This is a genomic window from Martinezella sp. CNPSo 3732 (assembly GCF_057784515.1).
Genome location: NZ_JBXSOO010000002.1, coordinates 1 through 55,066 on the forward strand (window position 1 = coordinate 1; position 55,066 = coordinate 55,066).

The window sequence follows — 55,066 nt, forward strand, 5'->3', positions numbered from 1 at the left end:
ATTGATGTTGAGAACATAAGAGGAACGATTTCGATGCTGAAAGATCTGATGACGCAATTCGAAAGGGCGTCGGCGAGTTACGCCGCTGACAACGGCATGGAACGCGACGACGATTGGTTCGTCCTGAAACTCCAGGAAGAAATGGGCGAGTTGGTCCAGATCTGGAATAGGATTACTGGCCGTGGACGCCGCAAGGGCATGAGCGACGCGGATCTCGCGACGGCGCTTGCCGATGAAACGGCCGATGTGCTCGGCCATATTCTTCTATTCGCGCATCGCAACGGCCTCGATCTGCCGGCCGCCGTCGAGCGCAAGTGGCTCTTTCGCCCTCAGGCGTAGCAGGCCGGGGCGGCTAGGCCTTGGTGCCGCCCACTGTGATCTGGTCCATGCGCAGATGCGGCTGACCAACGCCGACGGGAACCCATTGGCCGGCTTTGCCGCAATTGCCGATACCGGTATCGAGCTTCATGTCGTTGCCGATCATCGAAACGCGCTTCATCGCGTCCGGGCCGTTGCCGATCAGCATCGCGCCCTTGATCGGCGCGCCGACCTTGCCGTCCTCGATGAGGTAGGCTTCGGTGCAGCCGAAGACGAACTTGCCTGAGGTGATATCCACTTGACCGCCGCCGAAGGAAACGGCGTAGATGCCCTTCTTCACCGAGGCGATGATCTCTTCCGGCGTTTTGTCGCCCCCGAGCATATAGGTGTTGGTCATGCGCGGCATCGGGGTATGCGCATAGCCCTGGCGGCGGCCGTTGCCGGTCGCCTTCATGCCCATCAGCCGCGCATTCTGCCGGTCCTGCATGTAGCCGACCAGTTTTCCGTTCTCGATCAGCACGTTGTAGGCCGAAGGCGTGCCTTCGTCGTCGACCGTAATGGAGCCTCGGCGGCTCTCGATCGTACCGTCATCGACAACGGTGACGCCGGGTGCGGCAACCATCTGACCCAGCAGGCCGGCGAAAGCCGATGTCTTCTTGCGGTTGAAATCGCCTTCCAGCCCGTGGCCGACGGCTTCGTGCAGCATGACCCCCGGCCAGCCGGAACCGAGCACGACGTCCATCGTACCGGCAGGCGCTTCGATCGCTTCCAGGTTGACCAGAGCCTGTCGCAGGGCCTCGTCGGCGCCGTGGTGCCAATTGTCCGCTGTGACGAAGTCGCCGAAGCCGATCCGTCCGCCGGTGCCGAAGGAGCCGGATTCCTGCCGGTCGCCGTCACCCACGATCACGGAGATATTGACACGCGTCATCGGCCTGACATCGCGTACACGGTGACCGTCAGCGCGCAGAATGTCGACCACCTGCCAGCTTGCGGCGATGGATGCCGTCACCTGACGCACCTTTTCGTCCTTATCGCGCAGGTAGCTGTCGATCCGCTGCAGCAGCTTTGCCTTCTCCTCGAAGCTCGGCGTACCGATCGGGTTCTCGTCGCCATAGAGCACCTTGTTGGTGCGCTGGGGCGCGGCCGCGTAGGAGCCGGCATAGCCCGATGTCACCGCGCGCACCGCATCGGCAGCGCGCTTCAATGCAGCCTCGGAAAGATCCCCCGCATGGGCATAGCCTACCGCTTCGCCGGCGACGGCGCGAAGGCCGAAGCCCTGTTCGGTATTGAAGCTGCCGCCCTTCATCCGGCCGTTGTCGAATGTCAGCGATTCCGCCTGGACATGCTCGATAAAGAGCTCACCGTCATCGGCGCCAGAAAGAGCTTCGGCAACGATGCCGCGCAGCTTGGCTTCATCGGCATCGAAAAGTGTAAGGAGATCGGTATTCATGGATCAGGTGCTCCGTTCAGAGCCGATGTAGGCTTCGCACCGCGCAAGAGCAAGCCCATCCGGTCAGGGAAGGGCGTCGTAGCCGTCCGCAAAGCCCTTCAAATCCACAGGGATGCCGATGCCTTCTTCCGGCGACTGGAAGACGATGAAGGTTGCCGTGGCACCGCTGCGCAGCGTCTTCAGCAACTGGTCCTCCAGCACGACTTCGGCGTAGCAGCCGTCGGAGAAGCAGCGCACGAAATAGGCGCGGCCGATATCCTTGCCGTCGATATTGAGACCTAGACCGTTTGGCAGCAGCACGCCGAGCGGCGCCAGTACGCGCAGGATCTTGGACTTGCGGTCAGCCGTCTTCAGCACGACGACAGAAAGGCCGATTTCCGGACGATCCTCCGCGATCACGTTCTGCATCAGCGCGCACTGCTCGGTCGCCGCACCAGCCGGCTTGTCGCAGACGACTGACCATGCGCCATGGCTGGAGCGGACCGTGCCCGGCGGCTGTGGAACCTGGCTGGTCGGGACCTGCTGTGTATGCGGCTGCTGCTGGCCCGGCTGGTCCGGCTGCAACTGTTGGGTCTGCTGCGCCGGCGGCTGAGTCTGCTGGCCCTGTTGCGCCCATGCGGGTGCGGCAACCGCGGCAGCGACGCTGCCGGTAACGAGCAAAAGCCGGGCGAGGGAACGAAAACCCATGGAAACCTCTAGATTCGAATCAGTGCCGCTATTGTTGAAGCCCAGGCCGGCAAATGAAAAGCCCCGGCTGCTGGATTCCAACCGACTACGGCGGAAATACGACCTCTACTCCATTTTGTCCCGGCGGCGCCATGGACCACGATGCAATTTTTCGTATGATGATGAAATGCTTGCCATGTCCGGGACAAGCATGGAGGGATATTCGCGCAAAAATGCCGCACTAACAAATGTCTTGAGTTGTTGCGGAGCACCCCAAACTGTGGTTTGAAGCGCAATGGATTGTAGGGATACTGCGTTTGAGGAAGATCTGGGATCAAACGCTGGAGGGAGAGACATCGTGATGAAAAGAGCTTACGCGGCTCTGGCGGCTATGATCTGTCTGCTTTTTGCGACAGGCAGCTACGCCGATCAGCCGAGACCTTGGGAAACCGGTATGCAGCAGGCGGCAACCGGCAACATGCATCAAATCCGCTGGTTTGAGGCATACACGCTTTGGTTTATCATTCCGATCACGCTGCTTGTTCTGGTCCTCCTGGTGGTGGTCATGGTCAAGTTCCGGGCTTCCAAGAACCCGGTTCCGTCCAAGACGAGCCACAACACGCTGATCGAAGTCATCTGGACCATCGGACCGGTCCTCATTCTTCTCTTCCTGGCCATTCCCTCCTTCAATCTACTGACCGACCAGCTGACCTTCCCGGAGAAGACGGATGTCACCGTCAAGGCGACGGCGACGCAATGGCAGTGGAACTATGAATATGAGGGCAGCGGCGCGACGCCGGTCGCCTTCGATTCCTTCATGCTGAAGGAACAGGACCGCACCGCCGCCGGCAAGGACGACAAGTCGAAATACCCGCGGCTTCTCGCCGTCGACAATGAAATGGTCGTGCCTGTCGGCAAGAACGTGCGCCTTCTCATCACCGCTGCGCCGGCCGACGTCATTCATTCTTTCGCCATGCCCGCCTTCGGCGTCAGGATCGACGCCATTCCGGGCCGCCTGAACGAAACCTGGTTCAATGCCGACCGCGAAGGCCTTTACTACGGACAGTGTTCCGAGCTCTGCGGCAAGGATCACTCTTTCATGCCGATCGCCATCCGCGTCGTCTCCGATGATCAGTACAAGCAGTGGCTGGCCGCTGCGGCAACAGATGTCGGCAAGGCGAATAAGGCTCTGATGGCCGCCGTCGACCAACCGACGACCGTCAAGGTCGCCGAAAACACGGCGAAGTAAGAGGGGATAGGAACAATGGCTGGATCCACGGCACACGACGATCACTCGCATGATCTTCATGACGCGCACGCGCATGACGATCATCACGCACACAAGCAAAGCTTCGCAAATCGCTGGCTGTTCTCGACGAATCACAAGGACATCGGCACGCTCTATCTGATCTTCGCGATCTTTGCGGGCGTGATCGGCTTCCTCCTCTCCGTTGCCATCCGCATGGAATTGCAGGAGCCCGGCATCCAGATCTTCAGCGGTCTGGCGTCGATGGTCTATGGCTTTTCGGGCGACGCCGCCATCGATGGCGGCAAGCAGATGTATAACGTCTTCGTCACCGCCCACGCGCTGATCATGATCTTCTTCATGGTTATGCCGGCGATGATCGGCGGCTTCGCCAACTGGATGGTGCCGATCATGATCGGCGCGCCCGATATGGCTTTCCCGCGCCTGAACAACATTTCGTTCTGGCTGCTCGTTCCGGCCTTCCTGCTGCTCATCCTCTCGATGTTCGTCGAAGGCCCGGCAGGCGCCTACGGCGCAGGCGGTGGCTGGACGATGTATGTGCCCTTGTCTGGCACGGTCGGCCATCCCGGCCCGGCGATCGATCTGGTCATCTTTGCGCTGCATATCGCGGGCGCTTCGTCGATCCTTGGCGCGATCAACTTCATCACCACGATCCTGAACATGCGCGCTCCGGGCATGACGCTGCACAAGATGCCGCTGTTTGCCTGGTCGGTTCTGATCACCGCATTCCTGCTGCTCCTGTCGCTCCCGGTTCTGGCTGGCGCCATCACCATGGTTCTGACGGACCGCAACTTCGGCACGACCTTCTTCGCGCCGGAAGGCGGCGGCGACCCGCTGCTCTACCAGCACCTCTTCTGGTTCTTCGGTCATCCGGAGGTCTACATCCTGATCCTGCCCGGCTTCGGTATGATCAGCCACATCATCTCGACCTTCTCGCGCAAGCCGATCTTCGGCTATCTCGGCATGGCTTATGCCATGGTCGCGATCGGCGCCGTCGGCTTCGTCGTCTGGGCTCACCACATGTATGTGACCGGCTTGTCGCTCGACACGCAGCGCTACTTCGTCTTCGCGACGATGGTCATCGCGGTTCCGACGGGCGTCAAAGTCTTCTCGTGGATTGCGACGATGTGGGGCGGTTCCATCCAGTTCCGCACGCCGATGATCTGGGCGCTTGGCTTCATCTTCCTGTTCACGCTCGGTGGCGTCACCGGCGTTCAGCTCGCCAATGCCGGCCTCGACCGCGAACTGCACGCAACCTACTTCGTTGTGGCACACTTCCACTATGTTCTGTCGCTCGGCGCCGTCTTCGCCATCTTCGCAGCCTGGTACTACTGGTTCCCGAAGATGACCGGCTACATGTACAATGAGCGGATCGGCAATTGGCATTTCTGGATCACCTTCGTCGGCGTGAACATGGTGTTCTTCCCGCAGCACTTCCTCGGTCGTGCGGGCATGCCACGCCGCTACATCGACTATCCGGATGCCTATGCCGGCTGGAACTTCGTCTCCTCCATCGGCTCCTATGTCGCAGCCGTGGGCCTTTGCTTCTTCTTCTGGGGCGTTATAGATGCGTTCTCGAAGAAGCGTGTCGCAGGCGATAATCCCTGGGGCGAGGGCGCAACCACGCTCGAGTGGCAGCTTTCGTCGCCCCCGCCGCACCATCAGTGGGAAGAGTTGCCGCGCATCAAGTAGCTCATTTCCGGACGCCGTGATAAGCGGCGTCCGGTTCAACGGATAATTGGAAGAAAGCATGACGGTCATCGACAATCACGAAGCACTCGCCAAGCAAGCCGAAACCGGCCTGTCGGAAGCGGGTGCGCGCGATTATTTCGAGCTTCTGAAGCCGCGCGTGATGTCGCTTGTTGTCTTTACCGCCTTCACTGGCCTCGTGCTGGCTCCCGGCCACATCAATCCGGTCCTCGGCTTCATCGCCATCCTCTGCATTGCCGTCGGTGCCGGCGCATCCGGTGCCTTGAACATGTGGTACGACGCCGATATTGACGCGATTATGACCCGCACCGCGCGCCGGCCGATCCCGTCGGGCCGTATCAATCCATCCGAAGCCCTGGCTTTCGGCCTGGTGCTGTCGGGCTTTTCGGTTGTTATCCTCGGCCTCGCGATCAACTGGCTTTCCGCCGGTATTCTCGCCTTCACGATTTTCTTCTATGCCGTCGTCTACACGATGTGGCTGAAGCGCTCGACGCCACAGAACATCGTCATCGGCGGTGCTGCCGGCGCTTTCCCGCCCGTTATTGGCTGGGCCTGCGTCACCGGCAGCGTGCCGGTCGAGAGCATTGTGCTCTTCCTCATCATCTTCCTCTGGACGCCGGCTCATTTCTGGGCGCTGGCGCTCTTCAAGATGGGTGACTACGAGGCCGTCGGCGTACCGATGCTGCCGAATGTCTCCGGCATCCCGACAACGAAGAACCAGATTGTCGTCTATGCCGTGCTGACCGCCATCTTCGGCGTCGTGCCGGCTTTCATGGGTTTTGGTAGCTTCGGCTACGGTGTCGTTGCAGCGGTGCTCGGCGCGATCTTCGTGCACTGTTCCATCGCCGTCTGGCGCATGGCCGATGGCGACGTGAAGATGGTGCCGGCAAAGAAGCTCTTCGGCTTTTCCATTTTCTATCTCTTTGCGATCTTTTCCGCGCTGCTAATCGACCGGCTCGTTGCCGTGCTGATATCGGGCGGCGCTGGAGGCTGGCTATGATCGAACTCGTCAAGCTGACCGAGGCGCAGAAGAAATCGCGGCGAGGGCGCAATATCGCGCTCGGGCTGGTGCTTGCCGGTCTGGTGGTGCTGTTCTACGCAATCACCATCATCAAGGTCGGTTCCGGACACGTTTGAGGAGGCGTCATGGAGGGGGAGGTCACAAAAAGCACGAGAGGCGGCGCCCGCAACAACGGGATGATTGTTGCCATGTGCCTGAGCTTCGTCGTCGGCATGAGCGCCATGTGCGCCGCCGCCGTGCCGCTCTATCGCATGTTCTGCCAGGTGACGGGCTATAACGGCACGACGCAGCGCGTCGAGCAGGTCTCGAACCTCATCCTCGACAAGCAGATTCAGGTTTCGTTCGACGCCAATGTCGCGCCGGGTCTGCCATGGGATTTCACGCCGCTGCAGAAGTCAGTGAGCCCGAAGATCGGCGAGACTGTCGAGGTCAAGTTCCAGATCGAGAACAAATCGGACAAGATGGAGCGCGGCCAGGCGATCTTCAACGTCACGCCGCTGGAAGCCGGGGTCTATTTCAACAAGGTCCAGTGTTTCTGCTTCAACGAGACGGATCTTGCGCCCGGCGAAAAGCGCGAGATGTCGGTGGTTTTCTATGTCGATCCTGAGATCACCAAGGCCGTGGAAACCAAGACGATCAATGCGCTGACACTGTCCTATACCTACTACCCACGGGAGGGCGCAAAGCCCGTGGCTTCCAATGACGGCGGTACGAAACCGGCGGAAAAGAAACTTTGATGGAGAGTGCTTTTCGGTTTGACCGGAAGCAATATGGGAAAAAGTTATTCGGGGATTGCTGATATGGCCGAGGCGCATCAGAGAAAACACGACTATCACATTATCGATCCCAGCCCGTGGCCGATCATTGCGGCCTTTGGGGCTTTCGTGATCACCTTCGGCGGCGTCTGCTTCATGCGCTACCTGAATGGCGGCGCGCTTCATCTGTTCGGGATCAATTTCGCGCAGCCCTGGCTGTTCTTCATCGGCCTCGCCGTGATCCTCTACGTCATGTATGGCTGGTGGGCCGACACGATCAAGGAAGCGCATGAGGGCGCCCATACCCGCGTCGTCTCGCTGCATCTGCGCTACGGCATGATCATGTTCATCGCTTCCGAAGTGATGTTCTTCGTTGCCTGGTTCTGGGCCTATTTCGATGTCAGCCTATTCCCGAACGAGGCGATCCAGGCATCGCGCACGGCTTTCCTTGGCGGCCAGTTCCCGCCGAAGGGCGTTGAGGTTCTCGACCCCTGGCACTTGCCGATCTACAACACCATCATCCTGCTGCTGTCGGGCACGACCGTCACCTGGGCACACCATGCACTGCTGCATGGCGACCGCAAGGGCCTGATCCAGGGCCTGACGCTCACCGTCCTCCTCGGCGCGTTGTTCTCCTGCGTCCAGGCCTACGAATATGCCCACGCTCCGTTCGAATTCAGAAACTCGATCTATGGCGCGACCTTCTTCATGGCGACCGGCTTCCATGGCTTCCATGTTCTGATCGGCACGATCTTCCTGCTGGTCTGCCTTGTTCGCGCCATCCGGGGTGATTTCACGCCGAAGCAGCATTTCGGCTTCGAGGCGGCGGCCTGGTACTGGCATTTCGTCGACGTGGTCTGGCTGTTCCTGTTCTTCTGCATCTACATCTGGGGCAGCTGGGGTGCACCGCTCGCGGCTGGCTGATCGGTACCGATCTTTCGAAAACAAAAGACGGGCGCTCAGCGCCAGCCCCTAACTGAAATGTGGAATATTTTCTGTCGTCAAACTCTTACTTGCGAAGAGTTTGACGACAGATTTCCTTTGAAAATTCAGTGATCCGATTTTGTCGCTAAACTTACGAGATTTGCGACTTCTGCACGACACAGAAAAGATTGCCGTCAGGGTCCTGCAAAACCACATAGTCGGCATTCTCCGGATAGCGCCACGGGTATCGTTTTGCTCCGATTGTCAGCAAACGATTGACTTCCTCCTGCTGGCGATCGGTATAAAGGTCCAGGTGCAGCCAGCTTCTCCGCCAGCCGCTTCGGTCACGCGCCTGAAAGGAAACATTCGGGCCGTGGCTTTCAGGATCACGAAGCACAACCCAGTCATCGCTCACAGGCTCACGCGGGACGTAATGCAAGGCTTCCCGCCAGAATGCGACCATGCGCTCAAACTCACAGCAATGAATCACGATCGAGCCAATTTTGATCATTGTGGCTGCCTTCTTCGCGGCACGGCGTGCTCTCGAGTGGAATAAAGTGATATGGCTGTCGCTAAATCCCCGAAGCCTGCGGCACATTTTGGGACTCAAACCCGTGGCGTGACAAGTCTCAGGAATCTGCGACGGGATGTTTGCCAGGTTACTTTCTAAGCATAGGCTAGGCACCAGCCGGGACCTCGAACCCAACATTGTTCAGTTGGCAGCTCATCACCACGGTATAGCCGCGCCACTCTCTTATGTTTCCCGCTCTCGAATGCCGCCGCAAGCGCTTTTTCCGATTCCGCGTCGCGCATTCCTTCACAAGGGAAGATGGCCACCGGCGAAATCCATTGCGCGTGAAATTCCCCGCCCCTGCGCGTCACGAGGAACACTGCTCCTCGGAGGTGCATGTTGCTCCAATTGCTGCTGGTGAACCCAAGATCGGTTGTCAGCGGGAGGACCAGCCGTCCGCCATCATTGAGCCGGTCCAGCCAGATATCTGCCGGTCGAGTTGCTCCCGCGTTTACATAGATCACATCGGCTGAATCGAAAGCCACGGAGCTTCCATCCCCCTGAACCACGGAAACATTCCGATAGGGAGTAAGATTTGCTTTCGCCTGCGCAGCAAGCTCTGGTTCGAACTCGATCGCCGTTACCTTGCCAGGGTCGGCAACGAGGTTGGCCATGATCGCGGAATAATAGCCGGCACCAGCTCCAACATGCACGATATGCTCACCTGCTCGCGGCGCAGCTTGTGAAAGCAGAAAGGCGTGAAGTGATGGTTGCCCGTTGTTGATGTGGCGCTCCGGGACGATGCCAACGATCTCATCCATATAAAGGTAGACCGGATCGGCGGTCGGGGTTGGAACATAGGCTTTGCGCATTCGGAAGATCGGCCAGGGACCGGGACCAAGGAAATCTTCTCGCGGCACTTCGGCAAAAGCTGTTTCGATGCGCTCATCGACAATTCGAACAGCGGCCGTGATCTGTTTCGCATAAGCTCGACGCACGATCTTCAATTCGTCCGGTGTCATCGGTGGAAGCAACTCCAATGAATAGTTTTCCCGTCACGAAATTCCCAGTTAAAGTTACAGTTCTGCGACAGTACGCAGAATGCCTCACGAAGATACTTCCAACAAGATAAACCGTCCGAAACGCCGATGTCACAATGGGTTCGGCAGCAGTATTTACTTGGATTCCACATTAAGTCAGGGGCGGCGCTCAGCGTCCGCCTTTTGTTTTGGTGCTCTCAATCCTTTGAGGCAATCTTCTCGAATGCCGTCGGATGAGGCAGACCTCTAGCGAGCAATTGCCGGATTTCCTCGGCGCAGGCGTTGGGACTGCTCACGGACGTATCGATCTCCAGATCGTAAATGCCGGGCTGATGTACCTGTTCCTGCCAGGCAATGACCGGCGCAGGGACAGGCATGCCAGCCTCGACCTTCACGTACGTGCCCTGTCTTTCCGGCCCTTCCGCCAATCGCCGCTGCATCACAATATCGAGAGGGCAACGCACGCCGACGAACAAAACGGGCAGCTCTGCGAGCAGCCGGGCGCAATCGGCGAGAATGCCGAGCGGTCGCGAATAGCTGTCGTGATGACCGAACTCGGCGACGACATTCAATCCCATGCGGCTATGCGCGGCGATCGAGGCATAGAGTGCGGCATAAAGGCGCGCAACCAGCGGCTCGAGATCAGGCCGCTCGCCGCCGGGACGCAAACCGATACCAGGACGGTAGCGTGGAGGCGTGATGTGGCGCGCATAGGCGTCGACACCGAGATTGACCCACACGCCTGCGAATTCAGCCTGAATCACGTCAACGATGCTGCTTTTCCCGGATCGTGGCGCACCGTTCAGAATCACGATTTGGCCAAGTTCTGTACCCTCGCTGAATGCCATGAATTCGATCCTTTCTGCATGCTTTTCACGCTGATGACGGGTACTCGAGAGCTTTTCGATTGGACGGATGCGCACATCGCAGCTACTGATAGTGACAGGGGCGAGATCGATAGGTTCGCCCGAAATGGCAGCCGATCGAGACAGAACTTTGGGCTCAGAGCAAGACAATACGCCGGACGAGGCATCCCATAGCGACAGCGCCCTCTTTGCGCCCGTCGATCCCTTTAAGGTCGGCATACAGGGATGTTGCCCACGTTGCGGTCAAGGCAAGCTCTTCGATGGATTATTATCGCTGAAGCCGCGCTGCGCCGCCTGTGATCTCGATTATGCCTTCGCCGATGCCGGTGATGGCCCCGCAGTCTTCGTCATCCTGATCGTCGGCTTCATCATCATCGGTTCGGTCTTGTGGATGCAGATCAATTATGCACCGCCGATCTGGGTCTACATAGTGCTGTTCGCCCCGTTGACGATCATCCTTTCCCTGCTGTCCCTGCGCTGGTGCAAGGGCATCCTGATCGCCTTGCAATATCGCAACAACGCCGCCGAAGGGCGCGTCCACCGTGACTGAGTCCGCAGTGCCTGTGCGCCGCGCCAATCCCTTGTGGCAGATCGCCAAGGCACTGCTTCTGCTCGTTGCGCTCGTCATCCTCATCGGGCTCGGCACCTGGCAGGTCGAGCGGCTGCAATGGAAAGAGGGCCTGCTGGCTGACATCGCGGCCCGCAAGGACGCACCGACTATGCCCTTGTCGGCGATCGAGACGATGGCGGCATCCGGCGGCGATATCGAATATCGTGTCGTAACCGCCACCGGCCATTATATCAACGACAAGGAGCGGCATTTCCTCGCCACCTATGATGGCGATCCCGGCTATCACATCTATACGCCGCTGCAGCTGGACGACGGCCGCTTCATCTTCGTCAATCGAGGCTTTGTCCCCACAGAGGCGAAGGACCCAGAAAAGCGCAAACAGGGTGAATTGACAGGCGAACAGACTGTCACCGGTCTTGCCCGCGCCAAACTCACCGAGCGGCCCGACGGCATGCCGGACAATGATCTCGGCAAGAACATTTTCTTCTGGAAGGATCTGAACGCCATGGCCTCCAGCGTCGGCCTGCCGAAGGACAAGGTGCTGCCCTTCTTCATCGACGTGGACAAGACGCCCAATCCGGCGGGCCTGCCGATCGGCGGTGTCACCATCATCGATTTGCCGAACAATCACCTGCAATATGCCGTGACCTGGTATGGCTTGGCGGTGGCGCTGGCAGCGATCGTCGCTATATCCTGGTGGCGCAAACGCCATCCGGACGCACCCCGACAATAGAGGCATGCAATAGAATAGCTTCATTTCGATGGAATATTCGGCTAGAGCATGATCCCAAAAAGTGCGCAGCGGTTTTGGATAAGATCATGCGGACTGAATGGAGCAGGCGGCACGGCAGCCCTATTTATGGCTCAAGCCATCGTCGCGCATTTCGGAAGAGACATGAACATAGCCGTTTCCAAACCTGACCTGACCATCCGGCTTTGCGGGCCGCGCGGCTTCTGCGCCGGCGTCGACCGCGCTATTCAAATCGTCGTTCTGGCGCTGAAGGCCTATGGCGCGCCTGTTTATGTCCGCCACGAGATCGTCCACAATCGTTATGTCGTCGAGGGGTTGGAAGCCAAGGGCGCCATCTTCGTCGAGGAGCTGGATGAAATCCCTGCCGAACATCGCGCCCAGCCCGTCGTCTTCTCGGCCCATGGCGTGCCGAAATCCGTGCCGGCCGATGCCGATGCGCGCAATCTCTTCTATCTTGATGCCACCTGCCCGCTGGTCTCGAAGGTACACAAGCAGGCCATGCGCCACAATCGTCTCGGCCGCCACGTCGTGCTGATCGGCCATGCCGGCCATCCGGAAGTGATCGGCACCATGGGCCAGCTGCCAGAGGGTGCCGTGTCATTGATCGAGACGGTCGAGGATGCCGATGTCTACGAGCCCGCCGATCCCGACAATCTCGGCTTCGTCACGCAGACGACGCTCTCGGTTGACGATACTGCCGGCGTTATCGCCCGCCTGCAGGAGCGCTTCCCCAATCTCACCGCGCCGGCCGCCGATTCGATCTGCTACGCCACCACCAATCGCCAGGAAGTGGTGAAGGAAGCGGCATCGGGCTGCGATCTCTTCATCGTCGTCGGCGCGCCGAATTCCTCCAATTCCAAGCGTCTCGTCGAAGTGGCGCTCCGGGCGGGGGCGAAGAAATCCGTGCTCGTCCAGCGCGCGGCCGAGATCGATTGGGATAATATCGGCGATATCAGGACGGTCGGCCTCTCGGCTGGTGCATCTGCGCCAGAAGTCATCGTCAACGAGATCATCGAAGCTTTCCGCGCCCGCTATAATGCCGTGGTGGAACTCGCTGAAACTGTGAAGGAAACGGAGAATTTCCTCGTCAATCGCGAGCTTCGCAGTATAGAGCTGACGACAGCAGACATGGCTTTCGTCAACGGGGACTGAAGAGGGGCCACCTCTTCCTTCGAGGCCTTGCCGCTTGCGCTGACGCTACATCGGCAAAGCACCTCAGGATGAGGTGGAGCGAATTTTGCCGCCAGACGCCTCGATCAGCCCTCATGGTGAGGAGGCGCTCCTGAGCTTGTCGAAGGGGCCGTCTCGAACCACGAGGGCGGGTGGCTGCGGCGGCTTATATGTATCAAGGGAATAGTTCGTGGCCGTTTATACCGATATTACCGAAGACGATTTGAAGTGGTTCCTGACCGAATATGATGTCGGCGAGTTGCTCTCCTACAAGGGCATTGCCGAAGGCGTCGAGAATTCGAACTTCCTCTTGCATACGAGCCGCGACCCGTTGATCCTGACGCTTTACGAAAAGCGCGTCGACAAGAGCGATCTGCCGTTCTTCCTGGGGTTGATGCAGCATCTGGCGAGCCGTGGCCTGTCGTGCCCGCTGCCCTTGCCACGCCGTGACGGTGAATTGCTCGGCCATCTCTCCGGCCGCCCTGCGGCGCTGATCTCATTCCTCGAAGGCATGTGGCTGCGCAAGCCCGAAGCGCATCATTGCCGCGAAGTCGGCAAGGCACTGGCCGCCATGCACATTGCCGGCGAGGGCTTCGATATCCGCCGTCCGAATGCATTGTCGATCGCGGGCTGGCAGACACTCTGGGAAAAATCTGAGGTACGCGCTGACGAAGTCGAAGCCGGCCTGCAGGATGAAATCCGCGGCGAACTCGATTTCCTTGCAAAGCATTGGCCAAAGGGTCTGCCCGAGGGCGTCATCCATGCCGATCTCTTCCCGGACAATGTCTTCTTCCTCGGCGACACGCTGTCCGGCCTGATTGATTTCTATTTCGCCTGCAACGATCAGCTCGCCTACGACGTCTCGATCTGCCTGAACGCCTGGTGCTTCGAGAAGGATCATGCCTACAACATCACCAAGGGCATGGCGCTGTTGGAGGGCTATCAGAGCGTGCGGCCGCTAAGCGAGGCTGAAATCGCCGCCCTGCCGACGCTTGCCCGCGGCTCGGCCCTGCGCTTCTTCCTGACGCGGCTCTATGACTGGCTGACGACGCCGGCCGGCGCGATGGTCACCAAGAAGGATCCGATCGAATATCTGCGCAAGCTGCGCTTCCACCGCCAGATCGCTTCAGCAGCCGAATACGGGCTGAAGGCATGAAGCACGTCGATATTTTTACGGACGGCGCCTGCTCCGGCAATCCCGGTCCCGGCGGCTGGGGCGCGGTGCTTCGCTACGGCGAGGTGGAGAAGGAACTTTCCGGCGGCGAGGCTGATACCACCAACAACCGCATGGAGCTGATGGCGGCGATCTCGGCACTCGGCGCCCTGAAGAGCCCATGCGAGGTCGATCTCTATACCGACAGCGTCTACGTCAAGGACGGCATCACCAAATGGATTTTCGGCTGGAAGAAGAACGGCTGGAAGACCGCGGACAAGAAACCGGTGAAGAATGCCGAGCTCTGGCAGGCGCTGGACGAGGCCTATAACAGGCACAAGGTGACGCTGCACTGGGTCAAGGGCCATGCCGGGCACCCGGAGAATGAGCGCGCCGACGAGCTGGCGCGCAAGGGCATGGAGCCGTTTAAGAAGAGGTAGGGGTGGGTCGACATTGGTAATGGTTCGATAGGCGGCGTCTTACGGTGAATTATTAAAGAAAATATAACTATAAACCGGTGCGCAATTGCGGCTGCACTCTACGCTGCTATAGCTTTGGCTATACAATGCCGCGGGCTGACCTATCAGCCGCAACGGCGGTAGCCAACGAGCCAAGGTAATCAGATACCAAATGATGTGCGCCTTCTGGATATTCGATGCAGTTAATATTGTATGATTGCTTTAGTGCTCCTACAAGCGATCTATGCCGTTGCTTTGGCAGGAGTGAATAATGGCCGTGGGAGCTTTCGGATGCGGCATGAATATTTTCAAGTATTATCTGCATATCAGGGTCGCCAAGAGAGTACCCTAGGAACAGTACAGTATTTATCGTGAATAAAGACGATATTACATCGAAGAAGCCTCTATTAGTCTGCCGGGCTTTGAAGTAAGAAGCGCGATCTAATACAACCTTTCCTGGTTCTGTGATGCATCCATGCACTTTTACTATGAGTCGGCTTGGCGATCTCAAATGTTCTAGTAGATCTGTTGACGTATACCGACAAACGCTATACGCGGCGTTCCCCCCGCTATAGTGCTCAAAGTTCTTTTCTATGAACTCATCATAGTTAGTGGTTATTATTGTTTTCAGGTCTAAAGATAGTATATTCTTGTATATATCATGGTGTGGTGTTGCATTTGGCTGAAACACATCTCGAAGTTTTGCATTAATATCAGCGCGAACGCTTCCATCGGATATGATTTGCGCAGCGTCCAACAGGCTGTTTTGCTTGATCATCTGCGCTACAAGCTTTTGATCTACCTTTTTTTGAAGTTTGGCTGATAGCCCTGTTAGCAATTGCCCCCACGTTGGCATCGCCGGGGAGGCTGCCTTAGATATTCCAGCACCTATGAATAGCAGTACTCGCCGATCTGCCAGCTCCCTTATCAAAGCCTCCGGCCAATTAACCATGTCAAAAGATCCTTGCGGCGATAGCTTGTGCCAAGCTGCCAATTATATCTTTGTAGGTTTCCGCCTGACTGAACTGGCTTCCTACCAGTCCATCTTTGGCTCGAAGGGCGATAATGGGTGAGTTTACCGTCTGCGCGAGAGGAATCAGGCTATACAAATTTGGCACGTCACCTAGGTGGAGACCCTCTTTTTGGGTTGCAAATTGCGAGAGGTAGCCTGCCACTTCTTGTGGAACATCATTCAGAATGCGCTCGTATGCCTTTGTGGGACGGCGGACACCTTCCTTGGATTTGGCAATATACTGCTGCAATGTATAACCGACGTAGCCTGACTGAATCGGCATTGTCCTATGCACTTCAAATCTTTCTAATGCGCCGGGATTTAACCTCTCGGCTTGTTCCAGCGCGACTCGATAATAATCAACCCATCCACTTATCCATCGTGAGATATTTCTCACGCCAAGAAGGCTAAATGCATCAGCGCCAAGAGGCGTTATGAAATTGTCACAACTTAAAAGAACGGAGCGATTAAGTGCGCCAAGCGATGGGCTGACGTCTACAAGTGCTACGTCATAGTTGCTCTCATGCAACGATAAGTATGACCTGAGCCAATTGCTAATACGAAAACCGCCAACTTTGCCGCTTGGAATATCTGTCCACGCTTGAGATAGCTGATCTTCAAATAGAGAAAACTTTGGATTTCCAGGTAGCAGATCGACGCCAAATCTATTGGTTCGAGATGAAATTGGTTTAACATTTTTATTTATGGACGCATCGCCATCAACTATAGGCTGTATTACGTCCATAATTGTTTTAATCTTGGGGTCGTCTTTGTCCTTTCCGCTGGGCCAATATAAATCAATGGTCTTGTCGTCACCAAGTATGTATTGCGTAATATTACATTGGGGATCGCAATCAACTATAAGGACACGTTTTCCCATCTCCGCAGAGAAATATGCCGCAATATTTCCCGTTAGCGTCGTTTTCCCAACGCCACCTTTGTTGTTGAAGAACGATAGTACTTTCATCGCCAACGATATCCCATTCCCAAGCAGTTTCTGCGTAAGCAAACAGCTAACATGAAGATGCTGGTTATCCAAGACTGACGCCTGGCTATGACCAGTTTGTTCATCCTATACCTGCGTCATCCTATCTGTTACATCCGACGTGTTGCGGTCGGCGTGCGGATCGTTCTATCCACGGACGGTGGTCCGGCCGCCTGATGGTCTTTGATTGCAACATTTGAGCCGGCAAAGTCGCAGACAGATCACACCGGCCGTCCGAAAAAGAGGACGGACAACGGCGCAGGGCCATTCGAATGAAAGCAGACGTACTAGCGATAAAGCAGTACTTGCCGTGCCGGCATCGAAGCAATCAGTTCAGTATATGATCGAGCGCGCTTCTCACTCTCGGCTTTTCGGCGCCGGGCAAGGGCAGGATCGGGCGCGGCGGATCGATCCTGCAAAGATCGAGCGCTTCGGCAATCGCAAACATGACGCGGAAGCTGCCAAACTCCTTGAATAGGTTCCATAGCGGCTGAAACTTCTGATCGAGCCGCTGAGCTTCCGCAATGTCGCCGGCTTGGGCAGCCCGTGTGAGCGCCAGCGCCTCAGCGGGCAGAAGGCCGGCGGCCACGCTGTACCAGGCGTCGGCGCCGGCCAGCAGCCCGGCCGCCGCTCCCCAATCGCCGCTATAGCCGATGGCGAAACCCTTCGGCGTTTCCTGGCGCAGACGCCCTATCTCTCCCTCGAAATCGCCTCCTTGCGGCAGAGGCATCTTTACCGCCGCGATATTCGTCACCTTTGCCAGGCGGGCAATCAGCCCATCGCTGAATGTGAATTTCGTCGTGCCGGGACTGTTGTAGATGCAGAGCGGCAGTTCGCCGGCCTCCGCGACGGCTGCGAAGTGCTGATAGACCTCCTCCTCCGTGAGTGGAGTATAAGACACCGGGGCCAGCAGCAGCCCGTCCGCACCGGCCGCCTTGGCATCGCGCGCCAATGCCTGCGCTTCGTCGGTCCGCAGCGCTCCGACGCCTACGATGACGGGGAGCCTGCCGCCGACACTTGTCATTGCCGCCTGTACGGCCCGCCGGCGCTCCTCGCGTGACAGAAAGGCGTAGCCGCCCGTACTGCCGAGCAACCCGATGGAATCAACGCCCGCCAGTTGGATGCGTTCGAGCAGGCGGGCGAGCACTACAATATCAACGTGTCCGGAAGCATCGGTCGGGGTAATCGGAAAGGCCGAAAGGCCAGTAAAGAGCGTCACGATTGTTTTCCTTCTCTGTCAGGCTCCGACCCGCGATAGCGCTCGAAAAGCAGAAACTGAAATCGTCCTACGCTTGGCGCCGTGTGACTGTCCATGAATGTAACGCAGAAATCATACTCCACTCAGCAGCTTGGTGGCGATCATCCACATCGTAAGAGCGATGAGCGTTTCCAGAATGCGCCACGACGCAGGTTTCGCAAAGATCGGTCTCAGCCACCTCGCGCCAAAGCCGAGCGAAAAGAAGAACAGGAAAGAACCCGTCATGGCACCCGCCGCAAATGAAGCTTCGTTTCCCGGAAATCGAGTCGAGATCGTTCCGAGCAGTGCGACGGTATCGAGATAGACATGCGGGTTGAGCCAGGTGAGCGCCAGGCACATGGCAAGCGTCTGCCGGAAGCTCGATGACTTCGCCTCTCCGGCAGCCAGCACCGCGGAGGAACGAAAGGCGGAATAAAGGCTCCTGGCTCCATACCAGATGAGGAAGGCCGCTCCTGCATAGCGCATGACAGGATCGAGCCAGGGCAGCAGCGCGGAGATCTGGCGGAAGCTCGTCACCCCGAGGATGATGAGCGCTGCGTCGGAGAGCGCACATGCAAGGCACACGGCGAATACGTGCTCGTTGCGAAGGCCCTGACGCAGGACGAAGGCGTTTTGCGCGCCGATCGCGACAATCAGGCTGAGCCCCATCATCAGGCCCGTCATATAGATCGAAAAATTCATCCTTGCCGAAATGCTCCGAAACCAAAAGAGCATTTGCGATATCGCCTAAGGAAGATTTAGGCTACTTAATGTTGTTAATCCAGATTAAGAAAAACTAAGCCATGCTCGACTATTCCGCTCTCCGTGCCGTTTCCATGGTCGTCCAGACCGGCAGCTTCGAAAAGGCGGCAGCTATTCTCAACGTCACGCCTTCGGCCGTCTCGCAGCGGGTGAAGCAGCTTGAAGAACGCCTGGGCATCGTCCTGATCGTCAGGGGTAATCCCTGCACCGCGACGGAAAAGGGTGATTGGCTCTGCCGCCATATGGAGAATGTCGGAATGCTCGAAGACGAGCTGTTCGGACGTTTGCCGGCGCTCGTCGATCCCGGCGATCCCAAGCAACGAGTTACGCTTCACGTTGCCACGAATGCCGACAGTCTTGGGACGTGGTTCGTGGAAGCCATATCCGGTTTTGCCAAACGTTCCTCCTATCTGCTTGATATCGCCATCGACGACCAGGATCATACGGCCGAATGGCTACAGCGGGGGCGGGTTATTGCAGCTGTCACCAGCCTGGAAAAGCCGATTCAGGGCTGCCGGCGTATGTTTCTCGGCGCTCTTCGCTACCATGCGACAGCAAGTCCCGATTTCATCGCTCGGCATTTTTCAAAAGGTGTTACCCCGGAAGGCATCCAGAATGCGCCCGCCCTGACCTTCAACCAGAAGGACAGGCTTCAAAGCCGCTGGATACGCCAGACATTCGGAGAGGATTTTGCCTATCCGAGCCACTGGCTGCCTTCGACTCAAGGCTTCGTCGATGCCAGCCTTGCAGGCATGGGATGGGGCATGAATCCCATCCAGCTTGTGCGGGAGCATCTGGAGGCAGGGCGCTTGGTCGAGCTGATTCCCGAAACGCCGCTGGATATTCCATTATATTGGCAAGTGAACCGTCTCGCAGCCGACCGGCTTGCGGAATTGACACGCGAAATCACTGCCACAGCCAAAGCTCATTTGTCAGCGTGAGCTGCGCTTCGCGCTAAACGCGTTGCCATTCGCTTGGCTGCCGGAATGCAATGTTCGCGAATTGGTGCCTTGCCCGGTTGCCCTTTCCCTCTATGCTGCCGCCGACTTCCAGGGAGATTGCCTTATGATCCTGCATTGCGTTTTTCTTAGACTCAAGTCCGCCCTGACACAGGACGAGAAGACGGCGCTCTTCGACTCCGTCGTCGCCCTGCAGAAGGTCATCCCGGGCATTGTTGACGTGAAATATGGGCCGAACGTCTCGCCCGAAGGCCTGCATGGCGGCTTCGCCGATGGATTTGTCGTTACCTTCGAGAGTGTCGAAGCGCGCGATGCCTATCTGGTGCATCCCGATCATGTCGCCGTCGGCGAACGGATCGTTTCGTCCACGGACGGCGGTCTGGCCGGCCTGATGGTCTTCGATTTCAACATTTAAGCGGTGTGGTCGCAGGCAGTCTATGCCTGCGACCTCGATCAATTGAGCGATCAGCTCGACTTAGCCATGGCTGTGGCGAGTTGATCAACGTTATAACGGAACATTTTTTCGTAAGTCGAAGCCGGTCCGTTGGCTTTTGACAGCGATTCGACATAGAGCTCACCGCCAGGCTCGGCGCCGGTTGCCTTGGCGACCTGCTTGACGAGGCGCGGATCGTTCGAGTTTTCGAAGAAATAGGTCTTCACATGCTCGGTCTTGATCTGCTCGATCAGCTGGGCGACCTTGGCAGCCGAGGCTTCCGTCTCTGTCGAAAAGCCAATCGGAGCAAGGAAGTGCACTTTATATTCGCGGCCGAAATAGCCGAAGGCGTCATGGCTGGTCAGCACCTTGCGGCGATCGTCCGGAATCTTGTCGAATTTGCTGTGCGCATAGGCGTCGAGTTCGGTCAGGACCTTCCTGTAGCGCTCGGCGTTGGCCTTGAAATCGGCGGCGTCGGCCGGATCGGCCGCGGACAGAGCCTTTTCTATATTGGCGACCCAGATTTTCACATTGACCGGGCTGTTCCAGACATGCGGATCGGTGACCGTCTTGCCATCATCGACCATGGTGCGCGTGTCGATGCCTTCCGAAGCGACAACAGGCGTTCCCTTGTAGCCGGAGGCGCTGATCAGCCGGTCCATCCAGCCTTCCAGGCCTTCGCCGCTAACGAAGACGATCTTGGCCGCATTCAGCGTCTTGGCATCGGCCGGCGAAGGTTCGAATTCATGGGGGTCGCCGTTCGGGCCGACGAGGCTGGACACTTTTACATGGTCGCCGCCGACATGCTTGACAACATCGGCAAGCACAGTGAAGGACGCCACCACATTGAGGGTTTCGGCGGAAGCAGGTGCGGCGACGCCAAAGGCGACGAAGGCTGCCGCAGCGGCTGAGAGGAGCAGTCTCTGTTTGTTCATGCGAGTCTCCTTGTTCGGATTAGCCCCGGAGATGGGGACGGGGGAAGAACCGCCGGGCAAGGCCCGAGGGTGCGAAGAGAATGGAGAAGCCGTAGATCAGGCTGGCGGTGATGATGATGGTCGGGCCTGATGCGAATTCGAGATGGTAGGAGGCGATGAGGCCGACATAACCTGAAGCCATCGCCGTTCCTGTTGCGATCATCATCATGGCGGGCAGGCTGCGCGACCAGAGCTGCGCCACGGCCGCCGGCAGCATCATCAGCCCGACGGCCATCAGCGTGCCGAGCGCCTGGAAGCTAGCGACGAGGTTGAGAACGACCAGCAGCAGGAACAGGAAGTGATAGAGCGGTCCGCGCCCGCCGACGGCACGCAGGAAACCGGGATCGAAGCATTCCATGACCAGCGGCCGATAGATGACGGCGAGCGCCAGCAGCGTCACCGTCGTGATCGCACCGATCTGGTAGAGAGCCGGCGCGTCGATTGCGAGGATCGTGCCGAAGAGCACATGCAGGAGATCGATATTGGAGCCGCGCAGCGACACGATGAGGACGCCGAGCGCCAACGAGGTCAGGTAGAAGCTGGCAAAGCTCGCATCCTCCTGCAGCACGGTCACCCGACTGACGAGGCCGGACAGCAGCGCCACCGAAAGGCCAGCGACAAGCCCGCCTAGCCCCATGGCCGTCAGCGACAGCGAGCCGGCGATGAGATAGCCGATGGCAGCACCAGGCAGGACGGCATGGCTCATGGCATCGCCCATCAGGCTCATGCGCCGGAGCATCAGGAAGACGCCGATTGGGCCGGAGCCGAGGCCGAGACAGACGCAGGCAATCAGCGCGCGCCGCATGAAACCGTAGTCCGCAAAAGGGGCGAGGAAGATATCGTAGACGGTCATTCGGCAGGCTCCCGCTTCACGAGGGCGCCTTCGTCATGCTCTTCCTCGGACAGGCATGTCGCAGCCTCGTCATCCCAGCGCTCGGCCATTGCGCGCGCCTTGATGAGATTGGCGGGGCTCATAATATCCTGCGTCTTGCCCCATCCCACAAGTTCGCGGGCGATCAGCAGTGTCTCGGGAAAATAGCTTCGCACCTGCTCGAAATCGTGCAGGACGGCGATGACCGTGCGTCCCTCCCGGTTCCATCGCAGTACGAGGTCGAGAAGATCGCGTGTCGTGCGCTGATCGATCGCGGTGAAGGGTTCGTCCAGTAGAATGACGCGGGCATCCTGCAGCAGTAGCCGCGCGAATAGCACGCGCTGGAACTGCCCCGCCGAAAGCGAGCCGATATACCTCTTTTCGAAGCCCGAAAGTCCGACGATGCCGAGCGCCTCTTGCGCCCGCTCGGCATCCTCTAGAGAAAACCGGCCAAAGGCGCCGGCATTCTTCCAGGCACCGAGCATGACCGTATCGGCAACCGAAATCGGAAAGCGTCTGACGATATCAGCCGCTTGCGGCAGATAGCCGAAATCGTTGCGGGCCAGCCCCCCGCGATCGATCGACCCTTCCGCCGGGCTGAGTTCGCCGACGATCGCTTTGAGCAAGGTCGATTTTCCCGCCCCGTTCGGCCCGGCAATCGCCGTCAGGCTACCGGTGGCAAAGCCGCCCGAGATGTGGTGAACGGCCGGATGGCGTTCATAGGTGACCGTGAGATTGTTGAGGCGGATCAGATCGTTCATGCCAGCGCCACCGCCCAGCCGATGGCTGCCCAAAGCACAGCAATGCCAACCGCCACATAGGCAAGGCGCATTAAGGCCGAGCGCCCTATGAGGGACGACGCGAAGGGATCACGATCAAAGGGCATTCAGGGGCTTTCAATTATGTAATAACATTACATGTAGTAGCCGATGAAATGCGGCGAAAAAGAGGCGAGCCGTGAACTGGCAGGAATTTGCGGTGAACAAGGCTGGAATATCTACCGGCAATAATGTCCGCGCCCTATCGCCACAACGCTAACGACAGTTGTATTTTCACGCAGCATCGAGCGACAAAGTTTACGGGTAGGAGAGAATGTCATGAAGCTAAGGCTTGAGCTGTTTGTCGCCGATGTGCCGGCGTCGATAGAATTCTATCGACGGGCACTGAACTTCCAGGTGGTTGGCGATACAAGCGAGCAATACACGATGCTCTCGAATGACGAGGCAGTCATTTCCATCAACAAGCGAGACGCGCTCGGACCGGGTCACCCACTTCGAGCTGCTAGTGGCGAACGACTAGGCCTCGGCATCGAAATCGTGCTGAGCGTTGAGGATGTGGAAGGTTTCTATAACGTCGCCAAAGGCGGCGACCATCTGATATCGGAGCTTGCCTTTCAGCCATGGGGACTACGCGATTTCCGTATCGTGGATCCGGATGGTTATTATATCCGGGTAACAAGCAGATAGAAGAGATGAGGAGGGGCTTGCGCCTTACCTTTAGTTGGGAAAGGCTGGGTTCAAGGCGCCCAGCCTTTCCAAATCCATCAAAATCTTAAAGCTGCTCGATCATCGCGGCAGCACCTGAAACCGTCGCCTGGCCGGGGCTTTCCTCGATATTCAGCGTCTTTACCACGCCGTTTTCCACCAGCATGGAATAACGCTTGGAGCGAATGCCGAGCCCACCGGCCGAGAGATCGACCTCGAGGCCGAGCGCTTTGGTGAAGGCGCCGTCCCAATCGGCGAGGAAGTGGATCTTGCCGAGGCCGCCGGACGATTGCGCCCAGGCGCCCATGACGTGCCAGTCGTTGATGGAAACCACGGCGATGTCATCGATGCCCTTGGCAAGAATGGCATCGCGGTTTTCGAGAAAGCCCGGTAAGTGATTGAGCGAGCAGGTGGGCGTGAACGCGCCGGGAACGGCGAAGAGGACGACGCGCTTGCCGGCAAACAGCTGCTCGGTGCTGATCTCGACCGGGCCGTCGGTGGTCTTTTCCTTGAAGGTGGCGGCAGGCAGCGTGTCGCCGATGGCGATAGTCATGGCTCTCTCCTTGGGTCGTTGTTTCGGGGCGCTCAAACGGCCGCCGATGGCATGAAGATGGTTCAGAGAACTATAGATCCCAGCTATTCCAGCGCAAGGGTGGTTTCCATCGCCCGGTCGCCATCGACGACCAGAATACTCCAGTCCTTGCCTTTCGGATCATAATCCTTCGGCAATTTGCCGATCTCGATCTCGGCCGAGAAGGCAGTTCCCTCGCGCTTCGCATTCGCTTGCTGAAAGAACACGTAGCCCGACGGCCCCGTGACATAGATATCAGGCATCTTCCGGCTTGCCTCCGGCAGCGTCAGATGCAGCGAAAGGCTCTTGGCGTCGGTAGAGATCTTATGGCTCTGGACGGCGAAATCCGGGGAAGGAGGCTGCGGTAGCACAGCCTTTGCCGCATCGAGCAAGGCCAGTTCATGCGAGGTCGGCTGCACATCTGTCGGCAAGGGCAGGGAGTATTCGGCCTTGAAAGGAATGCAGATATCCTTGCAGAGGCCGATGAAAGCCGTCAGCTCAAGCTTTGCCGGCGCCTTGCCGGTGACACGCAGATCAAGCGGAAACGTGACCGGCGCGTCGTAGCCGATTTCCTGGATGGGGCCGACGCGGATCGGCTTCGGCACGGGATAGCCCGCCCTTTCCAGGGTTACGCCGCTGCCGGCTGCCGGCGTTATTTGCGGGGGAATTCCGCCCTGACCTGGTTCGCGCCAATAGGTGATCCAGCCCGGCTCCGGCTCGATCTGCAAGGCGGCACGGATATGCCCTTCCGCGTCCGGCGCCAGTGCTATCAGACGCATTCTGCCGCCCTGATTGTCTATCCACTCGCTCGTTGCGGCATGGGCCGCCGCGGTGCTGAAAAACAAAGTGGCGAGAAGTGCCGACAGGCGGGCAACGGTGTTTATTTCGATCATGGAACAAGGATTTAGCGGATAGGGCTGCCGGGAGCCAGCAGGACCGAAGAGGTAAATGATCATTTTCAGTTGATTGATTTATGACATTGCCCCATCTTGGTATGAGGCGGCGCAGTTGTGAACTGCGGTCAGGAGGCACGATGTCCCTATCGACGCTGAAGAATAGACGCGAAAGAGGTTTTCTCGATGGTCAGTTCCTGATCGCCATGCCCGGCATGGAGGATCGGAACTTTCATCGCACGGTTGTTTATATCTGCGCCCATTCCGATGCCGGCGCCATGGGCTTTGTCATCAACCGGGCTCAAAAGCTGACATTCACCGATGTCCTCTTGCATCTCGAAATGATAAAGGACGACGATGCTATCGTGCTTCCGCAGATGGCGCGCGATTTCCCGATCCAGACCGGCGGTCCTGTCGAAAGTGGCCGCGGTTTCGTTCTGCATTCCGACGATTACATCAGCGACAGCAGCATTCCGGTCAGCGACGATATCAGCCTGACGGCGACGCTCGATATCGTCCGAGCCATTTCCAAGGGAAGCGGCCCGAAGCGCGCGACCATGTTGCTCGGCTATGCCGGCTGGGGCGCTGGTCAGCTCGAGGCGGAGATCGGCAACAATGGCTGGTTGAACTGCCCTGCAAACGAAGAATTGATCTTCGATCGCAGCCTCGACAACAAGTATGACCGTGCGTTGGCTCTCATGGGTATCAATCCGGTCATGCTGTCACCGCATGCCGGCCATAGCTGAGCCGATTTGCGTTATTTTGGAACGAAATAGCTGATGTGACGTTTTTCTGGCAGAGCGACGGCAATTCCGCCGTCCTAGCCCAGGAGGCGTCAGACATGAGCAGCACGACCGACAAGGTGTCCGGTAAGGCGAACGAAATTGCCGGCAAGGCCAAACAGATGGCCGGCAAGGCGACGAATGATAAGGAAATGCGCGCCAAGGGCGCTGCGCAGGAAGCCAAGGGCAAGGTGCAGACCGCCGTCGGCAAGGCCAAAGATAAGGTCAAGGGGGCGGTCGACCGGATGTGACCGGCTGCTTGTTTTGCCAATCCATGGTCGCTGCTCCGTTTGAATTGACGTCGAAGCGGCGATGTTGGGAGGAAGAGCCTGTTACGGAAACGTGGCAGGCTCTTTAATATTCAGTATGGGGCAACCATCCTTTGCGAGGGGGCATGCGGCTTTTCACCTGCGACCATTGCGGCCAGCCAGTGCATTTCGACAACAGGCAATGTGTCCGTTGCGGACATCAGCTCGGCTTCGTTCCGGATCTGATGGCGATTCACGCGCTGGAGCCCGGTGAGAGCCCGAATTGGCATCTGGTTTCCGAACCCACCAGGCATCTGCGCTTTTGCGCCAATGCCGAGCTCGATATCTGCAACTGGCTCATCGATGCCGAGGAGCAGCAGCTCTATTGCGTCGCGTGCCGGCACAATCGTCTCGTGCCGAACACCGACACCGAGCAGGGCATAGATCGCTGGCGACGCATCGGCCAGGCGCAGCGGCATCTGTTCTATTCGCTTTTGCGCTTGAAGCTGCCCCATCCTAACCGGACAGAGGACCCGCAAGGCGGGCTGGTGTTCGACTTCCTTGAAGACGAAGTGCAAGGCGGCACTGTCGTCCCGGCGATGACAGGTCATGAAGAAGGACTGATCGCGATCCGCGCCGCGGAGGCCGACGATGCGACGCGCGAACAGGCGCGCACCTCGATGAACGAGCCGTATCGCACTTTGCTCGGCCACTTCCGCCACGAGACCGGCCATTTCATCTGGAACAAGCTTGTCCGCGATCGCGGGCAATTCGATCCCTTTCGCGCCGTCTTCGGCGACGAGCGCGCCGATTATGGCTTGGCACTTCAGGCCCATTACGACAATGGCCCGCCTGCAAACTGGCAGGAAAGTTTCATCAGCGCCTATGCCAGCTCCCATCCATGGGAGGATTTCGCCGAATGCTTCGCGCATTATCTGCACATCGTCGATACGCTGGAAACGGCGCGCTCCTTCGGCTTGGCGATCGATCCCCATCGCTATCACGACATGGCGGCCGAGGTGGATTTCAATCCTTACAAGGCGGAAAGTGCCGAGCAGCTCGTCAGCGCCTGGATCCCTTTGAGCGTGGCGATCAATTCCATCCAGCGCAGCATGGGGCAGCCGGATTCCTATCCCTTCATTCTTTCGCCGCCGGTGGTTGCCAAGCTCGACTATATCAGGGAATTGATCGACAGCGCGTGATCGAATACTCAGGCGCGCTTCGTCAGCGGAAAGCGTTCCTTCAACAGGCGTATCACCGAATCCGAGCCCATCGGCGGCCCGAAGATGAAGCTCTGGCCATAGCTGCAGCCGATTTTGGCGAGCTCCAGCGCGTCCTCTTCCGATTCGATGCCCTCGGCGACGACGCGCATGTTGAGTTCGCGCGCCATGGAAATGACCGAGCGCAGCAGAACCGCCTTCTTGTCGCTGTCGTCGCGGACCATCGCCTTGTCGAGCTTGATCGTATCGAAGGGGAAACGGGTGAGGTAGGCGAGCGAGGAATAGCCTGTGCCGAAATCGTCGAGCGCAAGGCCTATGCCGGCGTCACGCAGCTTGTCGAGCACGAGCCGCGCCTGTTCCGGATTTTCCATCACCTGCGATTCCGTCAGCTCCAGCTTGATGCGGCTTGGATCGCAATGGGTCTTGGCGAGCAGCGCACGGATATCGTCGTAAAGCTCGTTGTTGAGGAGCTGAACGCTGGAAAGGTTGATGGAGACGAACAGCGGCAGGTCACCGGTCTGTCGCTGCCATGCCTTCAGGTCGTTGGTCGCTTGCTCCAGGGCGAACATGCCGAGCGGCCCGATGATGTCGGAGGCCTCGGCGATCGGGATGAATTCGTACGGCGGGATATTGCCGCGCTTCGGATGCTCCCAGCGCATCAGCGCCTCGAAGCCTGCGATTTCTGCATCCTCAAGCCGAACGATTGGCTGATAGACGAGCGAAAGTTCCTTGCGTTCGACCGCACGGCGCAAATCGGTTTCAAGCTGCAGCCGGTCGGTGCCGAAGCTGCGGAAGGCCGGTTGGAAAGGCTCGACGCGGTTGCCGCCGGCGCGCTTGGCGCGGTACATGGCAAGTTCCGCGTCGCTGAGCATCCCCGCCGCATTTTCCTGCTGATCGACCCAGGAGGTCAAGCCGACGGATGCCGTCAAAATGATCTCGCGGTTAGCGAAATTGATCGGTACCATGATCGCCTTGCTGATCGCGTCGGCAAAATCTGCGACCTTGGCGGGATCTCGTTCGGAAACGAGGATGAGGCCGAACTGATCGCCCGAAAGACGGGCGAGCGTATCCTGCGGCTTCATCAGGCGGCGAAGGCGACGGGTCAGCGCGATCAGGATATTGTCACCAGCGGCAAAGCCAAGCGTATCGTTGACGAGTTTATAGCGATCGATGTCGATGACGATGACTGTCGGCCGCAATTGATTTCCATCGGAAGCCAGCGTCAGAACGGCCTGCAGACGATCAAGGAAGACCTGGCGGTTCGGCAATCCGGTGAGATTGTCATGCACGGCATCGTGCAGCAGCCGCTCAATCGAATTCTTCTGCTCGGTAATGTCGACGATCGTACCGACGCAGCGAATGATCTCACCATTGGAGCCCAGCACTGGCCGGGCGCGGATCGACAGCCAGTGGAAATGCCCGTCTTCCGCGCGAATACGGAATTCGTGGTTCAGCCGGCCCCGCCGATGTTCCAGAAGCACGTCGAGTGTAGCGCGGAAACGGTCGCGATCATCGGGATGCAGCCGCGGCAGCCAGTTGCGCGCTGCGCCGTGCATGGTTCCGGGCGAAAGGCCGAGCTTCACCGAGATATCGGGCGTCGTCACCACGCGGTCGCGGGCCACGTCCCAATCCCAGACGGTATCGCCGGAGCCTGTCAGCGCCAGGGACTGTCGCTCCAGATCGGAGAACAGCCCTTGCTGGAAAGCACCGCCGGCAAAGGCGTGCTGCATAACCGTGAAGCCGATCAGGAGCACGATCAGCACGAGACCTCCGCCGAGTGCCGGCTGGATGATGTCATTGTCAAGCTTGCCCATGACCGTCATCCAGGCGCCGAACAGCCAGACGAGGATCAGCGCCCAGGCGGGCACGAGCAAGATGGCCCGGTCATATCGGCTGAAGCCGAGATAGATGATGAGCAGCAGGCCGGCCGTTGCCGTCAGCGCCAGCGACAGCCGGGCGATGCCGGCCGCAATCGACGGATCGTAGATCGCCACGCCGAAGAGCAGGGCAAGGCCGAGCACCCAGGCGAGCGTCACATAGCCGAGGTGAGCGTGCCAGCGATTGAGATTGAGATAGGTGAAGAGGAAGATCACCAGGCTGGAGGCGAGCGCCACCTCCGCGCAGGCGCGCCATATTCGCTGGTCGCTGGACGTGATGCTGATGAGCTTGCCGAGGAAGCCGAAGTCCACGCAGATATAGCCGAGCACCGCCCAGGCGAGTGCGGCCGTCGCCGGCAGCATCGAGGTTCCCTTGACCACGAAAAGAATGGTCAGGAACACCGCCAGCAGGCCGGCGATGCCGAGCACGATGCCGCGATAGAGCGTGAAGGCGTTGACCGTGTCCTTGTACGCGTTCGGTTCCCAGAGATAGAGCTGCGGCAGGTTCGGCGACGAAAGCTCGGCAACGAAGGTGACGACGGCGCCGGGGTTCAGCGTTATGCGGAAAACATCGGCTTCGTCGCTAGGCTGACGATCGAGTGCGAAACCTTCGCTCGGCGTGATCGCGACGATGCGCTGCGAGCCGAGATCGGGCCAGAAGACTTTTGAATTCACAAGGCGGAAATGCGGGGCAACGATGACGCGCTCGAGCTGCTCTTCGGAGACATTGGCGAGCGCGAAAACCGCCCAGTCACCCTGATGATTGGGCGAGGAGGAGCGAACCTCGATGCGGCGGCGGATGCCATCGGCGCCGGCAGCCGTCGAAACCTGAAAGGCTTCACCCTGATTGGTGTAGATTTCGGTCGTCGCTGTGAGGTCGAGCGCAGTATCGTCACGCGAGATCTTCACGGGCTCGGCTGCATCGGCCATCCCGGCGATCAACAGCAGCATGGCGGCAGCAAGCGTTGCGATCACGGCGCATAGCCGGCGGGCCATCGGCCACGTCTGCATCGATCCGGCGATCATCGCTGGTCGAAGCTTCGGTTCGGGTTGGTGTCGGATGCCAACCTTGAAAACATCACATGGTCGCGCCACTGACCGTTGATTTTAAGATAACCGCGCAAATGACCTTCCCGCTGGAAACCGGCTTTTTCCAAAAGCCGCATGCTACGCTCGTTATCCGGAATACAGGCTGCTTCAATTCGGTGCAACTCAAGTCCGGAAAAGATATAGGGTATAACCAACTGAAGTGCGGCGAACATATGGCCCTGACCGGAGTAGCGCTCGCCCATCCAATACCCGATCATGCAGCTCTGCGCAGCACCTCGGCGAATATAGCCGATCGTGATGCCGCCAACCAGCGTCATGTTTTCCCTGAGAAAAATGAAGAGCGGTATGGCCTGGCCGGAGCTGTATTCCTGCTTACCACGGATGATGCGCGCCCGATAGGCACCTTCGGTCATCTCGTCATGCCGCCAGGTGGGCTCCCAGGGTTCCAGAAAGCGGCGGCTTTCCGCCCGAAGCTTATGCCATTGATTGAAATCGGAGTAGCGCGGCAGCCGCAGCAAATAATTGTCGTTTTCGAGTTCAACCGCGTCCGAATGACGTGAGAGAAACCGAAAGACAGATTTTTGCATGCCGCCAAGCACTCCCCCGAGAATTGCACCCATAGGCCTGCGGCGTGCCCTTAGCCGCTTGCGCTTCTGGAGGCAGGGACCGGCGACGACAGCGAGGTGACGATGTCCTCCATCGGCGCGAGCTGCTCCAGCGGCCCGATCGCAGAAAGCGTCGGTACTGTATCGAAGAACAGCCGGCCGGCAAGATCCGTCAGGCGGTCGATCGTGATGCCTTCCAGGCGCTCCAGCATCTCCTGGTTCGGGATGGGGCGGCCATAAAGCATCATCTGCCTTGCGACCTGGCCGGCGCGGGCGGCCGGGCTTTCCTGGCCCATCAGCAGCTGTGCGCGGATCTGGGCGCGGGCGCGCTCGATTTCCTGCTGCTGAATGTCATGGGAGGATTTATGCAGCTCGTCGATGATGACGGGCAGCAGTTCCGGCAGGTTCTCGCCGCCGGTCGCGGCATGGATGCCGAAGATGCCCGTATCGGAGAAGCCCCAATGGAAGGCGTAGACCGAATAACAGAGACCGCGGAATTCGCGCACTTCCTGGAACAGCCGCGAGGACATGCCGCCGCCGAGGATATTGGCGAGGATCTGCGAACAGTAGAAATCGCGGGTATGATAGGCGCGGCCTTCGAAGCCGAGCAGGATCTGCGCATCCATCAGGTCGCGCGTTTCGCGAATGTTGCCGCCGATATAGCGCGCCGGCTCAATAACGGGCGGAGCGGACGGTTTTGTCGGCAGGCTGGAGAAGCGCTCCTCGACCTGGCGCACGAAGCTTTCATGGTCGACAGCGCCGGCCGCCACGACGAACATGCGGTCGGTCGTATAGTTGCGGCCCAGGTAATAGCGGATCTGTTCCGGCGAGAAGGATACGACGGTTTCCGGCGTGCCGAGAATGGCGCGCCCGAGCGTCTGGTCGCGATAGGCGACCTCGGAAAACTTGTCGAAGACGACATCGTCGGGCGTATCGTTGGCGGCATTGATTTCCTGCAGGATGACCTGCTTTTCGCGCGCCAGCTCTTCTTCGTCGAAGGCCGACTCGGTCAGGATATCGGCAAGGATATCGACGGCGAGCGGCACATGGTCCTTCAGCACGCGGGCATAATAGGACGTGGTTTCGGTCGAGGTGGCGGCGTTGACTTCGCCGCCGACATTCTCGATTTCCTCGGCGATCTGCCGGGCCGAGCGCCGCGCCGTGCCCTTGAATGCCATATGCTCGAGCAGATGCGCGATACCGTGTTCTGCTTCGGTTTCGTTGCGCGAACCCGACTTGATCCAAACGCCGAGTGCCACGCTTTCGAGGTGTGGCATCGATTGGGTCGCTACTGTCAGCCCGGACGCTAGCCGGGTGCACTCCACTGTCATCGCTTGTCTTTCCGCGTCTGTTATTCGCCGGTCCGGATATGCCTGCCGATAAAGCTTTCGACGGCTTTAAGTTCCGGATCGAGAATGTCGAAACGCTCCTCCCTGGTCATCAGACCAGCAAGCCACGTCGGAAGCGCCGGGTCAATACCGGATGCGGATTTTACTGCGGCGGGGAATTTTGCCGGGTGGGCGGTCGCAAGCGTTACCATCGGACTGCTGGGACGCTCGTTCTTGCCCGCAATGAAGACGCCGATTGCCGTATGCGGATCGAGCAGATAGCCTGTATCGGCAAGGGTTTTGCGGATCGTTTCGGCCACCTGCTTCTCGCTGGCGCGGCCAGCGCGGAAGTCCTTCTTGATGAACTTCAGAGCCTCTTCGCTGACCGAAAATCCGTTCGACTGCTTCAGGCTCTCCATGGCGGCGCGCACCTTGGAGGCGTCGCGGCCGTTGGCCTCGAACAGGAGCCGCTCGAAATTGGAGGAGATCTGGATATCCATCGACGGCGAGGTGGTTGCCTTGACTGAGCGCATTTCATAGCGGCCAGTCTTCAGCATGCGGGCGAGGATATCGTTTTCATTGGTGGCGATAACAAGCTTTTCGATCGGCAGGCCCATGCGCTTGGCGACGTAGCCAGCGAAAATATCGCCGAAATTCCCGGTCGGCACAGTGAAGGAGATTTTGCGGTCCGGACCGCCGAGGGCGACGGCTGTCGTGAAATAATAGACAACCTGCGCCATGATTCGCGCCCAGTTGATTGAATTGACGCCGGAAAGCTTAACCTTGTCGCGGAAGGCGGCGTCGTTGAACATGGCTTTGACGAGGTTTTGGCAATCGTCGAAATTGCCCTTGATCGCCAGTGCATGTACATTTGCCGCCGTCGAGGTGGTCATTTGCCGCTGCTGCACCGGCGAGACTTTTCCATGCGGGAAAAGAATGAAGATATCGGTGCGTTCGCGTCCGGCAAAGGCGTCGATCGCCGCACCGCCAGTATCGCCCGAGGTCGCGCCGACGATGGTCGCCCGCTGGCCGCGCTTTTCCAGCGCATAGTCCATAAGCCGCGCGAGCAGCTGCATGGCGACATCCTTGAAGGCGAGCGTCGTGCCGTGGAAGAGCTCCATGACGAAGCTGTTCGGCCCGGTCTGGACGAGCGGTGCGACCGCCGGATGCCGGAAGGTGGCGTAGGCATCATCGATCATGCCGCGGAAGACATCGGCCGGGATTTCGCCATTGGTGAAGGGCGAAAGGACGGCGAAGGCAACATCCTGATAGCTCTTGCCGCGGAACGCGCGGATTTCCTTCTTCGTCAGGACAGGCCATTCACGGGGAACATAAAGCCCGCCATCACGAGCAAGGCCAGCTAGGAGAGCGTCACAGAAGCCAAGGGCAGGGGCTTCTCCCCGCGTTGAAATGTAGTCCACGGTCTAGAATTCCTTTGGTCGCAAAATTGCCTGAGTGATCGATTGAGAGGGTAGAGGAACGAAACGACGGCGGCCGGTCTTTTTGCGTCGGATCAGCCGCGTGGTTTTCGCGTTTGCGCAAGGCGCGTGGGATCAGCGCCGGGCGGAGGCCGTTTGTGGCAATCTGTCGATCTCGAAAAGTGAGCCAAAACGGTGTCTACCCAATCGATTTTTCGCTGCGTCGCTGGTATAGACCATCGCCAAGTGTCATAAAAGGCCTGTTTGACAGGCTGCAGGCCGATTACATGAAATATATGGAGAGGGTGGAATAATAGTGTTTGGCAAGGTTTCGCGTCGTCTTTTCTCCGCTTCGCTTCTGGCATTGCTGACGGGCTGCAGCACTCTCGGTATTGGCGGCAGTAGTGAAAAACAGCCGGCAACGGATGTAACGGTAGCGCCGCAAACCGGAGCCGCGACCGCTGCTCCGACCGGCGGCCAGTCTTATGTCGCGGGCAAGTGCCCGCAGGCCGTCATCCGCGACGAGGATTCCGTCTATCGCACCTACGCCAAAGGCGCCAAGGATGATCCGAACCAGCTGATCTATCAGGCTTCGCTGGCTGAGGCGACACGCCAGTGCACCACGGACGGCACCAGCCTCGGCATTCACGTCGTGGCGCAGGGACGCCTGGTTGCCGGCCCGATGGGCAGCTCCGGCAAGGTGACCCTGCCGATCCATGTTGCCGTCATGGACAACGACAATGCGCTCTATAGCAAGACCATTATGTACACGGCGGAAATCCCGCCGGGCGAGACCACTGCGCAGTTCCTTTTCACCGATGACGATATCCAGGTTGCCGGTGGCTCGGGCGGCTTCACCATCGTCCAGATCGGCTTCGATCAAGGCCCGCAGAAGCCGGCAAAGGGCGAGAAGCCGGCGCGCAAGAAGCGTCACTAAGGTTGGGGTCAAGCGGTAGGCAGTAGGCAGTAGGCAGTAGGCAGTAGGAAAAGATCACCTTGTCCTTGTTGCCGCCGGCACTATAGCCGCAACATTTATTGCCTATTGCCTATTGCCTATTGCCTATTGCCTCAGAGGACGCCATCCCATTCGGCGAGTGCCATGACGACGCCGGGCAGCTCGGCCATGCGGCTGACAACGGTTTCGGCACCGGCATCGGTCAGCCTGTCGGCATGCGAAGGATAGCTGTGCGATGCGCCGGTGAAGCCGATGACGCGCATGCCGGCAGCGCGCGCCGCCTGGACGCCGTGAACCGAATCTTCGACGACGATCGTATTGGCTGGGCTGACATTCATCTGCTTGGCGCCATGCAGGAAGATGTCCGGCTTGGGCTTTACGCGGTCGGCGCCGAGATCCTTGGCGGAAAAGATATTGGGAGCAAACAGCTTGAAGTAACCGACCTTCGTCAGCATCATTTCAAGCCGCGCGGCGCTGGAGTTCGAGCAAATGCAGCGCGGCATCGGCAGGCGTGACAGCGCCTGCGGCACGCCCGATATAGCCTGAACGTCGCTGGCAAGCGCTAGGTCGAGCAGTTTTTCCGATTTGTCGAGCAGCGAAGCAGAGAGGGGGATGCTGGCCTCGCGCTCGACTTCGTACAGGATGTTGCGCCACGTCATGCCGGAGAAGCGTTCGCCCATTTCCTCGGCGCTGATCGGATAGCCGGCATCGGTCAGCAGCTTCGATTCAACCTGCGCCGCGATGATTTCCGAATCGACCAGAACGCCGTCGCAATCGAAAATGATGAGGTCGAAACCATTGCTCATGAAATTACTGCCTTTGATGTGGCTGGGATCGGCACGCTCCAGGAAACCATCGGTGTTTCGGGAGGTGCTCTGAAAAACGACCGCCGGGCTTTACACGATATGTCGGCAAAGCTCAACCAATTGGCGGGCATGGCTGCGCTGCAGTGAGCGAAAAGGTCGAAATGCGCAAAAGAGGTGACGAAGGTTTCTTGTTGCTCGACATCGGATGGCCCCGCCTTTAAGGATCGGCCATGGCCAAGGAGCGCGACGACACCATTGCCAGCCGCATCAGCCGGGTGCTTGCCGACCGCATCATCCGCGGCGAGATCGCGCCCGATGCCCGCCTGCGGCAGGATCACATCGCCGAAGAGTTCGGCACGAGCCACGTGCCCGTGCGCGAGGCGTTCCGCCGGCTGGAGGCGCAGGGGCTGGCAATCAGCCTGCCGCGCCGTGGCGTCCGTGTCGCCTCTTTCGATCTTAAGGAAGTCCGCGAGGTTGCGGAAATGCGCGCAGCCCTCGAAGGTCTTGCACTCAAGCATGCAGCCCCGCATCTGACTGCAGCTATTCTGGATGAGGCGGAACAGGCGACGCGCGACGGCGATGCCGCCGGTGACGTTCATGCCTGGGAGGAAGCCAATCGCCGCTTCCACCGTCTGATCCTCGCGCCCTGCGGCATGGCACGTTTGCTCGCCGCCATTGATGACCTGCATGCCGCCAGCGCCCGCTTTCTCTTCTCCGCCTGGCAATCCGGCTGGGAGAAGCGCACGGATCACGATCACCGCGCTATTCTGGCAGCTCTCCGCCAGGGGCGAGCCGACGAGGCCGCAGCGATCCTGCAGAAGCATGTGCAATGGATCGGCCGCGCGCCGGTGCGCACGCCTTCGGGATCGACACGCGACGCCTTCGCAATCGTCGGCTGAAAATTATAGATAATTTTGAGATATGTGGCTGAGCACGCTTTGAAGGCGGCGCTCCACGAGGGCTTCCTTCGCCCTGATGTCGCCGCTCCGCGGTCAGTGCCCTGCTTTAGTGAGTCGCGTCTTTGGATTTTATTACCCTTATTTTTCAATGGTATTTCGTGCTCAGTCGAAATATCGAACGCTTGCCACTTGCCTGGTTTCGCGATCTCTCTCATAAAATAGATGAGACTCAAAAATTATCTATAATTCTGGAAGGAGAGCCTATGTCCCTGTTGCAGCATCATGATGAAGTCGCTTTCGATCCGCTCCGCCTCGGGCAGCGTTCGCTCGTTACCAAGACCGTGTTCGTTCTCGCCGGAACGCTGATCCTGACACTCGCATCGCGAATCTCGGTGCCGATGGTGCCGGTGCCGATCACCATGCAGACATTCGCGATCACTATGATCGGCGCGCTCTACGGCTGGCGTCTTGGTGCAGTCACCGTTCTCGCCTGGCTGGGCGAAGCCGCGATCGGCTTTCCGGTGCTCGCCGGCGGGGCAGGCGGCATTGCGCCCTTCATCGGTCCGACGGCGGGTTATCTCGTATCCTTCCCGATCATTGCCGCCCTCGTCGGTCTGCTTGCCGAGCGGGGTTGGAGCGGCAATCGCGTCGTGCGCAGCTTCCTGGCGCATCTCTCGGCCAACATTCTCTGCCTTGCGTTCGGCGGCGTATGGCTTGCAGCGCTGATCGGTGCGGAAAAAGGCTGGCTGCTTGGCGTAGCGCCCTTCATCCTCGGCGCCGTGCTCAAGTCGGCGCTTGCAGCTGCCGTGCTGAAGACCATCCAGGTCTATGGCGGCAAGGCGCGTCTGAATTGACCGTCAGGCTTCGCGCCCACCATCTGCTCTGCATGCTGACCTTTGTCGGTGAAGGCTATAACTCAGCCTTCACCGACAATTATCGCCGCATCGCCGAGCGGCTGTCGGAAGGGGAAGAGATCAAGCTGGTCTCCGGACCCGACGACATCTGCGCGCCCCTCCTGAACGGGGAGGAGCCGCATTGCTTCAAGACCTCGGTCATCGAGCGGGATGCGGCGGCTCTTGCCGATATCGTGGCATTGCTGGGCGAGGAGATCGGTCCTGGAACCGTGTTGGTGCCGGATGCCAGGCTGCTTTCCAAGCTCCGCCGTAATTTCGCCAGCGGTGAAATCCGTCACGCCTGCCTCGGCTGCGAATGGGGTGAGCTCTGCAGCCGCATTGCTGCAAACAATTTCAGTGGTGTCCTGATCAAGGCAGCCTAAGGCGTGTTATCCAGCTCCGGCTGCGAGGTGCTCTCGCTTAATTCAAGCGGAAAGAGCGCCAGAAACCGGCGCTCGCCTTCGGGCGTGAAGAAGATCGAGCGGCTGTTTTCGGTGCGCCGCGCCCATCCCTTGTCGAGGAAATTCGAAAGCAGCGCCTTGCCGAGGCTGCCGGCGAGATGCGCGCGCCGCTCGCTCCAATCCAGGCAGGATCGGCAAAGCGGGCGGCGGCTTGAGCGCAATCCGGAAACGTCGATGCCGATTGATCCCAAATGCTTCTCGCCGACGGCTGTCAGGCTGAGACCTTCGCCCACGGCGGAGATCGACCCGGCCTCGATCAGGCTGTCGAGCATGCGCACACCATAGTCGCCGGCCAGATGATCGTAGCATATGCGCGCCTTGCGCAGCGCCGGCTCCTTCGGACCGGGACGATGGCGCAGATGTCCGCGGCTGGCGGCAAAACCCATGATACCCTCGAGCAGCTTGCCGACGCGATCGTCTGCCAGTGTGAAGTAGCGATGGCGGCCCTGCTTGCGCTGTACCAGCAGGCCGCCCGCTTCGAGCTTGGAAAGATGAGCGCTCGCGGTCTGCAGCGTCACGCCGGCAGCCGCTGCCAGTTCCGTTGCCGTCAACGCCCGGCCGCCCATCAGCGCCGTCAAAATATTCGCTCGCGCGGGATCGCCGATCAGCGAGCCGATCTGTGCTATGTCTGGACCTTCTTTCATACTTCGATCGTAACCGAACTATCTCCGTCCTGCAATGTGCGAAAACACTCCCATCAGCAAAGGAGAAAGCCAATGATTACCTGTTTCATCCGCTATCAGATCGATCCGTTCAAGCAGGACGCCTTCGCGGAATATGGCAAGGCCTGGGGCCAGGTCATCCCGCGCAACGGCGCGGACCTGATCGGCTATTTCGCCCCGCACGAGGGCTCGCTGACGACGGCCTACGGCATCTACAACATCGAAAATCTCGCCGCCTACGAAGCCTATCGCAAGAGCCTCGCCGCCGATCCGCTGGCGCAGGCCAATCTCGATTTGGCCCGCCGCGAGCGTTTCATCTTGCAGGAAGACCGCATTTTCCTGAAAAATATCTCCCTGCCGCACGCTCCGAGGATATCGCCATGATCGCAGTCATTTTCGAAGTCGTTCCCCATCCAGACGAACGCCAGCACTATCTCGACATTGCTGCAATGCTGCGCTCCGAACTCGAAACGATCGACGGCTTTATCTCGATCGAGCGCTTCGAAAGCCTGAGCCAGCCAGGTAAATTCCTGTCGCTGTCCTTTTGGCGCGACGAGGCGGCCGTTCGCCAATGGCGAAACCGCGAGGCACATCGTGCCGCCCAGAAAGCGGGTCGCAAGACGGTTTTTGCCGACTATCGTTTGCGTGTCGCGCAGGTGCTTCGCGATTACGGTATGACGGAACGCGCAGAAGCACCCGGCGACAGTCACGCAGTCCACGACATCTAGGGCTTTCAGCGCGATAGCGACTTTCGAGAGGCCTGCATTCCCGGCGGTTTCGCCGGGAATGCAGAAAATATGACGCCGCTTTAGCCTTTGGTAACCAAGTTAGGTAACCATAACACTCAGTTAAGAGCACCGAGTAAGTGTAACAGCGAGTATCACATGGCGTCAGTTTTCCCGCTTGCCGACCTCAGGACTTCAGCCGTTCCGGGGTCCTGGATCGACACGATCATCAAGGGCGATTGCGTGGCCGCTCTTGAAGCACTGCCCAATCAATCCGTCGACGTCATCTTCGCCGACCCGCCGTACAATCTCCAGCTTGGCGGCACGCTGCATCGTCCGGACCAGTCGCTGGTCGACGCCGTCGATGACGAATGGGACCAGTTCGCCTCCTTCGAAGCCTATGATGCCTTCACCCGCGCCTGGCTGCTCGCCTGCCGCCGCGTGCTGAAGCCGACGGGCACGATCTGGGTCATCGGCTCCTATCACAATATCTTCCGCGTCGGCGCGACGCTGCAGGATCTGAACTTCTGGATCCTCAACGACATCGTCTGGCGCAAGACCAATCCGATGCCGAATTTCAAGGGCCGCCGCTTCCAGAACGCGCATGAGACGATGATCTGGGCAAGCCCGAACGCCAAAGCCAAGGGCTATACCTTCAACTACGATGCCATGAAGGCTGCCAACGACGACGTGCAGATGCGCTCCGACTGGCTGTTCCCGATCTGCAACGGCAATGAGCGGCTGAAGGGCGACGACGGCAAGAAGGTGCATCCGACGCAGAAGCCGGAAGCGCTGCTTGCGCGCGTCATCATGGCCTCGTCCAAGCCCGGCGATATCATTCTCGATCCCTTCTTCGGATCGGGCACGACCGGTGCCGTTGCCAAGCGTCTCGGCCGCCACTTCGTCGGTATCGAGCGCGAGCAGGATTATATCGACGCGGCCAGCGCCCGCATCGCGGCCGTCGAGCCTCTCGGCAAGGCGGAACTGACTGTGATGACCGGCAAGAAGGCGGAAGTGCGCGTTGCGTTCAACGTTCTGATCGAAAGCGGCCTCATCAAGCCCGGCCAGGTGCTGACCGATGCGAAGCGCCGCTATAGCGCCATCGTGCGGGCTGACGGCACGGTCGCTTCCGGCGGCGAGGCCGGTTCCATTCATCGCCTTGGCGCGAAAGTCCAGGGCCTTGATGCATGCAATGGGTGGATGTTCTGGCATTTCGACGACGGCCGTTCCCTGCGTCCGATCGACGAACTAAGAGCCATTATCCGCAGCGATCTGGCCAAGGTTGAGTAGCTTCAGCCATTTCCCGCAAACATATCCGCCTTCTTCCGCCGTGTACCTCCAGTCAGGGAAGAAGGTGAAATGCGCAGGGCCTTGCCGGACGATCTATCCGGCAAGGCCCTGCGCGTCTTTAGCTTCAGATTTTAGAAGTCCTGATAATCCGTGACGTCGACGCGCACGACGCGGCCATCCTCATCGAAGGTGATCGTTTCCTCTCCTTCGCGGATCAGCGGCTTGCCCGTCTTGCTGTTGGTGGCGCGGACCGACCAAACGGCGCGGCCCGACAGGGGCGTCAGCGTTTCCACGAGAGAATTCGATGCCGTCTGATCAGGATAGGTATCGAAATAGCCGCGGAAGGCTTCCATGATCGCCGCGCGGCCGGCAAGGCTGCCGACGCCGTTCGAAACATAGGTGGCATCCTCGGCGAAGAAGTTCTCGATCGCCTCATAGTCGAGGCGATTGATTGCATCATGGAACAGATCGATGCGTTCTGCAGGGTCGAAGATCATCGGCTCAAACCTTTATGCCATAGGCGGCGAGATCGCTGCGCAGCTTCTCGGCGCCGGTGAAGTGAACTGCATGCCAGCCGGCAGCGCGCGCGCCTTCGACGTTCGGATAGGAATCATCGATGAAGATCGTCGAGGCCGGATCGAGATCGAAGCTCTTGGCGTGGGTATCATAAATCGCCACATCCGGCTTGATCAGGCCTATATCGCCGGAAACTGTCACGCCGCGCGGCTTCTTGAGAAAGGGATAGCGCTCCTGCGCTTCGCGAAAGGTGTCCGAGGCGAAATTGGTCAGCATGGTGACGTCGCGTCCCTCAGCGATAAGCTGTTCCAGAATGGCGACGCTGTCGTCATAGGCGTGTGGAACCATCTCGTGCCAATATTTGCGGAAGCTGCGGATTTCTTCTTCCCGTTGGGGATGATCGGCGATCAGCAGTGCCTCGGCATCGCTCCAGGTGCGGCCGCGATCCTGCTCAAGGTTCCATTCATGAGTGCAGACATTGGCGAAAAACCATTCGCGCTCGGCATGGTCCGGAATGATCCTGCTGTAGGGAAGGTTTGGATCATAGTGGATGAGAACCTTGCCGATATCGAAAACGATATGCCGTATTTCCGTCGTCATGAATGAATTCCTGATTTTTGCTCTAAAGGCATTTTTGCGAACGCGTTGGGAATAGCCTGCGTGATCGCTTTTTTCATGACTGTCGGGAGTGCCTGCTCTTCAAGATTTGTAACCGGCGCCCACCATCCGTCATGGTTGTCCGCGTATGAGACGGACCTCGCGCGCCAGATCGACAGCCGCAGTTCGAAATGGGTGAAGACATGTGTCACCATGCCCGCCGACTGCCAATCGGCCGGGAAGGGGGCTGCCTCGATGCCGGTCTCGCCATCGATGCGTGCCGTCCAGCCGGTCGTTGGAACCTCGGTCATGCCGCCGAGCAGCCCGCTTTCAATGCGACGGCGCAGGAAGATTTCCCCCTCGTCATTGACTGCGACGAAGGCCGCGCCTTGGCGCACCGGCTTTTCCTTCTTGGCTGCCTTGACCGGGAAACGTTCGGGATCATATGCAGCCAGCGCCTGACAGGCGCCGTTGAAGGGACAGAGGGAACAGACCGGGCGCTTTGGCGTGCAGATCGTCGCGCCGAGATCCATCATCGCCTGGGCGAAATCGCCTGGTCGGTCCGCCGGCGTCAGCAGCGCGACCTTCTGCTTCATCAGTGGCTTGGCGCCGGGCAGCGGCGCCGAAATCGCATAGAGGCGGGAAATAACCCGCTCGACATTGCCGTCCATCACGGCCGCCCGTCGATTGAACGCGATCGCAGCAACTGCGGCAGACGTATAATCGCCGATACCCGGGAGCGCCCGTAGACCCTCCTCAGTATCGGGAAAGCGGCCGCCATGATCTGCCGCAACCGCCTCTGCGCATTTCTTCAAGTTGCGGGCACGAGCATAGTAGCCGAGCCCGGCCCAGGCGGCCATGACGTCTTCATTCGCGGCGGCGGCAAGATCATCGACCGTGGGCCAGCGCTCCAGGAATTTCGCGAAATAGGCTTTGACCGCCGGCACCGTCGTCTGCTGCAGCATCACTTCCGACAGCCAGATGCGATAGGGATCGGGCTTGATGCCGCGCGCAGCCATAGGTGGCGAGACGCGCCAGGGAAGGTCACGGTGATGTCGGTCGTACCAGGCAAGCAGGCGTGCGGCCGTGGGGGATTCTAAAGTCGTGGTCATGATTTGCCGCGTCGAGGGGAAGTGCTCTATACTTGTCCAAGCTGCGTCGGGCGATCAAGGCCCGCGATGCACAAAGCATGCACCGGAAGCCGATTGAGATGAGTTATCCCCGAAAAGGCGAAAGGCAGATATCCGAGCTGACCAACGGCATCGTCGATCCGGTGCTGGCAAAGCGCGCCGGCATCAACACGACGCTGCTTGGCTGCTGGGACGAAATCGCCGGTGAGGACTTTGCCGATTGCACGCGGCCGGAGAAGATCGCCTGGGCAAAGCGAACCGGCCCCGGCATGGATGACCGTTATCAGCCCGGCGTGCTGACGATCGCCTGCGAGGGTGCCCGCGCACTCTTCCTGACCCATGCGCAAGGCGAACTCATCCAGCGCATCAACAGCTTCTTCGGTTTCTATGCCGTCAATCAGATCCGCATCGTGCAGAAGCCGGTCTCGGTCGCCTCCAAACGCTCCCGCATGCCGCCGCCCTTGAAGGGCGAGGCGGCGCGCAAGCTAGCTGACATGATGGACGGTATCGAGGATGAGAAGATCAGGGCCGCCGTGCAGCGTCTTGGCACTGCCATGGCCTGGAAGCGGTGATAGGAAATAATCCAGGCTTGCTTTTCTGTTGATTACACTGTCATACTCGGGCGAGATTTATGAGGAGCTGGATATGCGAAGCAGCAAGCCGATCACGGTTACACTGGGTAACCAGCAGCGTGGTGTGGATGCCCGATTGAAATCCGGAGCATACGACTCAGCAAGTGAGGTCCTGCGCGCTGCTTTGAGGGCATTGGACCGTGAAGAAGAAGTCATCAATCAAATAATGCGCGCAAAGATCCAGGAAGCTCTTGATGATCCGCGACCTAGCAAAGATGCGGACGAAGTTTTTGATAAAGTTGAAAGAATTCATGCCGAACGAATGAAAGCCGCCGGTCGTGACATATAAGGTCTCTTTCAGCGCTCTTGCCGAAGAAGACGTTATTGGCATCTATGAGTTCATTGCGAAAGACAGTCCGGGCCGCGCATTGTCGTTTATCCGAAGGCTTCGAGAGCAGTGCGAAACACTTAAAACAATGGCCACCCGAGGACCCCAACGCGAGAGTTTAGGTCCGGGTGTTCGCATTATGGTGTTTGAGCGGCGGGTTACCGCCGCTTATCATATAAAGAACGAGGAGGTCGTTATTCTACGTCTCTTTTATGCCGGTCAAAATATCCCATCGACCTTGCTCGATGAACACTGAATTTGAATACATCCGCACCGATTCCGACAACAATTTTAGCTTTTTGTCTTTGCCAGGTCACAATTCTTTGAAGAAAGTTGGCCAACCGTGCCTTGTTAGCGGCAAGCTGCCGTTATATCGCATGAAACATTCGAAGCCTCTTTCAACGACGGGTGACTCTATGCCGATGTCCGACATGCTCTTGACCAAACGCCATCTGCTGGGCGGCTCTGCCGTTGCAGCCCTCTCCGTGGCGTTCTCTGCCGTTGCCGGCACCGCATCCGCCGCAACTGCAGAAGATGAAGTGCCGCCGTCCGACGGCAATGTCGACATGAACGAAGTGCTGAAGCCCGGTCCGCTGCCGGAGATCGCGCTCGGCAAGGAAGATGCGCCTGTCAAGATCGTCGAATACATGTCGCTGACCTGCCCGCACTGCGCGCATTTTGCCGTCACGACTTTCGATACGATCAAGCAGAAATACGTCGATACCGGCAAGGTTCGCTTCATCATCCGCGAATTCCCGTTCGATCCGCGTGCCGCCGCAGCCTTCATGCTGGCCCGCTGCGCCCCGCAGGAACAATACATGCCGATGGTCGAAATGCTGTTCAAGCAGCAGATCGCCTGGGCTTCGCCTGATGTCGACGGCCGCGCCGCATTGCTGCAGATGTCGAAACTCGCTGGTTTTACTGAGGATAGCTTCACGAAATGCTTGACGAACCAGAAGCTTCTGGATGATGTCAATTCCGTACGGGAACGCGCAGCCAAGGATTTCGGCGTCAATGCCACGCCGACCTTCCTAATCAATGGCAAGCGCTATGCAGGGGACATGTCTGTTGCTGCCATGTCGAAGCTTATCGACAGCCTGCTCTGATCCGCGCCTTTTTCGATCACAGGCGGGCGGCCGAGGTCGCGCGCCTGTGAGTGCCTCCTTTAAATTTGAGTTTGGAGCGATCACGCTCCCGATGCCGGCATCGTGGACGGCCTTCTCCTCGCAGGGGAGAAGAGGGCACCGCCTATGAAGTTCAACAGACTGAGACTTGTCGGCTTCAAATCCTTCGTCGAACCGGCGGAATTCGTCATCGAGCGCGGCTTGACCGGCGTCGTCGGCCCGAACGGCTGCGGCAAGTCCAATCTTGTCGAAGCGCTACGCTGGGTGATGGGCGAGAATTCCTATAAGAACATGCGCGCCTCCGGCATGGACGACGTGATCTTCTCCGGATCCGGCAACCGCCCGGCCCGCAACACCGCCGAAGTGGGTCTCTACCTCGACAATAGCGATCGCACCGCGCCAGCCGCCTTCAACGATAGCGACGAAATTCAGGTCACGCGCCGCATCGAGCGTGAGCAAGGCTCCATCTATCGCATCAACGGCAAGGAAGCGCGCGCCAAGGATGTACAGCTGCTGTTTGCCGATGCCTCCACCGGCGCGCGTTCACCTTCCATGGTCGGGCAGGGGCGTATCGGTGAGCTGATCCAGGCAAAGCCCCAGGCGAGGCGGCAGCTTTTGGAAGAGGCGGCGGGCATTTCCGGCCTGCATTCGCGCCGGCATGAAGCCGAGCTGCGCCTGCGCGCCGCCGAAAGCAATCTCGAGCGACTGGATGACGTGACATCGCAGCTCGAAAGCCAGATCGAAAGCCTGAAGCGCCAGGCGCGGCAGGCCAACCGTTTCAAGACGCTCTCGGCCGAGATTCGGGCCCGTGAGGCCATGCTGCTGCATATCCGCTGGGTGCAGGCCAAGGAAGCCGAGGCCGAGGCCGATAGTGCGCTCAACCAGGCAACCGTGCTTGTCGCCGAAAAGGCGCAGATCCAGATGGAGGCGGCAAAGGCGCAGGGCATCGCCAGCTTCAAGCTGCCGGAGCTGCGCGAGGATGAGGCAAAGGCCGCCGCTGCTCTTCAGCGTCTGCAGATCGCTCGCTCTCAGCTGGAGGAGGATGTCAACCGCATCCTGCGCCGCCGGGACGAATTGATCCGTCGCTTGGCGCAATTGGCAGAGGATATCAGCCGCGAGCAGCGACTTGTCGCCGACAATGCCACTATTCTGACAAAGCTCGACGCCGAAGAAGCCGATCTCGCCGATATTCTTGCCGATTCCGGCAGGCTTGCCGAGGAAACGCGCTTAACCTTCGAAGAAGCGGCCACAAAGCTCGCCGACAGCGAGCGGATTTTTACTGTTCTGACCGCAGAACGGGCCGAAGCCGCTGCCGCCCGCAACCAGCTGGAGCGCGCCATCCGTGATCTGGCCGATCGCAAGATGCGGCTGGAACGTCAGGCCGATGAAGCGAACCGCGAGCTTGCCGCTATCGACGAAAAGATGGCCGATCTGCCGGACCCGAGCGAAAAGCGTGACATGGTCGAGGCGGCGGAAAACGTCGTCGCGGATGCGGAAGGCGAGATCCAGCGCGTCGAAGCCGTTCTTGCCAAGGCGCGCGAAACCGAGGCGCTGTCGCGTGGCCCGGTGGAGCAGGCGCGGGCGCGTCTGAATGCACTGGAAACCGAGGCGCGGACCATTTCCAAGATGTTGGCGGCGGGCGATACGTCCGGTGCCTTTTCGCCTGTTGCCGAAGAGCTGCGTGTCGACCGTGGCTTCGAAACGGCGCTTGGCGCAGCACTTGGCGATGATCTGGAATCCTCGCTCAATTCCGAGGCACCCGTCTATTGGTCGGACAATGGCAGCGGTGCCAACGATCCGGCCTTGCCGGAAGGTGCCGCGCCGCTGATTACCCATGTCGGCGCGCCGGCGGCACTGACGCGCCGTCTGCGCCAGATCGGCATTGTCTCGGTGGAAGATGCGCTGCGGCTCATGCCCGAGCTGAAGCCGGGACAGCGGCTGGTGACCAGGGATGGCGCCGTGTTCCGCTGGGACGGTCACGTCACCGGCGCAGATGCGCCGAGTGCGGCTGCCTTGCGGCTCGCCCAGAAGAATCGCCTTTCCGAGCTGGAGGCCGAAGCCGAGCTCGCCCGCGATGTGCTTGTCGAGGCCGAAGAGCGCCTTTCGGCCGCCGCCGATGCGATCCGGGGTGAAGAGGGCCGTTTGGCGACCGCCCGCGACGCCAGCCGCCTTGCCGCCCGGCATCTGGCCGAGGCGCGCGAAGCGCTTGCCGCCGCGGAACGTGCTTCGGGCGACCTCATCCGCCGTCGCGACGTGATCGTCGAGGCCGTCAGCCGCCTGCAGGAGCAGTTGGAAGATGTGGCCATGCAGGATGAAAATGCCCGCATCGAGCTGGAGGATGCGCCGAACCTCGACGCCATCGACCTGAAACTGCGTGACCAGCAGGCCGAAGTTGCGACGGATCGCGGCGTTCTGGCCGAAGCCCGCGCCCGCCATGAAGGCCTGAATCGTGAGAACGAAGCGCGGCAGCGCCGTCTCCTCGCAATCCGGCAGGAGCGGGACACCTGGCGCCAGCGTGCGGCCAGCGCCGAGGAGCACATTCAGACATTGCGCGACCGTGAAGAGGAAGCGCGCGAGGAAGCGGCCGAACTCGATCTCGCCCCGGATGAGTTCGACGACAAGCGCCGTGCCTTGATGAACGAGCTACAGAAAGCCGAGGATGCCCGCCGCCAGGCCGCTGATCGCCTTGCCGAAGCCGAAGGCATCCAGCGCGAAGCCGATCGCCATGCGGCGACGGCACTCTCTGAGCTGGCCGAAAGCCGGGAAAAGCGCGGCCGCGTCGAGGAGCGGCTGGTGTCGGCGCGTGAGCGTCGGCAGGAAAGCGAATTGCGCATCCGCCAGTCCCTGAATGTCGAGCCGCATGAAGCCATGCGCCTGACCGGCCTTTCAGCATCGCAAAACATGCCTGACCTCCGCGAGGTCGAGCGCGAGCTGGAACGCCTGAAGATCGAACGCGAGCGCCTCGGTGCCGTCAATCTGCGCGCCGAGGAGGAGAGCAAGGAGCTGACGGAACGGCTGCAGGCGCTGATCAAGGAGCGCGATGACGTCATCGACGCCATCCGGAAGCTGCGCGGCGCGATCCAGAGCCTCAACCGCGAGGGCCGCGAACGTCTGATCGTCGCCTTCGACATCGTCAATGCGCAGTTTCAGCGGCTGTTCACTCATCTTTTCGGCGGCGGCACGGCCGAACTGCAGCTCATCGAGTCGGACGACCCGCTGGAGGCAGGTCTCGAAATTCTCGCCCGTCCGCCAGGCAAGAAGCCGCAGACCATGACGCTGCTTTCCGGCGGCGAGCAGGCGCTGACGGCCATGGCGCTGATCTTCGCGGTGTTCCTCACCAATCCCGCGCCGATCTGCGTTCTGGACGAAGTGGATGCGCCGCTCGACGACCACAATGTCGAGCGCTACTGCAACCTCATGGACGAGATGGCGGCCTCCACGGAGACCCGCTTCGTGGTCATCACCCACAATCCCATCACCATGGCCCGCATGGATCGCCTCTTCGGCGTCACCATGGCGGAGCAGGGCGTCTCGCAACTCGTCTCCGTCGATCTGCAGACCGCCGAACGGCTGCGCGAAATCGCTTGAGTGCCGTTCCACGCCTGGATTGAGAAAACTGTTCCCGTTTCGACAAGAAATTGCTGCGTCGGCTGCCGCGCATCATGAAAGCGTGCTAGTTTTGTTTTTCGATCAACAACATGGGCGCTGATCCGCCCGGAAGGGACGTATGTCTGACTCGACTGGCGGTATTTTCGATGTTCTCGGAATACTTGCCGTATTGCTCCTCGTCGCTGCCAACGGCTTTTTCGTTGCGGCCGAGTTCTCCCTGGTTTCCGTTCGCCGCAGCCGTGTGACGGAGCTCGTTGCCGAAGGGCGCATGAACGCCAAGGCGCTGCAGAAGGCGGTCGATAATCTCGATGCCAACCTGGCGGCGACACAGCTCGGCATCACCATTTCCTCCCTGGCGCTTGGCTGGGTCGGCGAGCCCGCTCTTGCTCATCTGCTCGAGCCGCTGCTCGATTTTCTTCCCGGAACATGGGCTGCGGCCGGCTCGCATGCGATCGCCGTCGCCATTTCCTTCATCATCATCACCGCGCTTCATATCGTGCTTGGCGAGCTTGCGCCGAAGAGCCTGGCATTGCAGCGCAGCGAAGGCACCGCGCTCGGCGTCGTGCGCCCGCTCGGACTGTTTCTTTTCCTGCTGCGTCCGGCCATCACCGTGCTCAACGGTCTTGGCAATCTCGTTCTTCGCCTTTTTGGTCTGCGCCCCGGTGCCGGCGAGGGCTCGCTGCATTCCCCAGCGGAGATCAAGCTCCTGATCGCTGAAAGCCAGGAGGCCGGCCTGTTGGAACAGGCGCAGCAGGATCTGGTCGAGCGCGTCTTCAATATCGGCGACCGCGATGTCTCCGACATCATGACGCCGCGGCTCGAGGTCGAATGGATCGATGCCGACGATCCGCCGGAGGAAGTGCAGAAGACCATTCGCGAAAGCCGCTTCGAGCAGCTTCTCGTCGGACGCGGCTCTATCGACGAGCCGATCGGCATGATCCTGAAGAAGGATCTGCTCGACCAGCTTCTGAACGGCGAACCTCTGAACCCGATGGCCGTCATCCGCCAGCCGCTGGTCGTTCACGAATCCACGGCCGTGTTCAAGGTGCTGGAAAACTTCAAGCGCGCGCCGGTCCGCCTCGCCATGGTCATCGACGAATATGGCAGTCTGGAAGGCATCGTCACCCAGACGGATCTGCTGGAAGCGATCGCCGGCGATCTGCCCGATATGGACAACGACACGCCCGATGTCGTCGAGCGCGCCGACGGATCGCTGCTGATGGAAGGCATGATGCCCGTCTATGATGCCTTCGCGCGCCTGGGCCTGCGCTTCAGCGAGGAGGAGGTCAATTTCCATACGCTCGCGGGCTTTGCCCTCTACCAGCTCGGCCATCTGCCCGAGGTGGGCGAAAGCTTCTCATTCGGCGAATGGCATTTCGAGATTGTCGATCTCGACGGCATGCGCATCGACAAGATTCTGGCCCAGCGCGAGCCGCAGGCCTACCCTCATTAGTTGCTATGGATGCCCCGGAAGCTCCCGATTTCGATCAATCGATTGAAATCGGGAGCATTCAGGTCATATTTATTGTGCAGTGCAACATTTTGCCGTATTTGTCGATTTTCATTTGTGCTGCAGTGAATTAAGTTCAACCGGAGGAGTTGGACGGAGACGATGACGAATTGGGTCTACACATTCGGCGACGGCAAGGCCGAGGGGGGCGCCGGCGATTTTGAACGGCTCGGCGGTAAGGGCGCTAATCTTGCGGAAATGTGCAATCTCGGCCTGCCGGTTCCGCCGGGCCTGACGATCGTCAGCGATGTCTGCACCTTCTATTACAAGAACGGCCGCAAAATCCCTGAAGAGCTGAAGCCGCAGGTCATGGAAGGTCTCCAGCGGATGGAGGCCGTCACCGGACGCAAGTTCGGCGATACAGAACGACCGCTGCTGGTATCCGTGCGTTCCGGCGGCCGCGCCTCGATGCCGGGCATGATGGATACCGTCCTCAATCTCGGCCTCAATGACGCCACGGTGCAGGCACTTGGCCACGATGCCGGCGACGCACGATTTGCCTGGGATAGCTACCGCCGCTTCATCCAGATGTATGCCGATGTCGTCATGGGTCTCGACAACGAAGTCTTCGAAGAGATCCTCGAGGATGAAAAGGCGCGGTTCGGTCATGAGTTCGATACCGATCTCACCGCCGTCGAATGGCAGCACGTCGTCTCGATCTACAAGAGCGTCATCGAGGAAGAATTGGGCGAAGCTTTCCCGCAGGAGCCGGAGGTTCAGCTCTGGGGCGCCGTCGGTGCCGTTTTTGCCAGCTGGATGAACGCCCGCGCCGTCACCTATCGCCAATTGCACAATATTCCCGAGGCGTGGGGAACCGCCGTCAACATTCAGGCGATGGTGTTCGGCAATCTCGGCAATTCGTCCGCGACAGGCGTTGCCTTTACACGCAATCCGTCGACGGGGGAAAAAGAGCTTTACGGCGAATTCCTCGTCAATGCGCAAGGCGAAGATGTTGTTGCCGGCATCCGCACGCCGCAAAGCATTACCGAAATCGCCCGCATCGCCTCCGGCTACGATAAGCCGTCGATGGAAAAGCTGATGCCTGAAGCCTTTGCCGAGTTCCGCAGCATCTGCGCACAGCTGGAAGCGCATTACCGCGACGTGCAGGATCTGGAGTTCACCATCGAGCGCGGCAAGCTTTGGATGCTGCAGACCCGCAATGCCAAGCGAACCACCAAGGCGGCGATGAAGATCGCCGTCGACATGGTCGATGAGAGGCTGATCACGGAAGACGAAGCTGTTTCCCGCATCGATCCGACGTCGCTGGACCAGCTTCTGCATCCGACGATAGACCCGCGCGTCCGCCGCGAGGTGATCGGTTCCGGCCTGCCCGCGTCTCCAGGGGCTGCCACCGGCGAAATCGTCTTCACCGCCGAAGAGGCGATCATTGCCGAGGAAGAGGGCCGCAAAGCCATTCTCGTGCGCATCGAAACCAGCCCGGAAGACATTCACGGCATGCATGCCGCCGAGGCGATCCTGACCACCCGCGGCGGCATGACCAGCCATGCGGCCGTCGTTGCCCGCGGCATGGGCATTCCCTGCGTCGTCGGCGCCGGAACCATGCGCATCGACATGCGCAATGAAAAGCTGATCGGCATTGGCGTCATCTTGAAGAGGGGCGATATCGTCACGATCGACGGCTCTACCGGCCAAGTCCTCAAGGGCGAAGTGCCGATGATCCAGCCGGAATTGTCAGGCGATTTCGGGCGTATCATGGCCTGGGCGGACCGTTCGCGCCGCATGACTGTGCGCACGAACGCCGACACGCCTGCCGACGCCCGTGCGGCTCGTTCCTTCGGCGCCGAAGGTATCGGCCTTTGCCGTACCGAGCATATGTTCTTCGAGGGCGATCGCATCCATGTGATGCGAGAGATGATCCTTGCGGAGGATGAAGCGGGCCGCCGAGCAGCCCTTGCCAAGCTCATGCCGATGCAGCGGCTCGATTTCACCGGCTTGTTCACCATCATGCACGGTTTGCCGGTGACGATCCGCCTGCTCGATCCGCCGCTGCACGAATTCCTGCCGAAGACGGATGAGGAAATCGCCGAAGTGGCCGGGATCATGGGCATGGAGCCCTCCGCGCTGCGCCAGCGGGTGGATGCACTGCACGAGTTCAATCCCATGCTTGGCCATCGCGGCTGCCGCCTGGCGATTTCCTATCCGGAGATCGTCGAAATGCAGGCCCGCGCGATCTTCGAGGCGGCGATCCTCGCCGCACGCGAGACAGGGGCGGCGGTCGTGCCCGAAATCATGGTGCCGCTCGTTGGCCTGCGTTCGGAGCTGGATTACGTCAAGGCTCGCATCGACGAGGTGGCGCGTGCCGTCATGACTGAAGCGAAGATGAAGATCGACTATCTCGTCGGTACGATGATCGAACTGCCGCGCGCGGCCTTGCGGGCTCATATCATCGCCGAAGCGGCCGAATTTTTCTCTTTCGGCACGAACGACCTGACGCAGACGACATTCGGCATGTCGCGCGATGACGCTGCCGCCTTCATCCCGACATACCAGCGCAAGGGCATCATCGAGCACGATCCTTTCATATCGCTCGATTTCGATGGGGTCGGCGAGCTCATCCGCATCGCGTCGGAGCGTGGCCGCCGCACGCGCAACGACATGAAGCTCGGTATCTGCGGTGAGCATGGCGGCGATCCCGCCTCGATCCATTTCTGCGAGGATATCGGGCTGGACTACGTGTCCTGTTCCCCCTTCCGCGTGCCGATCGCGCGGTTAGCCGCAGCCCAGGCGGCAATCAAAGGGCGAGCCTGATTTTCTTGAGGTCAGCGGCGCCAGTAGCCACGGTGATATCCCGGGCCGCCGACCACGATTGTCGGACCCCAGAAGAAATCATCGTTGCTTTCCATGAAAGCCCGCTGGTCCGCCCGCCGGCTAAGATCCTGATTCATCAGGCAATTAGCGAAGTTTTGGGTGCCTGGCCTGAAGCCGTAGCCACTGCATCTCGCCTCGTCAGCCGCGCGTATTTCCTCGGCAGTCTGGCAGGAGGAGAGCGCAAGCGTGATGGTGAGGAGGGAAAGGATGGAGGCGGCGATACGCATGACTTTGTGTCCTGGATGCTGATGTGCAGGCACGAACTATAGCGCCACGCGGCATGGCGCGAAAGGCGTATTGGACCGTAGGCCGGATAGCTTACGCTGCTTCCTTGGGCTTTGCCGGCAGCCTTTGCAAGAGATCGACGAAGGCATCGGCGAAACGTAACAGGTGTTCGGTCTCTTCGTCCGGCTGCAGCAAACGGATTTCCGCGCCATCCTCGTCCAGCGCGGCAAAGAGCGTGCGCATCGTCGCATCGCTTTCGGGAATCCGGATGACGGCCAGCCTCCGGCAATCGGAGATCAGTCCTGCTGCGGGGAGATCGAAGAGGAAATCGCCGTGCACCGCCGAGGCGGCGTGCCGCACGGCCTCGCAAAAGCCCGGTTCCCCGCCGGAAAAACCTTCGAGCGAAAGCTCCAGCTCCAGGAGTTCCAACGGCAGAATCGGGTCGCTCGTATCGGCTCCGGCAATCGCCGCGCCCGGCAGTGCCTTGGCAGCGACGTCTTGAGAAAGCATCGGTTCCATCTCATCAAGTCCTTTCGAAGCCTCGATAAAACGCTAAAGAATGGCCTTTTTTAGGAATTTAAGCAAGCGCTCACGTTTTTGGTCTAAAGCATGGCGCGCAAAAGTGCGTAGCGGTTTTGCGATAACGTCATGCGAAGAAACGAGGGCCTAAAGCGCGAGGAGCGAATCTCAGAGATCGCGACGCGCTTTAGGCGTTACTGGTTTCAGCCTCGAGAGAACATTGCGTGTTGGTGCCGTGACATTCGATTTATTTTCGCCGTTTCTTGATCTAAACATAGGTCGTATTTTGGGATTCGGTGCGTCCGGCTTCCGATCCGACGCGCCGACGAGCCCTTGATGACCATTCGCTTCGACCGTCCCGTTTCACATGCCGCCCGCGCCGCGCGTCTGATTGCTTCGTTTGCCTTGGTGCTCTGCGGGGTGACCCTGATCGGCCATCGCTTCGCGCCGCTGGAAACGCCTTACTTCGTTCTGCTGCTCCTGATTTCCGCCGGCTGTGCCATTCTGGCGGTGCTGCTTGCGCTGGTCGGCCTTGCTCAGCTTTGGCAGAGTGCCGCCATTGGCGGCGTCTCCGCCGTCAAGGCTCTCATCTATGCCGCCCTGCCGCTTGCCATTTTCGGCTTCGGTGCCGAGCGCTACTGGACCCGGCCGCATATCTACGAGATTTCGACCGATCTCAACGATCCGCCGGAATGGCTGGCAACACCGGATGCGCGGCAGCTGTGGCTGCCGCCGCGCCATCTGGTGACGCAGCAGGAACGCGAGGCGCAGTTCGATGCCTATCCCGCTTTGATCAGCCGCCGCTACGAGGGCGCTGCCGACCGTGTTCTGGAGGCGGTGCGCAAGGTCGCGCATGATTATCACATCACCATCGTCAAGGCCGAAGGCGCCGATGTGGCCGATCCGAATGGCAATGTGAGGCCGAAGCGGCGTGGACGCCCGCAGACCGTCAATCCAGCCCAGGATGACAGCGCAGCCGGAGATGTGCCCGCCATCGTTCCCGTGCCGACGCCACGTCCCTTCCGTGATGGAGTGGCGGAACTCATCCGCCAGAATACCGATGTCATCCTGCAGGGCGACGTGCGAACCCGCATTTTTGGCCTGCCATGCGACATACTGATCCGTATTCGCGAGGAGGCGGAAACGACGCTCGTCGATATCCGTGTTGCCTCCCGCTATGGCCAGGATGATCTCGGCGTCAGCGCTGATCTGGCCGATGGTTACCTGAAGGCGCTGGATGCCGAACTGCTCGGCATCGCCGGAAGCTGAGTTTCCCAATCTCTCCTTCTCCCCGAAGCAGGGGTATCGCATATGAACTGAAATCGCAGCTGACCCCTTCTCCCCAGCGGGGAGAAGGTGCCGCCAGGCGGATGAGGGGGTGCCCGCCAAGACTACGAAAATCCATGAATTCAAATCGATAGCCCCCTCATCCGACCCTTCGGGCCACCTTCTCCCCGCTGGGGAGAAGGAATTTCCGGTGCCGAGCCACCCCATATGCGATACCCCTGCTCCCCGAGGGGAGACGGAGGTCTGCCGCAACCGCTTCATTCTCAATGGCCCGGGCGAGGAGAGGGTGGTCGTAGCGCCTATTCAAACCTTGAGAGGCGACCGTAATTCTGCCGCTCTTGCTCAAGCCGGGCGATAAGCCCCCAGCAGCGCCGGCGGTCCATCGGTCTCCACCTGACCCTTCTCGACCAGATCTTCTAGATGCGCCAGCACCGAAAGTGCCGCCGCCCCATGCAGGCGCGGGTCCGTGTCGCGATAGATGGCTTTCACCATATCAGGGATCAGCCGGTCGCCGGCCTTGATGCGCTCCAGCACGGCGCGCTCGCGCATGCGGCGATGGGTTCTGAGGCCGCGCATGAAGGAGGCCGGCTCCTTCACGGGGCCGCCGTGGCCGGGCAGGAACAGCCGGTCCTCACGGGTAAGAAGCCGCTCCAGCGAAGCCATATAATCCGCCATCGAACCATCGGGCGGCGCGACGATCGAGGTCGCCCAGGCCATGACATGATCGGC

59 protein-coding genes (1 of these 59 cut by a window edge) are annotated in these 55,066 nt (G+C 59.5%); 33 read left to right on the forward strand and 26 right to left on the reverse strand.

Annotated elements, in window-relative coordinates; all coding sequences use genetic code 11:
* Positions 1-33 precede the first annotated feature (33 nt).
* Positions 34-339, forward strand: coding sequence for a nucleoside triphosphate pyrophosphohydrolase family protein (locus AC13RM_RS04810; protein WP_113232043.1), 306 nt, complete (start codon positions 34-36; stop codon positions 337-339).
* Between the two features lie 13 nt (positions 340-352).
* Here the strand turns inward: AC13RM_RS04810 and tldD are convergent, their stop codons facing one another.
* A complete protein-coding gene (gene tldD, locus AC13RM_RS04815; protein ID WP_374815651.1) occupies positions 353-1,768 on the reverse strand; it encodes a metalloprotease TldD in 1,416 nt (471 codons plus the stop codon).
* A gap of 63 nt (positions 1,769-1,831) precedes the next feature.
* The gene (locus tag AC13RM_RS04820) at positions 1,832-2,455 is read right to left on the reverse strand and encodes an invasion associated locus B family protein (protein ID WP_041677818.1); all 624 of its coding nucleotides are present in this window, start codon (positions 2,453-2,455) and stop codon (positions 1,832-1,834) included.
* A gap of 340 nt (positions 2,456-2,795) precedes the next feature.
* Here AC13RM_RS04820 and coxB point away from each other — a divergent pair, with 340 nt between their 5' ends.
* From coxB to AC13RM_RS04850, 6 genes are all read left to right on the forward strand, one after another.
* Positions 2,796-3,683 (forward strand): cytochrome c oxidase subunit II, encoded by an 888-nt coding sequence (gene coxB / locus AC13RM_RS04825; RefSeq protein ID WP_374816238.1) that lies wholly within the window; start codon positions 2,796-2,798, stop codon positions 3,681-3,683.
* Between the two features lie 15 nt (positions 3,684-3,698).
* The gene (ctaD, locus tag AC13RM_RS04830; protein ID WP_113232046.1) at positions 3,699-5,393 is read left to right on the forward strand and encodes a cytochrome c oxidase subunit I; all 1,695 of its coding nucleotides are present in this window, start codon (positions 3,699-3,701) and stop codon (positions 5,391-5,393) included.
* Positions 5,394-5,451: 58 nt separating this feature from the next.
* The gene (locus tag AC13RM_RS04835) at positions 5,452-6,411 is read left to right on the forward strand and encodes a heme o synthase (RefSeq protein WP_374815654.1); all 960 of its coding nucleotides are present in this window, start codon (positions 5,452-5,454) and stop codon (positions 6,409-6,411) included.
* Entirely contained in the window at positions 6,411-6,548 is a 138-nt protein-coding gene (locus tag AC13RM_RS04840; protein ID WP_085999192.1) for a hypothetical protein, read from the forward strand. The genes AC13RM_RS04835 and AC13RM_RS04840 overlap by 1 nt, the downstream gene beginning before the upstream one ends.
* A 9-nt stretch (positions 6,549-6,557) precedes the next feature.
* The gene (locus tag AC13RM_RS04845; protein WP_374815656.1) at positions 6,558-7,169 is read left to right on the forward strand and encodes a cytochrome c oxidase assembly protein; all 612 of its coding nucleotides are present in this window, start codon (positions 6,558-6,560) and stop codon (positions 7,167-7,169) included.
* Positions 7,170-7,232: 63 nt separating this feature from the next.
* The gene (locus AC13RM_RS04850) at positions 7,233-8,111 is read left to right on the forward strand and encodes a cytochrome c oxidase subunit 3 (RefSeq protein WP_113232093.1); all 879 of its coding nucleotides are present in this window, start codon (positions 7,233-7,235) and stop codon (positions 8,109-8,111) included.
* 151 nt (positions 8,112-8,262) lie between these two features.
* Here the strand turns inward: AC13RM_RS04850 and AC13RM_RS04855 are convergent, their stop codons facing one another.
* From AC13RM_RS04855 to AC13RM_RS04865, 3 genes are all read right to left on the reverse strand, one after another.
* Positions 8,263-8,622, reverse strand: a complete 360-nt coding sequence (locus tag AC13RM_RS04855) for a VOC family protein (RefSeq protein WP_374815658.1) — start codon at positions 8,620-8,622, stop codon at positions 8,263-8,265.
* Positions 8,623-8,777: 155 nt separating this feature from the next.
* The gene (locus AC13RM_RS04860; protein ID WP_374815660.1) at positions 8,778-9,644 is read right to left on the reverse strand and encodes a protein-L-isoaspartate O-methyltransferase family protein; all 867 of its coding nucleotides are present in this window, start codon (positions 9,642-9,644) and stop codon (positions 8,778-8,780) included.
* Between the two features lie 215 nt (positions 9,645-9,859).
* A complete protein-coding gene (locus AC13RM_RS04865; protein WP_374815662.1) occupies positions 9,860-10,510 on the reverse strand; it encodes a chloramphenicol phosphotransferase CPT family protein in 651 nt (216 codons plus the stop codon).
* Between the two features lie 148 nt (positions 10,511-10,658).
* Here AC13RM_RS04865 and AC13RM_RS04870 point away from each other — a divergent pair, with 148 nt between their 5' ends.
* The 5 genes from AC13RM_RS04870 (at position 10,659) to rnhA (ending at position 14,613) form a co-directional block, all read left to right on the forward strand.
* Positions 10,659-11,078 carry a DUF983 domain-containing protein gene (locus AC13RM_RS04870; protein WP_374815663.1) on the forward strand — a complete coding sequence of 140 codons (420 nt, stop codon included), beginning with the start codon at positions 10,659-10,661 and terminating at the stop codon, positions 11,076-11,078.
* On the forward strand, positions 11,071-11,832 hold the full coding sequence (locus AC13RM_RS04875; protein ID WP_488554667.1) for an SURF1 family protein: 762 nt from the start codon (positions 11,071-11,073) through the stop codon (positions 11,830-11,832). The genes AC13RM_RS04870 and AC13RM_RS04875 overlap by 8 nt, the downstream gene beginning before the upstream one ends.
* A 162-nt stretch (positions 11,833-11,994) precedes the next feature.
* Positions 11,995-13,002 carry a 4-hydroxy-3-methylbut-2-enyl diphosphate reductase gene (gene ispH / locus AC13RM_RS04880; protein WP_488554668.1) on the forward strand — a complete coding sequence of 336 codons (1,008 nt, stop codon included), beginning with the start codon at positions 11,995-11,997 and terminating at the stop codon, positions 13,000-13,002.
* A gap of 208 nt (positions 13,003-13,210) precedes the next feature.
* Complete coding sequence (locus AC13RM_RS04885) at positions 13,211-14,176, forward strand: homoserine kinase (protein ID WP_488554669.1); 966 nt, start codon at positions 13,211-13,213, stop codon at positions 14,174-14,176.
* On the forward strand, positions 14,173-14,613 hold the full coding sequence (rnhA, locus tag AC13RM_RS04890; RefSeq protein WP_488554670.1) for a ribonuclease HI: 441 nt from the start codon (positions 14,173-14,175) through the stop codon (positions 14,611-14,613). Before AC13RM_RS04885 ends, rnhA begins: the two co-directional genes overlap by 4 nt.
* Positions 14,614-14,731: 118 nt before the next feature.
* Here the strand turns inward: rnhA and AC13RM_RS04895 are convergent, their stop codons facing one another.
* From AC13RM_RS04895 to AC13RM_RS04910, 4 genes are all read right to left on the reverse strand, one after another.
* Positions 14,732-15,583, reverse strand: a complete 852-nt coding sequence (locus tag AC13RM_RS04895) for an SIR2 family protein (RefSeq protein WP_488554671.1) — start codon at positions 15,581-15,583, stop codon at positions 14,732-14,734.
* A gap of 1 nt (position 15,584) precedes the next feature.
* On the reverse strand, positions 15,585-16,610 hold the full coding sequence (locus AC13RM_RS04900) for a ParA family protein (RefSeq protein ID WP_488554672.1): 1,026 nt from the start codon (positions 16,608-16,610) through the stop codon (positions 15,585-15,587).
* 346 nt (positions 16,611-16,956) lie between these two features.
* Entirely contained in the window at positions 16,957-17,847 is an 891-nt protein-coding gene (locus tag AC13RM_RS04905; RefSeq protein ID WP_488554673.1) for a dihydrodipicolinate synthase family protein, read from the reverse strand.
* A gap of 111 nt (positions 17,848-17,958) precedes the next feature.
* Positions 17,959-18,567 (reverse strand): LysE/ArgO family amino acid transporter, encoded by a 609-nt coding sequence (locus AC13RM_RS04910; protein ID WP_285176230.1) that lies wholly within the window; start codon positions 18,565-18,567, stop codon positions 17,959-17,961.
* Between the two features lie 101 nt (positions 18,568-18,668).
* Here AC13RM_RS04910 and AC13RM_RS04915 point away from each other — a divergent pair, with 101 nt between their 5' ends.
* Positions 18,669-19,568 carry a LysR family transcriptional regulator ArgP gene (locus AC13RM_RS04915; RefSeq protein ID WP_488554674.1) on the forward strand — a complete coding sequence of 300 codons (900 nt, stop codon included), beginning with the start codon at positions 18,669-18,671 and terminating at the stop codon, positions 19,566-19,568.
* A gap of 124 nt (positions 19,569-19,692) precedes the next feature.
* Positions 19,693-20,001, forward strand: a complete 309-nt coding sequence (locus tag AC13RM_RS04920; protein WP_488554675.1) for a Dabb family protein — start codon at positions 19,693-19,695, stop codon at positions 19,999-20,001.
* 50 nt (positions 20,002-20,051) lie between these two features.
* On the opposite strand, the gene AC13RM_RS04925 is transcribed toward AC13RM_RS04920, so the two are convergent.
* From AC13RM_RS04925 to AC13RM_RS04935, 3 genes are read right to left on the reverse strand one after another with little or no spacing between them, the layout of a single operon-like run.
* Positions 20,052-20,954: a metal ABC transporter solute-binding protein, Zn/Mn family gene (locus AC13RM_RS04925; RefSeq protein WP_488554676.1), complete on the reverse strand. Its 903-nt coding sequence runs from the start codon at positions 20,952-20,954 to the stop codon at positions 20,052-20,054.
* A 19-nt stretch (positions 20,955-20,973) separates the two neighbouring features.
* Positions 20,974-21,846, reverse strand: a complete 873-nt coding sequence (locus AC13RM_RS04930) for a metal ABC transporter permease (RefSeq protein WP_015339069.1) — start codon at positions 21,844-21,846, stop codon at positions 20,974-20,976.
* Entirely contained in the window at positions 21,843-22,625 is a 783-nt protein-coding gene (locus tag AC13RM_RS04935) for a metal ABC transporter ATP-binding protein (protein WP_374815678.1), read from the reverse strand. Before AC13RM_RS04935 ends, AC13RM_RS04930 begins: the two co-directional genes overlap by 4 nt.
* 336 nt (positions 22,626-22,961) lie before the next feature.
* Here AC13RM_RS04935 and AC13RM_RS04940 point away from each other — a divergent pair, with 336 nt between their 5' ends.
* On the forward strand, positions 22,962-23,330 hold the full coding sequence (locus AC13RM_RS04940) for a VOC family protein (protein WP_374815680.1): 369 nt from the start codon (positions 22,962-22,964) through the stop codon (positions 23,328-23,330).
* An 85-nt stretch (positions 23,331-23,415) separates the two neighbouring features.
* On the opposite strand, the gene AC13RM_RS04945 is transcribed toward AC13RM_RS04940, so the two are convergent.
* Together AC13RM_RS04945 and AC13RM_RS04950 are read right to left on the reverse strand one after the other, a co-directional pair.
* Positions 23,416-23,901, reverse strand: coding sequence for a peroxiredoxin (locus AC13RM_RS04945; protein ID WP_113232064.1), 486 nt, complete (start codon positions 23,899-23,901; stop codon positions 23,416-23,418).
* Positions 23,902-23,984: 83 nt separating this feature from the next.
* Positions 23,985-24,812, reverse strand: coding sequence for a protein-disulfide reductase DsbD domain-containing protein (locus AC13RM_RS04950; RefSeq protein ID WP_374815682.1), 828 nt, complete (start codon positions 24,810-24,812; stop codon positions 23,985-23,987).
* Positions 24,813-24,952: 140 nt separating this feature from the next.
* Between AC13RM_RS04950 and AC13RM_RS04955 the strand changes: the two genes are divergently transcribed.
* From AC13RM_RS04955 to AC13RM_RS04965, 3 genes are all read left to right on the forward strand, one after another.
* Positions 24,953-25,558, forward strand: coding sequence for a YqgE/AlgH family protein (locus tag AC13RM_RS04955; RefSeq protein WP_113232065.1), 606 nt, complete (start codon positions 24,953-24,955; stop codon positions 25,556-25,558).
* 95 nt (positions 25,559-25,653) lie between these two features.
* Positions 25,654-25,845 carry a CsbD family protein gene (locus AC13RM_RS04960; RefSeq protein WP_069613771.1) on the forward strand — a complete coding sequence of 64 codons (192 nt, stop codon included), beginning with the start codon at positions 25,654-25,656 and terminating at the stop codon, positions 25,843-25,845.
* 143 nt (positions 25,846-25,988) lie between these two features.
* Positions 25,989-27,044, forward strand: a complete 1,056-nt coding sequence (locus AC13RM_RS04965; RefSeq protein WP_488554677.1) for a zinc-binding metallopeptidase family protein — start codon at positions 25,989-25,991, stop codon at positions 27,042-27,044.
* Positions 27,045-27,052: 8 nt separating this feature from the next.
* Here the strand turns inward: AC13RM_RS04965 and AC13RM_RS04970 are convergent, their stop codons facing one another.
* The 4 genes from AC13RM_RS04970 to thrC are packed head-to-tail and all read right to left on the reverse strand — an operon-like array spanning position 27,053 to position 33,343.
* Positions 27,053-29,965: an EAL domain-containing protein gene (locus AC13RM_RS04970; protein WP_440477606.1), complete on the reverse strand. Its 2,913-nt coding sequence runs from the start codon at positions 29,963-29,965 to the stop codon at positions 27,053-27,055.
* Entirely contained in the window at positions 29,962-30,576 is a 615-nt protein-coding gene (locus AC13RM_RS04975) for a GNAT family N-acetyltransferase (protein WP_488554822.1), read from the reverse strand. The genes AC13RM_RS04970 and AC13RM_RS04975 overlap by 4 nt, the downstream gene beginning before the upstream one ends.
* A gap of 50 nt (positions 30,577-30,626) precedes the next feature.
* Positions 30,627-31,925, reverse strand: coding sequence for a M16 family metallopeptidase (locus tag AC13RM_RS04980; protein ID WP_440477605.1), 1,299 nt, complete (start codon positions 31,923-31,925; stop codon positions 30,627-30,629).
* A 20-nt stretch (positions 31,926-31,945) separates the two neighbouring features.
* Positions 31,946-33,343, reverse strand: a complete 1,398-nt coding sequence (thrC, locus tag AC13RM_RS04985; protein ID WP_285176210.1) for a threonine synthase — start codon at positions 33,341-33,343, stop codon at positions 31,946-31,948.
* 313 nt (positions 33,344-33,656) lie between these two features.
* On the opposite strand from thrC, the gene AC13RM_RS04990 reads away from it, so the two are divergent.
* Positions 33,657-34,277 (forward strand): hypothetical protein, encoded by a 621-nt coding sequence (locus AC13RM_RS04990; RefSeq protein ID WP_488554678.1) that lies wholly within the window; start codon positions 33,657-33,659, stop codon positions 34,275-34,277.
* A gap of 131 nt (positions 34,278-34,408) precedes the next feature.
* Here the strand turns inward: AC13RM_RS04990 and AC13RM_RS04995 are convergent, their stop codons facing one another.
* Positions 34,409-35,101: an HAD family hydrolase gene (locus AC13RM_RS04995; RefSeq protein WP_488554679.1), complete on the reverse strand. Its 693-nt coding sequence runs from the start codon at positions 35,099-35,101 to the stop codon at positions 34,409-34,411.
* A gap of 230 nt (positions 35,102-35,331) precedes the next feature.
* Here AC13RM_RS04995 and AC13RM_RS05000 point away from each other — a divergent pair, with 230 nt between their 5' ends.
* The 3 genes from AC13RM_RS05000 (at position 35,332) to AC13RM_RS05010 (ending at position 37,276) form a co-directional block, all read left to right on the forward strand.
* The gene (locus AC13RM_RS05000) at positions 35,332-36,000 is read left to right on the forward strand and encodes a GntR family transcriptional regulator (protein WP_440477601.1); all 669 of its coding nucleotides are present in this window, start codon (positions 35,332-35,334) and stop codon (positions 35,998-36,000) included.
* A 263-nt stretch (positions 36,001-36,263) separates the two neighbouring features.
* On the forward strand, positions 36,264-36,854 hold the full coding sequence (locus AC13RM_RS05005; protein ID WP_440477600.1) for a biotin transporter BioY: 591 nt from the start codon (positions 36,264-36,266) through the stop codon (positions 36,852-36,854).
* Positions 36,851-37,276: a DUF1284 domain-containing protein gene (locus AC13RM_RS05010; RefSeq protein WP_374815698.1), complete on the forward strand. Its 426-nt coding sequence runs from the start codon at positions 36,851-36,853 to the stop codon at positions 37,274-37,276. Before AC13RM_RS05005 ends, AC13RM_RS05010 begins: the two co-directional genes overlap by 4 nt.
* On the opposite strand, the gene AC13RM_RS05015 is transcribed toward AC13RM_RS05010, so the two are convergent.
* A complete protein-coding gene (locus tag AC13RM_RS05015) occupies positions 37,273-37,998 on the reverse strand; it encodes an ArsR/SmtB family transcription factor (protein WP_113232076.1) in 726 nt (241 codons plus the stop codon). The genes AC13RM_RS05010 and AC13RM_RS05015 overlap by 4 nt on opposite strands.
* Positions 37,999-38,070: 72 nt before the next feature.
* Here AC13RM_RS05015 and AC13RM_RS05020 point away from each other — a divergent pair, with 72 nt between their 5' ends.
* From AC13RM_RS05020 to AC13RM_RS05030, 3 genes are all read left to right on the forward strand, one after another.
* Positions 38,071-38,400: an NIPSNAP family protein gene (locus AC13RM_RS05020; RefSeq protein WP_113232077.1), complete on the forward strand. Its 330-nt coding sequence runs from the start codon at positions 38,071-38,073 to the stop codon at positions 38,398-38,400.
* Positions 38,397-38,744, forward strand: a complete 348-nt coding sequence (locus AC13RM_RS05025; RefSeq protein ID WP_374815701.1) for an antibiotic biosynthesis monooxygenase family protein — start codon at positions 38,397-38,399, stop codon at positions 38,742-38,744. Before AC13RM_RS05020 ends, AC13RM_RS05025 begins: the two co-directional genes overlap by 4 nt.
* Before the next feature lie 156 nt (positions 38,745-38,900).
* A complete protein-coding gene (locus AC13RM_RS05030) occupies positions 38,901-40,031 on the forward strand; it encodes a site-specific DNA-methyltransferase (protein WP_113232078.1) in 1,131 nt (376 codons plus the stop codon).
* A gap of 131 nt (positions 40,032-40,162) precedes the next feature.
* Here AC13RM_RS05030 and AC13RM_RS05035 read toward each other — a convergent pair whose 3' ends face one another.
* From AC13RM_RS05035 to mutY, 3 genes are read right to left on the reverse strand one after another with little or no spacing between them, the layout of a single operon-like run.
* Positions 40,163-40,528: a nuclear transport factor 2 family protein gene (locus AC13RM_RS05035; RefSeq protein WP_112341226.1), complete on the reverse strand. Its 366-nt coding sequence runs from the start codon at positions 40,526-40,528 to the stop codon at positions 40,163-40,165.
* Between the two features lie 4 nt (positions 40,529-40,532).
* Positions 40,533-41,147 carry an HAD family hydrolase gene (locus AC13RM_RS05040; protein WP_374815704.1) on the reverse strand — a complete coding sequence of 205 codons (615 nt, stop codon included), beginning with the start codon at positions 41,145-41,147 and terminating at the stop codon, positions 40,533-40,535.
* Positions 41,144-42,259, reverse strand: a complete 1,116-nt coding sequence (gene mutY / locus AC13RM_RS05045; RefSeq protein WP_374816240.1) for an A/G-specific adenine glycosylase — start codon at positions 42,257-42,259, stop codon at positions 41,144-41,146. The genes AC13RM_RS05040 and mutY overlap by 4 nt, the downstream gene beginning before the upstream one ends.
* A gap of 95 nt (positions 42,260-42,354) precedes the next feature.
* On the opposite strand from mutY, the gene AC13RM_RS05050 reads away from it, so the two are divergent.
* The 7 genes from AC13RM_RS05050 (at position 42,355) to ppdK (ending at position 52,246) form a co-directional block, all read left to right on the forward strand.
* Positions 42,355-42,846 (forward strand): DUF721 domain-containing protein, encoded by a 492-nt coding sequence (locus tag AC13RM_RS05050; RefSeq protein ID WP_440477598.1) that lies wholly within the window; start codon positions 42,355-42,357, stop codon positions 42,844-42,846.
* A gap of 73 nt (positions 42,847-42,919) precedes the next feature.
* Entirely contained in the window at positions 42,920-43,195 is a 276-nt protein-coding gene (locus AC13RM_RS05055) for a type II toxin-antitoxin system ParD family antitoxin (protein WP_440477597.1), read from the forward strand.
* Positions 43,185-43,490: a type II toxin-antitoxin system RelE/ParE family toxin gene (locus tag AC13RM_RS05060; RefSeq protein WP_167078208.1), complete on the forward strand. Its 306-nt coding sequence runs from the start codon at positions 43,185-43,187 to the stop codon at positions 43,488-43,490. The genes AC13RM_RS05055 and AC13RM_RS05060 overlap by 11 nt, the downstream gene beginning before the upstream one ends.
* Positions 43,491-43,650: 160 nt before the next feature.
* Entirely contained in the window at positions 43,651-44,340 is a 690-nt protein-coding gene (locus AC13RM_RS05065; RefSeq protein WP_069613791.1) for a DsbA family protein, read from the forward strand.
* A gap of 144 nt (positions 44,341-44,484) precedes the next feature.
* Positions 44,485-47,946 (forward strand): chromosome segregation protein SMC, encoded by a 3,462-nt coding sequence (smc, locus tag AC13RM_RS05070; protein ID WP_440477595.1) that lies wholly within the window; start codon positions 44,485-44,487, stop codon positions 47,944-47,946.
* A gap of 139 nt (positions 47,947-48,085) precedes the next feature.
* On the forward strand, positions 48,086-49,420 hold the full coding sequence (locus AC13RM_RS05075) for a hemolysin family protein (RefSeq protein WP_440477594.1): 1,335 nt from the start codon (positions 48,086-48,088) through the stop codon (positions 49,418-49,420).
* A 159-nt stretch (positions 49,421-49,579) separates the two neighbouring features.
* Complete coding sequence (gene ppdK, locus AC13RM_RS05080) at positions 49,580-52,246, forward strand: pyruvate, phosphate dikinase (protein ID WP_440477593.1); 2,667 nt, start codon at positions 49,580-49,582, stop codon at positions 52,244-52,246.
* Positions 52,247-52,257: 11 nt separating this feature from the next.
* On the opposite strand, the gene AC13RM_RS05085 is transcribed toward ppdK, so the two are convergent.
* On the reverse strand, positions 52,258-52,533 hold the full coding sequence (locus AC13RM_RS05085) for a hypothetical protein (protein ID WP_113232086.1): 276 nt from the start codon (positions 52,531-52,533) through the stop codon (positions 52,258-52,260).
* Between the two features lie 91 nt (positions 52,534-52,624).
* Positions 52,625-53,041 (reverse strand): hypothetical protein, encoded by a 417-nt coding sequence (locus tag AC13RM_RS05090; RefSeq protein ID WP_113232100.1) that lies wholly within the window; start codon positions 53,039-53,041, stop codon positions 52,625-52,627.
* Between the two features lie 345 nt (positions 53,042-53,386).
* Here AC13RM_RS05090 and AC13RM_RS05095 point away from each other — a divergent pair, with 345 nt between their 5' ends.
* Positions 53,387-54,319, forward strand: a complete 933-nt coding sequence (locus tag AC13RM_RS05095) for a DUF1499 domain-containing protein (protein WP_113232087.1) — start codon at positions 53,387-53,389, stop codon at positions 54,317-54,319.
* Between the two features lie 360 nt (positions 54,320-54,679).
* Here AC13RM_RS05095 and AC13RM_RS05100 read toward each other — a convergent pair whose 3' ends face one another.
* A protein-coding gene (locus AC13RM_RS05100; RefSeq protein WP_374815721.1) for an MBL fold metallo-hydrolase crosses the window boundary here: on the reverse strand, positions 54,680-55,066 show its 3' end. The gene runs 522 nt beyond the window's last position; only the last 387 of its 909 coding nucleotides appear in the window; its start codon lies beyond the right edge, outside the window; its stop codon occupies positions 54,680-54,682.

Coding starts and splice junctions, on each gene's coding strand:
- AC13RM_RS04810 (WP_113232043.1), top strand. CDS start 34: ATGCTGAAAGATCTGATGACGCAATTCGAAAGGGCGTCGGCGAGTTAC.
- tldD (WP_374815651.1), bottom strand. CDS start 1,768: ATGAATACCGATCTCCTTACACTTTTCGATGCCGATGAAGCCAAGCTG.
- AC13RM_RS04820 (WP_041677818.1), bottom strand. CDS start 2,455: ATGGGTTTTCGTTCCCTCGCCCGGCTTTTGCTCGTTACCGGCAGCGTC.
- coxB (WP_374816238.1), top strand. CDS start 2,796: ATGAAAAGAGCTTACGCGGCTCTGGCGGCTATGATCTGTCTGCTTTTT.
- ctaD (WP_113232046.1), top strand. CDS start 3,699: ATGGCTGGATCCACGGCACACGACGATCACTCGCATGATCTTCATGAC.
- AC13RM_RS04835 (WP_374815654.1), top strand. CDS start 5,452: ATGACGGTCATCGACAATCACGAAGCACTCGCCAAGCAAGCCGAAACC.
- AC13RM_RS04845 (WP_374815656.1), top strand. CDS start 6,558: ATGGAGGGGGAGGTCACAAAAAGCACGAGAGGCGGCGCCCGCAACAAC.
- AC13RM_RS04850 (WP_113232093.1), top strand. CDS start 7,233: ATGGCCGAGGCGCATCAGAGAAAACACGACTATCACATTATCGATCCC.
- AC13RM_RS04855 (WP_374815658.1), bottom strand. CDS start 8,622: ATGATCAAAATTGGCTCGATCGTGATTCATTGCTGTGAGTTTGAGCGC.
- AC13RM_RS04860 (WP_374815660.1), bottom strand. CDS start 9,644: ATGACACCGGACGAATTGAAGATCGTGCGTCGAGCTTATGCGAAACAG.
- AC13RM_RS04865 (WP_374815662.1), bottom strand. CDS start 10,510: ATGGCATTCAGCGAGGGTACAGAACTTGGCCAAATCGTGATTCTGAAC.
- ispH (WP_488554668.1), top strand. CDS start 11,995: ATGAACATAGCCGTTTCCAAACCTGACCTGACCATCCGGCTTTGCGGG.
- rnhA (WP_488554670.1), top strand. CDS start 14,173: ATGAAGCACGTCGATATTTTTACGGACGGCGCCTGCTCCGGCAATCCC.
- AC13RM_RS04895 (WP_488554671.1), bottom strand. CDS start 15,583: ATGGTTAATTGGCCGGAGGCTTTGATAAGGGAGCTGGCAGATCGGCGA.
- AC13RM_RS04900 (WP_488554672.1), bottom strand. CDS start 16,610: ATGAAAGTACTATCGTTCTTCAACAACAAAGGTGGCGTTGGGAAAACG.
- AC13RM_RS04910 (WP_285176230.1), bottom strand. CDS start 18,567: ATGAATTTTTCGATCTATATGACGGGCCTGATGATGGGGCTCAGCCTG.
- AC13RM_RS04915 (WP_488554674.1), top strand. CDS start 18,669: ATGCTCGACTATTCCGCTCTCCGTGCCGTTTCCATGGTCGTCCAGACC.
- AC13RM_RS04920 (WP_488554675.1), top strand. CDS start 19,693: ATGATCCTGCATTGCGTTTTTCTTAGACTCAAGTCCGCCCTGACACAG.
- AC13RM_RS04925 (WP_488554676.1), bottom strand. CDS start 20,954: ATGAACAAACAGAGACTGCTCCTCTCAGCCGCTGCGGCAGCCTTCGTC.
- AC13RM_RS04930 (WP_015339069.1), bottom strand. CDS start 21,846: ATGACCGTCTACGATATCTTCCTCGCCCCTTTTGCGGACTACGGTTTC.
- AC13RM_RS04935 (WP_374815678.1), bottom strand. CDS start 22,625: ATGAACGATCTGATCCGCCTCAACAATCTCACGGTCACCTATGAACGC.
- AC13RM_RS04940 (WP_374815680.1), top strand. CDS start 22,962: ATGAAGCTAAGGCTTGAGCTGTTTGTCGCCGATGTGCCGGCGTCGATA.
- AC13RM_RS04945 (WP_113232064.1), bottom strand. CDS start 23,901: ATGACTATCGCCATCGGCGACACGCTGCCTGCCGCCACCTTCAAGGAA.
- AC13RM_RS04950 (WP_374815682.1), bottom strand. CDS start 24,812: ATGATCGAAATAAACACCGTTGCCCGCCTGTCGGCACTTCTCGCCACT.
- AC13RM_RS04955 (WP_113232065.1), top strand. CDS start 24,953: ATGTCCCTATCGACGCTGAAGAATAGACGCGAAAGAGGTTTTCTCGAT.
- AC13RM_RS04960 (WP_069613771.1), top strand. CDS start 25,654: ATGAGCAGCACGACCGACAAGGTGTCCGGTAAGGCGAACGAAATTGCC.
- AC13RM_RS04965 (WP_488554677.1), top strand. CDS start 25,989: ATGCGGCTTTTCACCTGCGACCATTGCGGCCAGCCAGTGCATTTCGAC.
- AC13RM_RS04970 (WP_440477606.1), bottom strand. CDS start 29,965: ATGATCGCCGGATCGATGCAGACGTGGCCGATGGCCCGCCGGCTATGC.
- AC13RM_RS04975 (WP_488554822.1), bottom strand. CDS start 30,576: ATGCAAAAATCTGTCTTTCGGTTTCTCTCACGTCATTCGGACGCGGTT.
- AC13RM_RS04980 (WP_440477605.1), bottom strand. CDS start 31,925: ATGACAGTGGAGTGCACCCGGCTAGCGTCCGGGCTGACAGTAGCGACC.
- AC13RM_RS04995 (WP_488554679.1), bottom strand. CDS start 35,101: ATGAGCAATGGTTTCGACCTCATCATTTTCGATTGCGACGGCGTTCTG.
- AC13RM_RS05000 (WP_440477601.1), top strand. CDS start 35,332: ATGGCCAAGGAGCGCGACGACACCATTGCCAGCCGCATCAGCCGGGTG.
- AC13RM_RS05005 (WP_440477600.1), top strand. CDS start 36,264: ATGTCCCTGTTGCAGCATCATGATGAAGTCGCTTTCGATCCGCTCCGC.
- AC13RM_RS05015 (WP_113232076.1), bottom strand. CDS start 37,998: ATGAAAGAAGGTCCAGACATAGCACAGATCGGCTCGCTGATCGGCGAT.
- AC13RM_RS05020 (WP_113232077.1), top strand. CDS start 38,071: ATGATTACCTGTTTCATCCGCTATCAGATCGATCCGTTCAAGCAGGAC.
- AC13RM_RS05025 (WP_374815701.1), top strand. CDS start 38,397: ATGATCGCAGTCATTTTCGAAGTCGTTCCCCATCCAGACGAACGCCAG.
- AC13RM_RS05030 (WP_113232078.1), top strand. CDS start 38,901: ATGGCGTCAGTTTTCCCGCTTGCCGACCTCAGGACTTCAGCCGTTCCG.
- AC13RM_RS05035 (WP_112341226.1), bottom strand. CDS start 40,528: ATGATCTTCGACCCTGCAGAACGCATCGATCTGTTCCATGATGCAATC.
- AC13RM_RS05040 (WP_374815704.1), bottom strand. CDS start 41,147: ATGACGACGGAAATACGGCATATCGTTTTCGATATCGGCAAGGTTCTC.
- AC13RM_RS05050 (WP_440477598.1), top strand. CDS start 42,355: ATGAGTTATCCCCGAAAAGGCGAAAGGCAGATATCCGAGCTGACCAAC.
- AC13RM_RS05055 (WP_440477597.1), top strand. CDS start 42,920: ATGCGAAGCAGCAAGCCGATCACGGTTACACTGGGTAACCAGCAGCGT.
- AC13RM_RS05065 (WP_069613791.1), top strand. CDS start 43,651: ATGCCGATGTCCGACATGCTCTTGACCAAACGCCATCTGCTGGGCGGC.
- smc (WP_440477595.1), top strand. CDS start 44,485: ATGAAGTTCAACAGACTGAGACTTGTCGGCTTCAAATCCTTCGTCGAA.
- AC13RM_RS05075 (WP_440477594.1), top strand. CDS start 48,086: ATGTCTGACTCGACTGGCGGTATTTTCGATGTTCTCGGAATACTTGCC.
- ppdK (WP_440477593.1), top strand. CDS start 49,580: ATGACGAATTGGGTCTACACATTCGGCGACGGCAAGGCCGAGGGGGGC.
- AC13RM_RS05085 (WP_113232086.1), bottom strand. CDS start 52,533: ATGCGTATCGCCGCCTCCATCCTTTCCCTCCTCACCATCACGCTTGCG.
- AC13RM_RS05090 (WP_113232100.1), bottom strand. CDS start 53,041: ATGCTTTCTCAAGACGTCGCTGCCAAGGCACTGCCGGGCGCGGCGATT.
- AC13RM_RS05095 (WP_113232087.1), top strand. CDS start 53,387: ATGACCATTCGCTTCGACCGTCCCGTTTCACATGCCGCCCGCGCCGCG.